Source organism: Klebsiella spallanzanii, from assembly GCF_902158555.1.
Classification (GTDB): Bacteria; Pseudomonadota; Gammaproteobacteria; order Enterobacterales; family Enterobacteriaceae; genus Klebsiella; species Klebsiella spallanzanii.
The window spans coordinates 115,100-172,770 of record NZ_CABGGS010000047.1 but is presented as its reverse complement, the minus strand read 5'-3'; the positions used below and the strand labels follow the sequence as shown (position 1 = coordinate 172,770).

Genomic DNA, 57,671 nt, shown 5'->3' with positions numbered 1-57,671 from the left:
AAAGACGTTAAAAAAGGTATGACCCGGGCGCAGGTCGCGCAAATTGCTGGTAAACCTTCGTCAGAAGTGACCATGATCCACGCGCGCGGAACCTGCCAGACGTACATCCTGGGTCAACGCGATGGTAAAATTGAAACCTACTTTGTCGCTCTGGATGATACCGGACACGTTATGAATTCTGGGTATCAGACCTGCGCCGAGTACGACACCGACCCGCGCAACAGCAAGTAATACCCCGCCATATTGCTGATTCATACGTAAGCCCGACCATTGGTCGGGCTTTTTTATGATTCGTCATGCTTATTTAATTGCGCGAATTATTTGAGGGAAATGTGAGGGCAGTCAAAACGCGAGGTCAATGAGAGACAATTCAGTTCAAGGAGGAATTATCCGCGAGCTGAACGATGCCGTATACTCAATGCATAAACAATACTAATTCAAAGAAACACGTCTTACCGCCTCTCTGACATCAAGGATGCTGAGAGGATAAGGTCACACACATTGAGGAAGCGTTCATGGAAAAGAAACATATCTACCTGTTCTGTTCTGCTGGGATGTCTACATCACTACTGGTGTCTAAAATGCGCGCCCAGGCTGAGAAATACGAAGTGCCGGTTATTATTGAAGCATTTCCGGAAACCCTGGCGGGTGAAAAAGGCCCTGATGCCGATGTCGTATTATTAGGCCCACAAATTTCCTATATGCTGCCGGATATTCAGCGTCTGCTGCCAAACAAGCCAGTAGAAGTGATTGACTCTGTATTATACGGCAAAATCGATGGTTTAGGTGTACTGAAAGCGGCCGTTGCGGCCATTAAGAAAGCTGCTGCGCAATAATTTTATTTTAAAACTCGACATGTTCTGGATGGTTATTGCTAATAGCTTCGTGAGGGTGGGTTTTAGTATTTTACTGTCCGGAATATCGAGAGTTTATTTTCCCGTCAAAGAGTAATTTCATCTATCATTGCCGCAATGATTATATTGCGGCCTTAAAGGGTATTTATTATGAGTAAAGTGATTGATTCGCTTGAAAAGGTACTCCTTCCTTTTGCTGTCAGAATAGGAAGACAACCTCACGTCAACGCAATTAAAAATGGCTTTATTAAGCTAATGCCGTTGACGTTAGCCGGGGCAATGTTTGTTTTAATTAACAACGTATTTTTGAGCTTCGGCGACGGTTCTTTCTTTTATTCAATGGGCATTCGTCTGGATGCTTCTACAATTGAAACCCTCAACGGTTTTAAAGCTATCGGCGGTAACGTTTACAACGGTACGCTCGGTATTATGTCGCTGATGGCGCCTTTCTTTATTGGTTCTGCTTTAGCTGAAGAACGTAAAGTGGACCCGATGGCCGCAGGTTTATTAGCCGTCGCGGCATTTATGACCGTCACGCCTTATAGCGTGGGTGAAGCTTACGCCGTTGGCGCTAACTGGTTAGGCGGCGCCAACATTATTTCGGGTATTGTGATCGGTTTGGTGGTTGCTGAGATGTTCACCTTCATCGTTCATCGCAATTGGGTGATTACGCTGCCGTCCAGCGTACCGGCTTCGGTTTCACGCTCGTTCTCTGCGGTTATCCCGGCCTTTATCATCCTCTCTATTATGGGGATTATCTCCTGGGCGCTGACCCACTGGGGGACTAACTTCCACCAGATCATCATGGACACCATCTCCACGCCGCTGGCCTCAATGGGCGCCGTCGTAGGCTGGGCATACGTGATTTTCACTTCGCTGCTGTGGTTCTTCGGCGTACACGGTTCGCTGGCGCTGTCGGCGCTGGATAGCGGGATCATGACACCGTGGGCGCTGGAAAATATCGCAACCTACCAGCAGTACGGTTCTGTCGAAGCCGCGCTGGCCGCAGGTAAGAGCTTCCACATGTGGGCCAAGCCGATGCTTGATTCCTACATCTTCCTCGGTGGTACCGGTGCGACCCTGGGCTTAATCATCGCTATCTTTATCGCTTCTCGCCGTGAGGATCATCGTCAGGTCGCTAAACTGGCTCTGCCGTCAGGCATCTTCCAGATTAACGAGCCAATCCTGTTTGGTCTGCCGATTATCATGAATCCGGTGATGTTTATCCCGTTTATTCTGATTCAGCCTCTGCTGGCGGCTATCACCATGACGGCCTACACCCTGGGCATCATTCCGCCAATTACCAACATTGCACCGTGGACCATGCCGACCGGCTTAGGCGCTTTCTTTAACACCAATGGGAGCGTCGCAGCCCTGTTACTGGCCCTGTTCAACCTTGCTGTATCAACGCTGGTCTACCTGCCGTTTGTAGTGATTTCCAACAAAGCGCAGGGCGTCATTGAGCAGGAAGAGAGTGAAGAAGATATCGCTAACGCACTGAAATTCTAATATTGCGCGGTACGGGAGTTTTCCCGTACCGTCTGAGAAATAAGGGAGTCATTATGTTTGATCTGGATAACATTGCGGCAGAAGAGACCGCAGTAAACGACCTCGAAGAGGTGGTGATGGGGCTGATTATCAACTCCGGGCAAGCGCGCAGCCTGGCGTATGGCGCGCTGAAGCAGGCAAAGCAGGGGGATTTTGACGCCGCCAAAGCCATGATGGAACAGTCGCGGATGGCCCTGAGCGAAGCGCACCTGGTGCAAACTCAACTGATTGAGAGCGATGAGGGTGAAGGCAAAATGAAGGTGAGCCTGGTGCTGGTTCATGCGCAGGATCATCTGATGACCTCAATGCTGGCTCGCGAACTGGTTGCCGAATTGATTGAACTGCACGAGAAGGTACAATAGGTCATCGACGCGATGAGGCAGCCAAAGATGATGACCACTGAAATCAGTACCGCAAGGGAGCAACAACTCTTTAACGGCAAGAACTTTCACGTGGTCATTTATAACAAAACGGAGAGCGTAAGCGGGCTTCACCAGCATGATTACTACGAATACACTATCGTTTTAACCGGCCGCTACTATCAGGTTATCAATGGTAAGCGGGTGCTGCTGGAGCGCGGGGATTTTGTTTTTATCCCGATGGGGTCGCATCACCAGAGTTTTTATGAATTTGGTGCGACGCGCATTCTTAACGTCGGTATCAGCAGAAGTTTCTTTGAGAAACACTACCTGCCGCTGCTGCCGTTTGGTCTGGTTGCCTCTCAGGTCTATGCCGTTAAAAGTACTTTTCTCAGTTATATTGAATCGGTTATTGCATCACTGAATTTTCGCGAAACTGAATTTGACGAATTTATCGAACTGGTTTCTTTCTACACCCTAAATCGTTTGCGGCATTATCGTGAAGAGCCTGTGGAAGATGTTATTCCACAATGGTTGAAAAATACCGTTGAGTGTATGCACGATAAACTCAAATTTGGCGAATGTGCGCTGGAGAATATGGTTGAGCTTTCCGGAAAAACGCAGGAATACTTAACCCGGGCAACCCAGCGCTATTATGCCAAAACGCCGATGCAGATGATTAACGATATTCGCATCAACTTCGCCAAGAAACAGTTAGAGATAACCAACTACTCGGTGACCGATATTGCTTATGAGTCGGGGTACAGTAGCCCAAGTCTGTTTATTAAAACATTCAAGAAGCTGACTTCATTCACCCCCAGCAGCTATCGGAAACACCTCACCAGTATTAATTAAGCGGGCGCGGAATATTCCGCGCGGTCTAAATATTCAAATTAACTGTCCGTATTTAAACGGAGAGTGGGTGACGTACAGGCGTTATCCACAAGGGAGAAAATTATGAGCCAGAAATTGAAAGTTGTGACTATCGGCGGCGGCAGCAGCTATACCCCGGAATTACTGGAAGGGTTCCTGAAGCGTTATCATGAACTGCCGATTACAGAACTGTGGCTGGTGGACGTCGCGGAAGGGCAGGAAAAGCTCGATATTATTCACGCCTTGTGCCAGCGCATGGTGGAAAAAGCTGGCGTACCGATGAAAGTCTATAAGACTCTCGATCGTCGCGCGGCGCTGGAAGGGGCCGATTTTGTCACCACTCAGCTGCGCGTCGGCCAGCTGAAGGCGCGCGAGAAAGATGAGCGGATTCCTCTGAGTCATGGTTATTTAGGTCAGGAAACCAACGGCGCGGGCGGCTTGTTTAAAGGTCTGCGTACCATCCCGGTGATTTTTGATATCGTAAAAGACGTCCATGAAGTCTGCCCGAACGCCTGGGTGATTAACTTTACCAACCCGGCGGGCATGGTGACCGAAGCGGTTTATCGTCATACCGGCTTTAAGCGCTTTATCGGCGTGTGCAATATTCCTATCGGCATGAAAATGTTTATCACCGACGTGCTGAAGCTGAGCCCGAGCGATGAGCTGAACATCGATCTGTTTGGTCTGAACCACCTGGTGTTTGTTCGTGATGTCCTGGTTAACGGCGTGTCGCGCTTTGATGAGCTGCTGGACGGCGTGGCGTCAGGTCGTTTGAGCGCCAACTCGGTAAAAAATATCTTCGATCTGCCGTTTAGCGAAGGGCTGCTCCGTTCACTACGCTTGATCCCTTGCTCCTATCTGCTCTACTACTTCAAGCCAAAAGAGATGCTGGCGATTGAAATGGGTGAGTACTACAAAGGCGGCGCGCGTGCGCAGGTGGTGCAAAAAGTTGAGAAACAGCTGTTCGAGCTGTACAAAAATCCGGATCTGAACGTGAAACCGAAAGAGCTGGAGCAGCGCGGCGGGGCATATTATTCAGATGCGGCCTGCGAAGTGATTAACGCTATCTACAATGACAAGCAGGCCGAGCACTACGTCAACGTGCCGCACCATGGTCACATCGATAATATCCCGGCCGACTGGGCGGTCGAGATGACCTGTACGCTGGGTCGCGATGGTGCGAAACCAACGCCGCGTATCACGCACTTCGATGAGAAAGTGCTGGGGCTGATTTATACCATCAAAGGCTTTGAGGTGGCGGCCAGCGAAGCGGCTATCAGCGGTAAACTGGATGATGTGCTGCTGGCGCTTAACCTGAGCCCGCTGATCCACTCCGATCGCGATGCCGAGAAGCTGGCGCGTGAGATGATCCTCGCGCACGAGCAGTGGCTGCCCAACTTTGCGGCGACTATCGAAAAACTGAAACAGTAACGGGAGCGGCTCATGGAACGCGTGTTAATCGTCAATGCCGATGATTTTGGCCTCAGCAAAGGGCAAAACTACGGCATTATCGAAGCTTGCAAAAATGGTCTGGTGACCTCCACGACGGCGCTGGTCAACGGTGCGGCGATCGGTCACGCGGCTCAGTTAAGCCGCTGCGCGCCCGAGCTGGCGGTGGGGATGCACTTTGTCCTGACGCTGGGCGAGCCGCTATCGGCGATGTCGGGCTTAACCCGCGAAGGGCGTCTTGGTAAGTGGATTTGGCAGATGGCGGAAGAGGATAGCTTGCCGCTGGACGAAATCGCCCACGAACTGGCGTGCCAGTATCAGCGATTTGTCGAGCTGTTTGGCTATGAACCGACCCATATCGACAGCCATCACCATGTACATATGATTGCGCAGATCTACCCCATCGTCGCGGCATTTGCCCGCGAGAAGGGCGTGGCGCTGCGTATCGACCGCCAGCTGGCGACACTTTCTGGTTTGGCGCAGGATGCGGCGCGTAGCAGCGAAGGATTCGCCAGCGAGTTTTATGGTGAAGCGGTTTCCGAAGCGCTGTTTCTGCAAACTTTGGATGCCTCAATCCAGCGCGATGAAAAATCGCTGGAGGTGATGTGTCATCCGGCATTTGTTGATAACACGATCATGGGCAGCGCCTATTGCTACCCGCGCTTGACCGAACTGGATGTGCTGACCTCGGAATCGCTGAAGTACGCCATCGCCGAGCGCGGTTACCGGCTCGGAACCTATCGCGACGTGTGACAGGTAAAGTGGCCCGGCATTTCTGCCGGGCCCTGTTTTTATGCAGGGATCGCGGCGATTTTGGCGCTCCTTGACCACACCCGATGCGCCGCCATCAGAGTCATTAGTTCATCCATAGATTTATCATCTATTGCGTCCGTCTCAACAATCCCTTCTTCACCCTTGCTGGCAACCTGAAGCGACGTTTTGCACTGCCGGGCATCGCCTGCCAGTAAAATTGGCTTCAGGTGTTTGTAAGCTTCCAGCAGATAATAGTGGAAATCACCGTTGTTGTTCAGGCTTTGCAGATCGCCGCCGGAAACGATGACGGCATCTATGGTTAACGACGGCGAACCGGCAAAGGTGCCGGCAACCGGCAGAGCGGTACCATCATCAGCCTTCACCTCACCCATGCGAGAATAGAGCAGTTTGGCATGTACTCCCTTTGCTTTGAGCGCCTTCAGCAGCGCTAAGAGCTCTTTGGCGATGGGACGATCGTTAAGCAATACCGCGACAACCCGTCCTTTGACGTCGCCACCGGGAATAGCATAGAGGCTTAGCGTAGGGTCTTTTTTCAGGCCGTTAACATCCGCTGGCGGCGTGATGCTGCGCTGCTCGTCAGTGAGTTCGATACCGAGATTTTTGCCTACGGCCTGGGCGAGCTGCAGGTCGATATGTGCCAGTTGATCGACAACCCTCTCGCGGATCCACTCTCTGACGACTTTGCTCAGTTCGAAGCTAAAACCGTCGATAATATGCTGCTGCTCAATGGGCGTCTGGCTGCGCCAGAATAGCAGGGGCTGAGAGTAGTATTCGCCAAAGGAGGGGCTGCGCTGACGAATTTTTTCGCCGTCTACCCGCTCGGCATAAGACTCAAAACCTCCACCTTTGGCTGCCGGTGGCGTTTCCCGTGGCCAGTTATTATTAATGGAGTTCGGCTCATAGTTTGCCGGATTAGTATCAATATCCATCCGATGCATGCCGTCGCGCTGGAAATTATGGTACGGACAGGTGGGTTTATTGATAGGGATCTCATGGAAATTGGGCCCGCCAAGACGGCTAATCTGCGTATCGGTATAGGAGAATAAGCGGCCCTGCAGCAGCGGGTCGTTGCTGAAATCTATTCCTGGAACGATATGACCCGGATGGAATGCTACCTGTTCGTTTTCGGCAAAGAAATTATCCGGATTACGATTGAGGACCATTTTCCCAACTCGCTGAACAGGAACCAGCGCTTCTGGAATCAGTTTAGTGGGATCCAGCAGGTCGAAATCAAAAGCAAACTCGTCTTCTTCTGGGATCAGCTGTAATCCCAGCTCGTACTCGGGATAATCCCCGACTTCAATCGCTTCCCAAAGATCGCGGCGGTGGAAATCGGGGTCCCGCCCGGTCAACTTTTGTGATTCATCCCACACCAGAGACGCCTTACCCGCGACCGGCTTCCAGTGGAAACGTACAAACGTTGCTTTACCTTCGGCGTTAATCAGGCGGAAGGTGTGGATGCCGAAACCTTCCATCGTGCGGTAACTGAGGGGCAGTCCGCGGTCGGACATTGCCCACATGACATTGTGCAGGGTTTCCGGTTGCAGTGAGACATAATCCCAGAAGGAGTCGTGCGCGCTCTGCCCCTGCGGAACGGCCCAATGCGGTTCTGGTTTTACCGCGTGGACGAAATCAGGGAATTTGATGGCATCCTGGATAAAAAAGACCGGGGTGTTGTTACCGACCAGGTCAAAAATCCCCTCATCGGTGTAAAATTTGGTGGCAAAACCGCGAATATCCCGCACCGTATCGGCGGAGCCTGCGCCACCCTGAACGGTTGAGAAACGGACAAATACCGGCGTTTTCTTCTTCGGGTCAGTGAGGAACGCCGCTTTGGTGATGTCGCTTAAATCGCTATAGGGCTGAAAGTACCCGTGCGCAGCCGATCCGCGGGCGTGAACGATCCTTTCCGGAATGCGTTCATGGTCAAAATGGGTGATTTTTTCGCGCAGGATAAAATCTTCCAGCAGCGTTGGGCCGCGTTTACCTGCGCGCAGTGAGTTTTGATCGTCAGCGATACGAACACCCTGGTTGGTAGTGAGCGCATGGTCCTCGCCGCCTTTGCGATTCTTTTCCAGCGCGTCCAGTTTATCGCTGTGCGTATCTGGTGCTTTCATACTGCCGGGTGCGCCAGGCTCTTCTCCAGGTGCGGTCGGATGTGGCGTTGGACGCCAGTCCTGGTCATCGGGTGCCAGAGAGCCGAGCCCTGGTTTCGCCGCCCGGTCGTCGCGAACCGGGGATTGATGGGTTAGTGGTTTGTGGTGTTTATCAGACATTGCTTACTCCTGTTTTCATTGCTGAAAATGGTCGTTGCTGAACCAAAACCCTTCTAACTATAGAACATCTGTTCCAGCAGAATTTTTTCCAGGACTTTTACCCTTTCAGGAAACATGCAGGGGGCGACGAAAGGGGGCGCTTTCAGCTATGATAGGGGTTTATATTTCCCGCTTTGTTTAGTGAATCTATTTGTGATGAAACCACTTCGCCAACAAAATCGTCAGGTCATTAGCTACGTGCCTCGAGTGGAGCCCGCGCCGCCGGAACACGCCGTCAAAATGGACGGGTTTCGCGATGTCTGGATTCTGCGGGGTAAGTACGTTGCTTTTGTGTTGATGGATGAGCATTTTCGTCGTTCACCGCCGTTTAACGTGCCGGAAGCGGCGCAGCGCTGGGCGATACAAATGAGGCAGGAAGGTGAAATTGATGTCTGAGGGCGCTGTATAAAATGAAAAACCGCTGAATGTATCAGCGGTTTTTTTGTCTCTGAAGGCTTTGCGGCCCTCTCAGATTAGCGATGGGCCAGTTCGGCGTCCTCTTCACTATCAAGAATGGTTTTGTCGGTTTGACGCAGCCACTGGCTGGTCAGCGTACCGGCGGTCATTGAACCGCTAACGTTCAGCGCAGTACGGCCCATATCAATCAGCGGCTCAACCGAAATTAACAGCGCCACCAGAGTTACCGGCAGGCCCATTGCCGGCAGGACGATCAGGGCGGCAAACGTTGCACCGCCGCCAACGCCCGCGACGCCCGCGGAACTGACGGTAACGATGCCCACCAGCGTGGCAATCCACAGCGGATCGAACGGGTTAATGCCGACGGTCGGTGCGACCATTACGGCCAGCATCGCCGGGTAGAGACCTGCACAGCCGTTCTGGCCTATAGTGGCGCCGAACGAAGCGGAGAAGCTGGCGATAGATTCCGGTACGCCCAGACGACGAGTTTGCGCTTCCACATTCAGCGGAATAGACGCGGCGCTGGAGCGGCTGGTAAATGCAAAGGTCAGCACCGGCCAGACTTTACGGAAGTATTTCAGCGGGCTCACGCCATTTACCGCCAGCAGCAGGCCGTGCACCACAAACATGATGCCCAGACCGATATAGGAGGCGATAACGAAGCTGCCGAGCTTGATGATGTCCTGCAGGTTAGAGCCTGCAACCACCTTGGTCATCAGCGCCAGCACGCCGTACGGCGTTAACTGCATGACCAGACGTACCAGCTTCATCACCCAGCTTTGCAGCGTGTCGATAGCAGTGAGGACGCGCTGGCCTTTGGCGACGTCATCTTTCAGCAGCTTCAGCGCTGCAACGCCGAGGAAGGCCGCGAAGATAACCACGCTGATAATCGATGTTGGGTTCGCGCCGGTCAGATCGGCAAACGGGTTTTTCGGCACAAAAGAGAGGATCAGCTGCGGGACGCTCAGGTCTGCGACTTTACCGGCATAGTTGCTTTGAATGGCGTTGAGGCGGGCGGTTTCCGCGCTGCCCTGCACCAGACCTTCGGCGGTCAGGCCAAACATATTGGTGACTAACACCCCGACCAGCGCCGCAATCAGCGTCGTAAACAACAGAGTGCCGATGCTAAGGAAGCTGATTTTACCCAGCTGCGAGGCATTGTGCAGACGGGCGACCGCGCTCAGGATAGAGGCGAAAACCAGCGGCATGACAATCATCTGCAGTAGCTGAACATAGCCGTTACCGACAATATTAAACCACTGGATAGAATCCTTCAGCACCGGGCTATCGGAACCGTAGATAAACTGCAGCGCCAGACCGAATATCACGCCGATAACCAGACCGACCAGCACTTTTTTAGCAAGGCTCCACTGTTTATGGCGGGTTTGGGCCAGCGCCAACAGTAAAACCGCGAACACGACAACGTTCGCTATTAATGGAAAATTCATCCCCGTTCTCCTGATATCTTTTGCAACCGGGTTGGTCAATAACCAACTCTTATGACGGCAAGGGTAGCAGAAGGCGTAATTCGTTACTTATATTCAAATGGAATGGGTTATAACTAATTTGATCTTTCGGTGGTTTATCGCGCTATCTGGTGATTAATAAAGCGATTAAACGTGGTTTGCAGTGAATTAATCATATCTGAAGACCAGCGAACGGCGCTGTTTTCGGCAACGTTCTGCGGCATCCACACCGCATAAATGAAGAGCGCCATACACAGCGCGCGTTCCAGCTGATTGCCTTTGCGCGGCGCGAGGATTGGCAAACGGAAACGCCAACGGCAGGGCCAGAGTAATGGAACGCCCGCCGGGGTGAGCATATCGGCGAGAATGTGGCTGAGATAACCGAGCACCAGCCCCTGAACCGCATCCGCCGGGACTATCCAGCTCTCAGGGACTTTCAGCGAGAAAACCGCCATCGCGCCAAAAACCACCAGCAGACTATGAGTGAAGCCTCGATGGCCGAAGGCGCGCGCTATCGGTTTTGATATCCAGCTTAATCGCTGCCCGAGAAATGATTTAGGGTGATCGATATCTGGCAGCAGGCAGGTCAGGATGGCGGAAGGGATAATATGCCACCAGTCACCCTGAGCCAGCACGGGCGTTAATTCCGCGTTTTTCGCAAATACCGCACAGGCGATAGAAAAGAGGAGGTGGCCTTCCGCCGTCATGATAAACACCCTAAACTGTCAATTCATACAGTATAGGGTTTTTATACAGTGTGCGGAAGAGGTGACGGTGTAACTCTTTGTCACAAAATCGTCAGCGGGCCAGCCATCCGCCATCCACCGCCAGGGTGTAGCCGCTAATGTAATCTGCCGCCGCGGAAGCCAGAAATACCACTGGACCCTGCAGGTCATCAGGAATGCCCCAGCGCCCGGCGGGGATGCGGTCAAGGATCTCTTTGCTGCGCTCGGCATCATCACGCAGCTGCTGGGTATTGTTGGTCGCCATATAACCCGGTGCGATAGCGTTAACGTTGATGCGATGTCCTGCCCATTCGTTAGCCATCAGGCGAGTAATGCCCAGCACACCGCTCTTTGAGGCGGTGTAGGAAGGCACCCGAATGCCGCCCTGGAAAGAGAGCATCGAGGCAATGTTAACAATTTTTCCGCCTTCACCCTGTTGAATAAACTGTCTGGCAACCGCTTGTGAAAGAAAGAATACTGATTTCAGATTCAGGTTGAGAACGTCGTCCCAGTCTTTTTCACTAAATGAGAGCGCATCGGCGCGGCGTATCGTTCCGGCGTTATTGACCAGAATATCGATGCGGCCCATGGCGGCAACGGCCTGAGTCACAATAGTTTCAATCTCATCCTGACGGCTCAGATCGGCCTGAATTGCGGTAAAGCGGCGGCCCAGCGCCTGAACCTTCTCTGCCGTTTCGTGGGGGATCCGGCGATTCACGCCGACGATATCGCATCCGGCCTGCGCAAGGCCCAGCGTCATTCCCTGACCCAACCCGGTATCACAACCCGTCACGATAGCGACCTTACCCGTAAGGTCAAAGGCGTTCAGTACCATATGCACCTCTGTATGCTGATTTCATGCGTCAAATAACGCTGTTGAGACAAGCATAGAGGGCGAGAGAAGAAAAAACAATTAAAAATGAAACGCTGTTTTAATTTTGTGATGATAAGATAGGGTTACTATCCCATCATCACCGGATGGCTTAACCGAGCAGGTCGGTCAGGGTGAGGGATTTCAGGCTTGTCAGCTTCACATCGGCCAGCACGAAGCGCGGGTCACGGCTGTTTTCTGCTTCAGGTACGACAATCGAGCGCATACGTGCCGCTTTGCTGGCAATCATGCCATTCACAGAGTCTTCCAGCGCCACGCAGTTCATGGGGCTGATGCCGAGTTTTTCGGCACAGTTTAGATAAACCTGCGGGTGCGGTTTGCTGAATGGCAGCAATTCGGCAGACGAGAGGGCGTCAAACTGGTCGCGCAGCTCAAACATGGTGAGGACTTTTTCCAGCATTCTCAGCGGCGACGCTGACGCCAGACCGATTTTCAGCCCCTGGGCTTTACACATCGCGACGGCTTCCCGCGCACCGGGCAGGATTGGGCGCGCTTCTTCAACCAGTTGAATGGCGCGGTTGATGATTCGCGCGGTGACTTCCGCGCGATCCGGGCCTGTCCACGGCTGTTGAGCAAACCACAGGTCGACGACTAAATCGATGCGTAGCCCCAGAATATCGGGCATTTCATTGCGGCGGCTGATATCCACCCCAAGGCTTGCAATCACTTCCAGCTCGGCTTTATCCCACAGCGGCTCGGAATCAATCAGTAATCCATCCATATCAAAAATCGCGGCATCAATCTGTCGCCTGGCTGACATAAGTCCCTCTCCTGTAGCGTAAGTAGATAACGAATCGGCCCTCATGGTATATCATACCGCGCATTATTGGGCGAAATTCGCCGACGAAGGTAGACTTAGAATGAATCAGGCGTCTTAACAAGGGGAACCCATGACGTATCAACAAGCTGGACGCATTGCAGTACTTAAACGTATTTTGGGGTGGGTGGTATTTATCCCGGCGGTGCTCTCGACGCTGATTTCCGTGCTGAAATTTATGTACGAGCACAGCGAGAAAAAACCGGGCATCGATGCAGTGATGATGGACTTTGCCCACGTAATGATCGAGATGATGCGCTTTAATACGCCGTTCCTGAATTTCTTTTGGTACAACTCGCCGCTGCCGGATTTTAAGCACGGGATGAATATTGGTTTCTGGATTATCTATATCCTGATCTTTGTCGGGATGGCGCTACAGGCATCCGGCGCGCGGATGGGGCGCCAGGCGAAGTTTCTACGTGAGGGGGTTGAGGATCAGCTGATTCTGGAGCAGGCCAAAGGGGCGGAAGGGCTGACGCGTGAGCAAATCGCTGAACGTGTCGTGGTACCGCGTCATACTATTCTGGTGCAGTATTTCTCGCTGTACGTCCTGCCGGTGATGGTGATTGTGCTGGGTTACTTCTTCTTTTCTTTACTCGGTTTTCTGTAAGGGGTTAGCCCGGCGGGTTTACCGGGCTAACCCATTTATAGGGCAGGCAGCGCGCGCGGTTTGCCCTGATTATCCACTGCGACGTAGATAAATAGCGCTTCGGTTGCCTTGTAGCGTTGCCCGATGGGTTCAGACGACACTTTTTTCACCCACACTTCCATATTAATGGTTATCGACGTATTGCCGCGCTTCACGCAGTTCGCGTAGCAGCACACCACGTCGCCCACCGCGACCGGACGTAGAAAGGTCATGCCGTCGACGCGCACGGTGACCACGCGCCCGTGGGCGATTTCTTTCGCCATAATGGCCCCGCCAATATCCATCTGCGACATCAGCCAGCCGCCAAAAATATCGCCGTTGGCGTTGGTGTCCGCTGGCATCGCCAGGGTGCGTAAAACCAATTCGCCCTTCGGCGCGAGATCTGTTGTTGTCATTCTATACTCTGTACTAGTCAAAGATGATCAGGCGCGATGCTACTATGAAAATGGCGTGGAGAGAATAGGGGGAATACGCCCGCCAGCGCGGGCGCAAGGGTTTAGAAGGAGAGCGTGACGCCAGCGTAGTAAGCACGGCCCGGTTCGTTATAGGTCGAAGCACCTGAGTTTTCGCGATAAATTTGCTTATCGAACAGGTTGCTAATACCCGCATTCAGGCGCAGATCTTTCATTAGCTGGTAGTTACCGCCAATACCAACCACGGAATAGGCGCCGACTTCGTTGGTGGCTAACGAGTTAATCTCGTTACGAATTTCCGCGTATTCGCGCGGTTTCTGCCGACCGTACATCGTCCAGTTGACGTTCGCCGACAGTTTGCTGGTCACCTGCCAATCGAGCGAAGTATTGATGGTATATTTCGGAATAACGGACAGCGGATTGCCGGTATCTTTATTTTCCGATTTGATCATATAGGTAGCGTTAGTGCGCCAGCTGAGCGTATCGGCAATCACCGGAACCAGCAGCGTTCCTTCGAGACCTTCAACGACCGCTTTACCGCCGTTCTGCCACTGGAGAATATAATTCCCATCAGAGGTATAGCCCATCACGTCGGTACCGGAAACGATTTTATTTTTGTAATCGTTACGGAACCAGGTAATACCGGCATTGTAGCCATTTAAGTTAAATTCAAGGCCAACCTCTTTGTTGACGCTGATTTCCGGATCAAGATTTGGGTTACCCAGCAGATAACAACCATTCCCGGTGAGGTCGGTTGGGCAGCCGTTACCGTTCGTGCGCAGCAAATAGCCCTCGCTGGACTGATACAGGTTCGGTGCTTTAAACACCCGGGCAATACCCGCTTTGACCTTAAACATATCGCCCAGATCCTGCGACAGGTTCAGACTTGGGCTCCAGTTGCTGCCGAAGTCGTTGTGATAGTCAAAGCGCAGGCCGGGGATAATATTGGTGCCCGGCGTCGCTTCAATATTGTCTTCGAGATAGATACCGGTCAGGGTGGCGCTATTTTTGGGGCTGCGCTGAGACGGATCGCCGGAAGAACCGGGGACTTCTTCCGTTACGCTAGTGGCCTGCATCGACGCCGGGTCATTCAGCTCATCGCGATTCCACTCCATACCCAATGTCAGGGTCTGTTCAGCCAGCCAGTTGAAGGGAATATTCAACTCGCCGGTTGAGCGCCACGATTCCAGGCGACTGGTGGCATATTCATCGCTGTTGATCATTCCTTCTACGCGGCCGGTGGAACCCTCCTGCAGGCGGGTGTTGTTGGTTTTTTCGTAGTAGACGCCCGCTTTCGACTGGCCCCAGTCCCAGATGCCGTTATAGGTCAGGCCCCAGGTCTGACGATACATCCGGTTTGTTTCCTGGCCGTAAAGCGAATCCACCAGCCCGTTTGGACTGACGTTGCCGTTGCTGTACTGAGTATCTCCGGCATAAATATTGCCCTGGCGGCTATAGGCGTAGCTGAAATCGACAATCTGCTGCGGCGTCACTTTCCATGACAGCAGGGCGTTAATATCTTTGTTGCGCACGCCTTCGCGGCCTGCGGCATAAGAGCCATTTTGAGCGTGGTTGATATCCCAGGCATCGGGTTCCGTTTTGTTGATGTTGCCGTACAGGCGCATGGTGAGGGCATCGCCGGCCAGCGGTCCGTTAAGGTTAAAGTTAGCCCGGTTGGTGGAGCCTTCTTTATTATTTTCCGGCTGATTAGTATAGAGCGAGAGCGAGCCGTGCCAGTCGTTGGTCGGACGTTTAGTAATAATATTCACCACGCCGCCCGCGGCGCCTGAGCCGTAGCGCGCCGCCGCAGGGCCGCGCAGAACCTCGATACGCTCGACCATTTCCGGCGGCACCCAGTTGCTGTCGCCGCGGGTATCACGCTCACCGCGCCAGCTGTAGCGTACCGAGTTACGAGAGGTGACGGGTACGCCATCAATAAGAATCAGCGTATTTTCCGGCCCCATGCCGCGAATATCGATTTGTCGGTTGTTACCGCGGCTACCGCTGGCGCTGTTGCCGGTCAGATTGACACCGGGCATTTTACGAATGATTTCTGACAGATCGTTAACCGGAGGATCTTTAGCGATATCTTCTGCGGTGATGATCGAAACGCCCGGCTGCTGTTTGAGCGCTTCTTCAGCGGTTCCCCGAACGACCATCGTTTCGGTATCCTGCTCTACCTCTTCGGCGAAAACACCCGGGCTAAGTAAGCCTGCGATGGCCAGGGCAAGAGGCGTTGCTATGTGATTTTTCTGCGGTCTCATTATGAATATCCATATCAAATCATGAAAAATTGAGATCGAGAATATCAATGATAATTATTATCATTACAATTGATTGGCGTTAATCTCCATCAAATCCTCACAATTGCCGCAACTTTCCAGCATGTGGTAGATATCGTGAAGAAACCGCCAGGCCACCACGCAGGCTAGCGCAGCATAAATTCCGATTTCAGAACCAAACAGCTCAATGGCCATCAGGGTAGAAGCTATAGGGGTATTGGCTGCAGCGGCAAAAACGGCGACAAAGCCAATTCCGGCTAAAAAGCTCAACGGCATATGAAGCAGGGGGACCAGCGCGTTGCCCAGCGTCGCGCCGACATAAAACAGCGGGGTTTCAGCTGAAGCGCTTTATGCCGGCGGGAAGCAATGAAAAACGGCACGCAGGACTGCGTGCCGGGGGAATAGTCGTTTAGTGGTTGTCATCCTGCGGCATATGGCGATAGATGTAAACGCCGCTCAGCAGGGTGAACACCAGCGTCAGAGCCGTCAGGCCGAAGACTTTGAAGTTGACCCAAATATTCTGCGGTAGCCAGAAAGCGATGTAGATATTCGCCAGCCCGCAGAGGATGAAAAACACCGCCCAGGCCAGATTCAGACGCGACCACACCTGCTGCGGCAACGTTAACTCTTTACCCAACATGCGCTGGATAAGCGGCTTTTTCATCACCCACTGGCTAAACAGCAGCGCGCTGGCAAACAGAACGTAGATAACCGTCACTTTCCATTTAATAAATTCGTCGTTATGGAAGAAGATGGTCAGTCCGCCAAATACGGCGACCAGTACAAAAGTAATCAGCGCCATTTTCTCGACTTTGCGATAGCGCACCCAGCTGTAGATCAACACAATGGCTGTGGCGATAATTAGCGCGGTCGTCGCGGCGTAGATATCGTAAAGCTTGTAGAATGCGAAGAAGACTACCAGCGGTAAAAAATCCAAAAACTGCTTCATACATCGATTCCGTCGTTCAGAAAGGGCCGGGAGGATCCGGCCCGAATTAAGTTAGTTACGAATAAGCATATACAAGCGGAATAAATAGATCAGCAACAATGCGGAGATCAGATTGCTGAGAGTATTTATTACCACAGCGCCAACGTTTGGCGTCAGTACCGCGAAGCTGGAGGCAAACAGCAGCAGCAGGGTTTTCGCCAGCAGCCAGCCGATGATAGCCGGAGCCACCAGGCGTACATTGGCCCACGCCAGGCGCATGCTGCTACGCATGGCGCTGAAGATACCGATTTTATCCTGTACCAGCATCACCGGCGCGAAAGAGAGCACGATAGCCAGCAGGACGCCCGGCACCACCACCAGCATCATCCCCATCTGGACCACAAAGGTCGTCAGCAGGATCAGCAGCAGCAGCTTTGGCAATACCGGTGCGGAAGCGCCGATCGCCCGTAGAGCGCTGACGCGCTGACCGGCAGAGATCATCTGAATCATCAGCAGAACGCCGCCAGCAAGAATGGCATTACCCACCAGACCGGAGAACGTGGAGGCGGCGGAAGCGCGCAGCAGGATCTGCTGTTGCTCCGGCGTCATGCTCTGGACCAGCTCGAACAGCCCACCGCTACCCGCCAGGCTATCGCCCTGGCTCAAGATCGATAGCTGCTCTTCACTGGGTGAAAAGGCATGGCCAAGTACTACCGTTATGAACGCGCATAGCAGCGCAATCAGCAGGATAGTAACGAACTGATTGCGGAAAAAGTTTCCGGTGTCACGGTAGACGGACTTCGCCGTGATAGACATGCATTCTCCTTGAGTATTGCAGGTGTTAACTAGCGGGCGATTGTACCGCAAATCGCGGCTGGGTAGCAGTCTCTGCTCCTGCGCGCTAAGTATATCTTTGTAAATAGAAGAGGAAACCAGCGATGCGCTGCCTTGAGTAGCGCAAAAGCAGAATTTTGATGTTGCGCGCTTATCACTGATTGCATTGAAAAAGTGAAAATTAATCTGGATCAATAAATGTTAAATTTGCCTTTTTAATGTGATCTATGTTGGATCAAACATACTTCATTGTAGGTATATTCTTGCGCTGAATAACCATAATGAGGAAGTGGGTATGAAAAAGTTAGCAGCGGCGTTTGTTATTCTGAGCACTCTCACCAGCGGCAGCGTCTGGGCGCATGAAGCGGGGGAATTTTTTATTCGTGCAGGTTCGGCAACCGTCAGGCCAACAGAAGGGGCGGGCGGTACGTTAGGCAGCCTGGGAGGCTTTAACGTTAGCAACAATACACAGCTGGGCCTGACGTTCACCTATATGGCAACGGATAATATCGGTGTTGAACTGCTGGCCGCGACGCCGTTCCGCCATAAAGTCGGGACTGCAGCAACCGGCAATATTGCTACCGTTCATCATTTACCCCCGACGTTAATGGCTCAGTGGTACTTTGGCGACTCCAGCAGCAAACTGCGTCCGTATGTGGGTGTGGGTATTAACTACACCACCTTCTTTGACGAAAGCGTAAACGATACGGGTAAAAAAACCGGAATATCCGATCTGAGCCTGAAAGATTCCTGGGGAGCGGCAGGGCAAGTCGGTATGGATTATCTGATTAACCGCGACTGGTTGATTAACATGTCAGTGTGGTACATGGATATCGACACCACCGCGAGCTATAAACTGGGCGAGGCTCGCCAGCACGACAGCGTGCGCCTGGATCCGTGGGTGTTTATGTTCTCTGCGGGATACCGGTTCTAATCTCTTCGCGCAAGCTGGCCGTCACATGGCCAGCTTGACCCACGAGTTGGGCGCTATCAAAGTCACTCTGCGTAGGATCATACGCCATCACCAGGGTTGCGGTATTCGTTGGCTTCAATACCGTAACGCTTCAGTTTATTGTAAAGCGCGCCACGCGAGAGTTTGAGTGCTATAGCGACCTGGCGCAGGTTACCTTTCTTTTCCGCCAGACAGCATTCGATAAGCGTCTTTTCACTCTCTTTCAAACTATAATTCTGAATGTTCCCACCATGAATAGCCAAATTCATGTCGGTGGGCAGGTACATTTCCTCGGGCAGATCTTTGTCCCTGATTTCCTCTACCTCTGTGAGATTTATAGTGCGTTCGACGATGTTCTCCAGTTCTCTAACGTTGCCCGGCCAGTCGTAGCTTTCCATCAATTTCAGAGCGGAATCAGAAAATAACGCACGATTTCGACCAAGCGCCCGGCAAATTTTTCCACAGAACCAGTCTGTCAGCTCTTTGATATCTTCTTTTCTCGCCCGTAATGGTGGAATTGGCAGACTGATGACGTTCAGACGGAAGTAGAGGTCACGGCGGAATGAACCATGTTCAATATCTTTTTTCAGGTCCCGGTTGGTCGCTGCGATAATCCGCACGTTAACCTTCAACGGACGCTTGCCGCCAATGCGCATGACTTCGCCTTCCTGTAAAACTCTCAGCAGGCTAGCCTGTGCTTCAAGCGGCATATCGCCGATTTCATCAAGAAATAACGTTCCGCCATCAGCCAGTTCAAATTTACCTGCGGCACCACCGCGTCTTGAACCAGTAAAGGCCCCATCTTCATAGCCAAATAATTCACTCTGAACCAGATCGCGCGGAATGGCACCGCAGTTAACAGCGAGAAACGGTCCCGCATTACGATGACTAGCATTATGAATAGATTGAGCAAAAAGCTCCTTTCCTGTTCCGCTTTCACCCGTCAGCAGTACGGTACTATCGCTACGTCCGACGCTGCGCGCTTTATTACGCGTATCCTGCATGACACGTGACTGGCCAAGAATCATATCGAAGTTATAGCTGGCGCTGCTGCCAATAACACGGTGAGTCATATCACGCACGCGTCGGTTATCACGCATTGAGATCACGCGGCCACCTTCAGGAGTGGTGACAACAGAGATCACACATGAAATACGTGAATCGGCGGCGGGACAGAACGTGATATTACGATCTTTGCAGGCCGGCAGTTCTTTAAGAGAACAGCCGTCCGGTCGCAATACTTCATCAGCGTCACGAAAACGGACATCTTCCTGAATACCCAGAACCTGGCGGGCATAACAATTTAGCTGGCGAATAGAACCTTGCTCGCTGATGACCAACACGCCCTCATTAAGCAATTCCATTACAGATTCCTGCTCGTTCACTAAACGACGCAAAATCAATTGCTGAGATATAGCTTCAGCGGCTGCCTGAACCGTACCCAGCGTGTGGTAGTGGAAACAGCCGGGATTAGCCGTAAGCGTTAATACACCCAGCATTACACCGTTTTCATCTCGTATCGGGGCTGCCGCACAGTGTTTACCACGTACGCGCAGCGCTTCTTTGTAGTTCTCTGCGCTCAATAAATAAACGAGCTTGTTCTCTTTCAGGCAACGTCCGGTACAGTTCGTCCCTTGTACAGATTCGCTAAGTACGCTACCGATTGGCGTCAAATCCTGGCCACAAAAATGCACGATCACGCCGTTGGCATCCGTCAGGTTGATATGCCCGTCAGGGTTATAGGCCAACAGGTTGCGCATGATGTCGCGGGCAATGGCGATCAGCAGCGAATTACGCGCCATTATTCTGCGCAGCTCGCTCTGTTCGCAAAATTGATACTCGAATTGGTAAGCATCAATACCGTCGGTGTGGCTGCGTAGCCATGACGCGTGGATAGCAGATCGCAAGCCTTTTGGGGCTTCCCCTTGTTCGAATGCTTTCCAGGCCAGGCCCAGTTCACCAGTGTATTGGGTAAAGCTTTGCTCGTAGTTAAGCCTCGCAATCAGCTCCCATTCTTCATCCCAGATGTCGCTATGATTTTGATTCATAAATTTCATTATTTTCTGGTTTGGAAATGTTCATTCTATGAACATGTTGTGATCGTATGTCTTTTTTATAAACACTTTGTGATCGCTGTCTTTTTTTATTTCCTTATAAAACATAGAAATGTGATTTGGCACGCCTGTTGCTATTTAAAAGATGTCTTCCCTACAAAGACAAAAACTAAAAAAACCAACGTGGAGAAATAACGAAATGTCTACACGAAAACGCAACGTGCCTTACCTGATATTTATATGTGCCATCGCATCCGTTAGCGGGATCATTCTTGGTTACGACGCCTCCGTCATTTCAGGCGTCATCGATCCGCTTACCGAACATCTTTCACTCACGCCAGCAGAAAGCGGCTGGGCGGTTTCTAACGTTATTTTGGGATGCATCGTGGGAGCCTGGGGTGTCGGGCGCTTTACCGATCGTTTTGGTCGTAAAGCTACCCTAATTATCACGGCCATCCTTTTCGCTATTTCCGCTATCGGATCTGCGTTAGCCAACGATCTGACCTGGTTTGTTGTTTATCGTATGATTGGCGGCCTGGCCGTGGGCATGGCATCGGCTGTCACCCCGCTCTATATCGCAGAGGTCTCGCCTAAAGATCTGCGCGGGCGGATGCTGGGCATGCAGCAGATGCTGATGGTTGGCGGCCAGTTAGTGGTTTATATCGTGAATTACCTGATCGCCAGGGGCATGGCGCATGAGTGGGTAGTGTCTATGGGCTGGCGGTGGATGCTGGCATCTGCGCTTATTCCCTGCGTGTTGTTCCTGGTGATGGTTTTCTTTATGCCGGAATCACCGCGCTGGTATGCGATGCGCAACCAGAAGGAAAAGTCACTCAAAGTACTGACTTCTCTTTCTAACCCAGGACATGCTGAACGCTTATACGCTGAAATTCGTACCTCCATCGCCGCAGATTCTGCTTTGCTGAGTACGCCAGCGCCGCGTGGCATTCTGAAGGATAAAAAATCGTCTTACATTCTGTGGATCGGTTGTGCCATCGCCGTATTACAGCAGGTTTCCGGCATCAATATCCTGATGTACTTTGCGCCTTCACTTCTGCAAAACGTGACTGGAAACACACAGGATTCCCTGTTTCAAAGTATTTTCCTCGGCCTCGCGCTATTGGCTGGTGTAGGCATCGCACTGGTTGCCTTCGATCGTATCGGACGACTTCCATTGTTGCGTTGGGGGTCATTGGGCTGTGCCGCCTTTCTGTTATTCACCTCCTGGGCCTTTATGAATGAAGTTAAAGGCTACCTCCCCATTGTCGGTTTGGTGGGATTTATCTTTGTGTTCGGCATGTCCTGGAGTCTTGGTGCCTGGCTGCTGATTTCTGAAATCTTCCCGAACCGTATGCGTGCTGTTGCTATGGGCTATGCGTTTTGCTCCATGTGGGTTTCGAACTTTATGGTCACCCAGAGCTTTCCGATGATGAACCGTAACCCTGTGTTGATGGAGCACTTCCATGGGGCCTTCCCTCTGCTGTTATGCAGCGGATTCAGCCTTATCGCTTTTTGGTTTGTTGGACGTTTCCTGCCGGAAACCAAGGGCGTTTCGCTGGAACATATCGAACCGCTAATGCTTTCAAAATCCCGTCGTTTTGGTCGCGAGCGGCAGCCGCTCGTTACGCCAGAATCTGTTTCGCAAAATAAGTAATCAATACCCTACATCTAAGGAGAATTTTATGTCAGTACAAAACGTTGTCCGCGTTGGTCTTATTGGCGCTGGTCGCATGGGCACCTTTCACGGTGAGACCGTTGCTCAGCGTATACCGGGCGCAACGCTGATTGCTGTTGCCGATCCGGTTCCGGGCGCAGCCGAGAAGCTGGCCGCCAGGCTGGGGGCGAAAAAATCGTATACCGATCCGCAGGCGCTGTTGAATGATGCTGAAATCGATGCCGTTGTGATCGCTTCTCCGGCGCGTACTCACGCAGAACTGGTTGTCGCTGCAGCCAAAGCGGGTAAAGGCGTTTTTTGTGAGAAACCAATGGCGATCACTCTGGAAGAGGCAGATAAAGCCATTAATGCGGCTAAAAAAGCCGGGGTTGCTCTACAGGTAGGCTTCAATCGTCGATTCGTGAGCGGTTTTGTTGCGGCTTATGAAGAGATTAAGGCAGGTAAGATTGGCGTGCCGCAGCTGTTGCGTTCAACGACTCGTGACCCCGGTTTGGGTGATCCAACGCCAATTCCGCACTGGACTATTTTTCTTGAAACGCTGATCCACGATTTTGACATCCTGCTGCACCTGAATCCTGGGGCTAAACCCACCCGCGTTTATGCGGTTGCTGATGCATTAGTGCGCCCCGATTTTAAAGACCGTGGCCTGCTGGATACCGCAGTCGTGAATATTTGTTTCGACAATGGCGCGTTCGCCACGGCTGAAGCTAACTTCCAGGCAGTGTACGGCTATGACGTTCGCGGTGAGGTCTTCGGTAGTAAAGGCATGCTGCAGGCAGGCAACATCAATGTGAATAACTGCGTGCGTTATACCGCTGACGGTATCTCTATTGACACCGCGCGTCGTGATACCGATCTGCTGCATGATGCCTATGTCGCAGAAGTGACCGACTTCATACGTTGCGTGGCGACGGGCGACACGCCGAAAGCGACCGGTGAAGATGCACGTAATGCGCTGGAAGTCGCTCTGACATGTATCGCATCTGTTCAACAGTCCCAACCGATTAAGCTTTAAGGATAAGAATATGGCTACTTACTCACTGTCCGTCTGCGCTGAAATGGTCTTCCTTGATCTGCCATTCATCGAGCGCGTTGAACGTATTCACGCCATGGGCTTCGGCGTTGAAATTTGGGACTGGACCCAAAAAGATATTGATGCGCTGGCGAAAACCGGTGCCCGCTTTACCTCAATGACGGGTTACATCTCGGGCAACCTGACCGATGATGATGAAATAGATCACCTGCTTTCCAGCGCCAGTCAGTCACTTGAAGCCGCTCGCCGCCTCGGCTGCCCGTCTCTCAACCTGCACGGCACAGGGTTGAACAATGTTGGTCTGCCGGTGAAGCCTGTTGAAATCGTAACGGGTGAGATGTGGCTCAAGGCGAAGAAGACGCTGGATGCTCTTGCGGGTATGGGGGAGAAGGCGGGCAAAGTATTCACTCTGGAAAACCTGAACACCGCAGTGGATCATCCGGGCACACCTTTCGCTAAAGCAGAGGAAACGATGGCCCTGGTGAGCGCGGTGAACAGCCCATACCTGAAAATGAACCTGGATATTTATCATGCGCAGATCGGTGAAGGTAACCTTGTCGAGCTTATCCGCAAAAGTGAGAAGCATATCGGTGAAATTCAGGTTGCCGATGTTCCGGGCCGTAAAGAGCCGGGTACCGGTGAGATCAACTACAAGGCTGTAGCCCGCGCATTGAAAGGAATTAACTATCAAGGTGTGGTCGCGATGGAAGGTTGGGCATCCGGTGATTCAGTCGTCGCCCTGGAAGCTTTCCGCGAAGCGTTCACGCTGTAAGAGCTGGCATCCTTAGAGGCTCATTTTGCATCGCTTCTCAGATGATCGGGAAGCGATGCATTTATTGTGAAGGATAGAACGATGAGCGTATCAACACGTATTCATGTTGGCGTTAGCCCTCTCTCCTGGACTAACGATGTACTGGAAGATCTCGGTGGCGACATCCCACTGGAAACCTGTCTGGCTGAAGCGGCGGAGGCAGGCTATGAAGGAATTGAACTTGGTCGAAAGTTTCCACGAACCATCGAGACTCTTGCGCCAGTACTGAATCAGGCAAAGCTTAAGCTTGCGTCCGGTTGGTATAATGGCCTGATGGCTGAACGAAGTTTTGAGGATGAGTTAGCAGCGTTACACGATCATGCCATGTTGTTGAAATCACTGGGGGCAAAAGTCATGGTCTATGGTGAGTGCGGCGCGATGCCCGGACTCACACCACTGGATGAGCCTCTGTCGAAATCTCCTGCCTTAGGACATATTGATCTGCCCCAATACGCAGAAAAAGTGAATAATTTGGCCCTGTCTTTATTGAAGAACTATGGTTTACGTCTGGCTTATCATCACCATCTGATGATGGTTGTTGAAACCGACAATGAGCTGAAAGCCTTCCTGAAAGCGACCAATGATTCAGTCGGTATCGTTCTGGACTGCGGGCATGCAACCGTGGCAGGTGTGGATATTCACTGGGTACTGGAAAATTACGGCCACCGCGTGGTGCATGTCCATCTGAAAGATGTGCGCGGCGAAGTGCTCGATAAGGTCATTAATAATGACCTGAGCTTCAATGATGCAGTAAGAGCTGGTCTGTTTACTGTGCCTGGCGAGGGGATAGTTAATTACGCTCCGGTTATTCATTTCCTTAAAAACTCAATCTATAAGGGCTGGGTTATCATTGAAGCCGAACAGGATCCAGAAAAAGCACCACCTTTGGCGACAGTAAAAAAGGCACGCGCATGGGTTAAAAGCGAGGTGGGCATTTAGCATTTGAACCGGTTTGCTGTAGGACTTTGGCGCTCATTGAGCGCCTTTTTTGACCTTTGTGCATGCACCTGCATTTCTTTCTTACAGGCTACGGCAACGCTCAACATTGCCAAATAATAAAGGCAGTTGCCCAGGATAGCGGTATTGATCCAGAGTGCGATGCTAATCCGTTTTTTGCTTGATAAGATGTACTATCAGCAAGCATGTACTGTGACAGTGAGCCTCTGTGGTATAGAATTGATGAATATCGCTATAACACGTTAAAACATAGAGGTTTTGATGTCAGTATCTAAAGAGTTTCTACTGTCCGTATATGAACGATGCAATGAACACTTAAAAGAACAATCGACGAAAAGAGATCAGACCATCGCTTTTTATCTGGTTGTTATATCGTTTTACTTTGGCTCATATTCCGCTATGAGCAAACTACTGGTAAGCCCATATTCTCCTGTGTTTTTTAATGTGGTTATATGCTTGATTAGTGGAATGACAATCAGAACTTTATCTGGTCTTCGTTCATGGCATTTACAATACGCCAATTCTGCCTTGGTTCTCAATAAAGTTATTTCTAAAAATATTTTTGAGTTGAATGAAATTAACAAAGAAATTAATTCTTTCTTCACTGAAAAAAGTAAGAAATATAATGAAACAAAAATAGTTAAGATGTTTTCTGGCGTTGAAAATAGAGTTATTCTTGGTATGACGCTGATTTCGGGTTTCCCCGTTGTTATGTTAGTAAAAGAGTTTATGTCTGTTTTTAAAATCAGTAATAAAGAAATTATTGTTTTGTTTGAAGTTGTCTTTTACCTGGCATATGTTGTGTATTATTTCTATAATACTATAAAAATAATACGTGAATCAGCTAATCAAACAACCTGGATTGTGAATTTTGAATAATAATATTTTTGAAAATCAGTATGTAACGGTGTTCATCAATGAGGCGGGGCATCTACGGATAAGCCAAAAACATGGTGGTGTCGTCGTTATCCCAGAATTTAAAGGAAAATATGCATTGATTCAACACTCCAGAAATGGTGAAGTGCTTGTTGAGTTTCCAAGAGGTTTTATTGAAAAAGGTGAATCGCATATTGCTGGTGGCGAGCGAGAACTCAAAGAAGAACTGAATTTTCTGTCAGTAAGGAGTTATGTACTAGGCGAATTGGTTACTGATTCAGGGTTGATTACTGACAATATTCGAACGATTGTGTGTGAAGTACAGGACCCCTCTCAGTTATTATTACAATCCAGCGAAGGTGTCGTTGGTTGTGATTTTTATACTTATGATGAAATCATTACGTTTATCAAAGAGGATAAGATTAAGGACAATTTTACTCTGGCATCCATAATGCTGTTAAAAGTAAAACGATAATCTTCATTCAGATTAACGACTCATCTGGTTTTTACGTTTCCATCTTCGACATGGCCCCCCGTGCAGGACGATGATGATTGCGACCAGCAGATTCGGAGAATTTACAGAAGAGTACAGGGTGCCAATTTTCCTGCTTACTTTGTGGTCATAAACAGTTTGCTTATCTGGATTCTCTGCATGGCTGGTCATATTACGACCAGCCTTCTCGTTCTTCCATGCATAAAACGCTGTAGAAAAGGTGATTGATGTAAAAGTCACCGTACGCTGTGTATAGGGATACGCTCCCATTGCAGCATGGCGCATCAAGCGCTATTCATTACCCCATTTATTGAGAAACTCGGCGATATCATCAATGCGTTGTTGATTAATACCGGCTTGAATGGCCATCTCTCCCTGCGCCTCCTCGCTGATTTCCTCGTTATTCATCAGGCGAGTAATCAGCAACTGAAAATAGCGGGCCAGAGGTTCACGTTCTGCTTCGTTGACGGGCGTAGCGGATTCCGTCGAATACTCATCCGCAATATCATAATATTTCAAAGGTACTTCATCGTTCATAGATTGCCCTCGCGGTTAACGCTGATGTTAGCTGATGCCTGCGTTTTCTGACCGGGATAGTAACACTCTTCCGTCGTTTCCACGCATCGATTCCGAAACCCGGCAGGAGAGGGATGAAGTTCTGCGCGGCTTACCTGGCAGGTTACTGCAACATCTTTAATCCTCACTCGGCGGCAATAAAAAAAGCCCGCACAAGTGCGGGCAAAAATACTGGAAGCAATGTGAGCAATGTCGTACCGAATACCTGAGTTGTTTACTCAACTATTCGGTAATGAGAAAGATAATATTTCTCATTTAAGATATCAACCCCAACTTTTGTGCGGAAGCGATTTTTTTTAGTCAACGATAAAAACGGTGCGTTTCTGGCTGTTATCCTGCGACCAGGCCGTAGCAATGTCACGAAGCGGCTGCACAGTGGTGGCGATGGTAAATCCGCCTGCGACGGCAGCCTGCAGCATCTCTCCCGTAGCGGCCAATAGCTGCGGCATAGAAAGGCTGCCAATACCGCTGCCCATCAGCTGCAGCGGGGCGGAGCGCAGTACCGCGCCGCTCAGAGCGATCTCAGCACCTGAGAGGGAACCGACCTGCACAAAACGTATCGGTGTGTCCCCCGGACTCTGCTTTGCCAGTACGGGCAACAGAAGTTCGGCGCTATAGCCCCACAGATAATCGACAACAACATCAATTTGCTGTGCCGCCAGCTCGGCAAACTGTGCCCTTATGGTTGTATCATCTTCGCTTAAATTGACGATTGCATCGGCCCCAAGCGTCGCCAGTTTCTGCGGGTTACGCCCGGTGGCGATGATTTTTTTTGCGCCCAGAAAGCGGGCGATTTGCACCGCCAGCTGCCCGGCGCTGCCGGTGGCCCCGTTGATCAATACCGTTTCTCCGACCTTGAGACCGGCGCGTTTAACCAGCGCCGCCCATGCGGACATACCCGGATTCGCCATGGCAGCAGCGGTGACATCGTCCAGCCCATCCGGCAACGGCAGGCAATGGTTTAATGCAACGGGCGCCCATTGCGCCATGCTGCCCCACGGCGCGGTAGGGAAGGCAAAATAAACGCGCTGTCCATCAGGTAATGTTCCGGTGCCATCAATCCCTACGCCGAAAGGCAGGCGGCCATCGAAACTGTAGTGCTTTCCTGAGGCCCGGCCCTTCACCACATGGCTGATAGCGCTTGCGCGCACGTTGACTAACACCTCCTGCTCAGCGGCGTGCGGATCGCTAAAGTCGGCCCAAACTGGCCCCTGTTGCAGGTCAAAAACGACGGCTGCTTTCATAGTCTTCTCCACCTTTGGAATAATTATGTGTAAAATGCACGTATTAGATAACGGCACTATACTCGGTTAAAAAATACATGCAAGATGCACATAATAATTACGATATCACCGGCTTCCATGGCGCGCTGCTCGACATTATCAGCGTGATGAACCAGCCGGTGCGCGATGAGCAAATACTGCAGGCTGCTGGCGTTCAGCTTGATCAGATCCTTTTTCCGTTGCTGGTAGCAATAGGGCGCAGGGGGCCTGTCGGGGTTGTCGAGCTGGCGGATAGCCTCGGGCGCGATTACACCACCGTCAGCAGGCAGGTGAAGAAACTGGAAGCGCAGGGACTGGCGCTAAAGCAGCCAAACGCCAAAGACCGGCGGATTAGCGAAGTGAGCCTCAGCGAAACGGGACAGGCGATGATTGATCGTATCTCGGTGGCAAGAACGCGGTTAATGAATCAGGTGTTGGCCGGGTGGACGCATGAGGATGTGATGGCGCTGTTTCGTCTGACGCGACAGTATGCGGACAGCCTGCAGCAGAAATAACCGCCCGGCGGCAGGGCCGGGCGGCAGTCGCGCTTAGGCCGCTTTGGTGGCGGCTTTCAGGCTCTGCACAAAGGCTTTCAGCTCAGCCAGCATAGCCTGCGGATCGTTAACGTTGCGTTCGATGATTTTGACAATCGCGGAACCGGAAATTGCGCCGGCTGCGCCTGCGTCAATCGCCGCCGTCACCTGCTCCGGCGCGGAGATACCAAAACCCTGCAGCGGCGGCGCGGCATTGTACTCGGCCAGCTTCTCAATCAGATGGTGCAGCGGCAGCGCGGCGCGATTTTCTGCGCCGGTCACGCCAGCGCGCGATAGCAGATAGGTGTAGCCGCGACCGTGAGAGGCAATCTGGCGCAGCAGATCGTTATCGGCATTCGGCGGGCAGATGAAAATTGGCGCGATATTATGACGCAGCGCGGCCTGGCGAAACGGAGCCGATTCTTCCACCGGTATATCGGCTACCAGCACTGAATCAACGCCCGCGCGCTCGCATGCGGCGTAAAATTCATCAATGCCTGGGCTAAACACCAGGTTAGCGTACATCAGCAGGCCGATAGGGATGGTTGGGTGTTTCTGACGAATCGCCGCCAGCATTTCAAAGCACTGCGCGGGGGTGACGCCTGCGGCAAATGCGCGCAGAGTCGCATCCTGAATCGTCGGGCCATCCGCCAGCGGGTCGGAGAACGGAATACCCAGCTCCAGCGCGTCGGCGCCTGCTTCAATTAGGGTGTCGATAATTTTCAGCGACTGCTCAGGATTCGGGTCGCCAAGAGTCACGAAGGGAACAAACGCGCCTTCCTTGCGGGCTTTCAGTTGTGCAAACAGCGTCTCATAACGTTCCATCAGATTTCCCCTCGCGCTTTCAAAATATCGTGTACGGTGAAGATGTCTTTATCGCCGCGGCCAGAGAGGTTAACCACCAGCAGCTGCTCTTTTTCCGGGTTTTCGCGCATCATTTTCAGCGCGTGCGCCAGGGCGTGAGAAGATTCCAGCGCCAGGATAATCCCTTCATGACGGGAAAGCGCTTTAAAGGCATCCAGCGCTTCATCATCGGTAATCGATACGTAATCGGCGCGACCAATGCTATTCAGATACGCGTGCTGCGGGCCGACGGACGGAAAGTCCAGCCCGGCGGAAATGGAGTAGGACTCCTCAATTTGCCCGTCATCGGTCTGCATCATCGGCGATTTCATCCCGAAGTAAATGCCCACTCGACCGTGTTTGAGCGGCGCACCGTGCTCGCCGGATTCGATTCCATGACCCGCCGGCTCAACGCCAATCAGGCCAACCTTCGTTTCATCGATAAAGTCGGCGAACATGCCGATGGCGTTAGAGCCGCCGCCGACGCAGGCGATAACCGCATCCGGCAGGCGACCTTCTTTCTCAAGAATCTGCGCCTTGGTCTCTTCGCCAATCATGCGCTGGAATTCGCGCACGATGGTCGGGAACGGGTGCGGGCCAGCGGCGGTGCCGAGCATATAGTGGGCTTTTTCATAGCTTCCGGACCAGTCGCGCAGGGCCTCGTTACAGGCATCTTTCAACGTAGAAGAACCACTATGTACCGGGATGACTTCCGCTCCCATCAGGCGCATACGGAAGACGTTCGGCGACTGACGTTCGATATCTTTGGCGCCCATGTAGATGCGGCATTTCAGGCCGAGCAGGGCGCTGGCGAGGGCAGAGGCTACACCATGCTGACCTGCGCCGGTTTCGGCGATGATTTCTGTTTTGCCCATCCGTTTTGCCAACAGCGCCTGGCCGAGCACCTGGTTAGTTTTATGCGCGCCGCCGTGCAGCAGGTCTTCACGCTTCAGATACAGCGTGGTGCGGGTACCTTCGGTGAGGTTGCGGCATTTGGTCAGCGCGGTTGGGCGGCCAGCGTAGTTTTTCAGCAGGTCAGTAAATTCGGCCTGAAATGCCGGGTCTTTCTGCGCGCTCACGAACGCTTCTTCCAGCTGGCGCAGGGCGGGCATCAGGATCTGCGGGACATACATCCCGCCGAATTCACCAAAATAGGGGTTCAGTAAAGTACTCATTGTTGCTCCTTAATATGCGCGCAGCGTTTGAAACACCGAGGCCAGTTTGCTGGCATCTTTAATACCCGGCTGCGACTCAACGCCTGAATTAAAATCGAGTCCAGCACAACCGCTTTTGGCGGCTTCCACACAGTTATCGGCACCGAGGCCGCCTGCCAGCAGAACGTTACGCAGGTCCTGACCTTGCAGCAGAGACCAGTCGAAACGCTGGCCGGTGCCGCCCTGACCGTTATCGAAAACGTATTTGTCGATATGATTCAGGTTGCGCGGCGGTAAGGTTTCGCCAACGCTGAGGGCTTTCCAGATTTGCACTTTGGCCGGTAATTCGGCACGCAGAACGTCGATATAGGCCTGGTCTTCGCTACCGTGCAACTGTACGGCGGCTAAATTCAGATTTTTCACGCGGGCAACCACTTCTGCCATCGGCGTATTGCGGAATACGCCGACGTAGAGCAGGGGCGCGCTATTAATGACCGCCTTCGCCTGGGTCTCGTTGACCGCTCGCGGTGACGTTGGGACGAAAATCAGCCCCCCATAGATTGCACCGGACTCATACGCGACCTGGGCATCCTGGGGGCGGGTCAGGCCGCAGACCTTATTTTCACCAAGCAGTACGCGTTTTACCGCGGCGTTCAGATCGTCATGTTCCATCAGCGCTGAACCAATCAGGAAACCATTGGCAAAGTGACTCAGTTCACGCACTTCGGCATAGGTATGAATGCCGGATTCGCTGATCACCGTGACGTCATGGCCGAGTCGAGGCGCCAGCGTGCGGGTGCGGTTAAGGTCAATCGACATATCGCGCAGATCGCGGTTGTTGATACCCACCACTTTGGCCTTCAGCGCGATGGCGCGTTCCAGCTCTTCTTCGTTGCTCACCTCGGTCAGTACGCCCATATTCAGGCTGTGCGCGACGGCGGCGAGCTGGCGATATTGTTCATCATCAAGCACCGAGAGCATCAGCAGGCAGGCGTCTGCCTGGTAATAGCGCGCCAGGTAAATCTGGTAAGGATCGATGGTGAAATCCTTACACAGAATCGGCTGCGGCGCGACCTTGCTGACAATTGGCAGAAAGTCGAAGCTGCCCTGGAAATACTTCTCATCGCACAGCACCGAGATAGCCGAGGCGTAGTGTTTGTAGACTCCGGCGATAGTCGCCGGGTCAAAATCTTCGCGAATCAGCCCCTTGGATGGCGAGGCCTTTTTGCACTCGAGAATAAACGCGGTGCGGGTACCCGCGAGGGCATCGTAAAAATTGCGCTGCGTTGGTACGACGTCGTTCTGAAAACTGGCTAACGGTTGTTGTTGTTTGCGGGCTTCTACCCAAATCGCTTTGTCGGCAACGATTTTTGCTAAAACGGTCTGCATTATTTACCCTCTTGCCGCTAATGCGGTCACTCTGTCATAGGCCGCTCCGCTGTGCAGCACATCGATGACTTGCTGCGCGTTGGCTTTCAGGTCCTCGTGCCCATGTAAACGCATTAACATGGCGACGTTGGCGGCAACGGCGGCTTCGTGAGCGGCTTCACCTTTACCTTGTAGCAAGCGCGTAAGAATGTCACGGTTTTCTTCCGGCGTGCCGCCCGCCAACTGCTCTTGATGGTAAGGCGTCAGGCCAAAGTCGGCGGCGGTCAGTTGATAACTTTTGATTTCGCCATTGTTCAGCTCTGCGACCACCGTTGGTGCGTGCAGCGATACCTCATCCATGCCGCCGCTATGCACCACCGCAGCACGCTGGTATCCCAGCACGCGCAGGGTTTCCGCAATCGGCAGTACCAGCTCAGGGCTGTAAACGCCAATCAGCGCCAGCGGCGGGTGTGCCGGGTTGATCAGCGGTCCGAGCACGTTAAACAGGGTGCGGGTTTTGAGCTGCTGACGGACCGGCATCGCGTGGCGGAAACCGGTGTGGTACTTCGGCGCGAACAGGAAGCACACGCCCAGTTCATCCAGCGCCTGGCGAGATTTATCGGCATTCATATCCAGATTGATACCGAATGCTGCCAGCAGATCGGAAGAGCCCGATTTACTGGAGACGCTGCGGTTGCCGTGTTTCGCCACTTTCAGGCCGCAGGCGGCGGCAACGAAGGCGCTGGCGGTCGAAATGTTGATACTGTTGCTGCCGTCGCCGCCGGTACCAACGATATCGGCAAACAGATAATCAGGGCGCGGGAACGGCGCGGCGTTTTCCAGCAGCGCGGTGGCGGCGCCGGCGATTTCCTGCGGATGCTCGCCGCGTACCTTCATGCTCACCAACGCAGCGGCCAACTGCTCAGGTTTGACTTCGCCGCGCACCACTGCGGAGAAGAGCTGATGGCTTTCCTGCTGGCTCAGGGTCTCAGCCTGATAGAGTTTTTCCAGAATTGGCTGGATAGTGTTGGTCTGCTCCAGCTTCTGCAACGCCCAGGCCAGCGTTTGTTCCAGCAGGCGTGCGCCCTGGGTGGTCAGAATCGACTCAGGATGGAACTGGAAACCGCAGACGCGATCCGCATCGTGGCGCACCGCCATGACCATGCCGTTAAAGTGGGCGTTGATGGTTAACCCCGCAGGAATATTGCTGCCCACCAGCGAGTGGTAGCGGGCGACCGGTAGCGGGTTGTTCAGACCGGCAAACATCGCCTGGCCGTCGTGTTCAATACTGGAAGCCTTACCGTGAAGGATTTCACCGGCCTGCCCGACGTAGCCGCCGTAGGCTTCTACAATCGCCTGGTGGCCAAGGCAGATACCGATGATCGGCAGCTTACCGCGCATACGGGTCAGCAGCTCTGGCATGCAGCCTGCCTCGCTTGGCGTACCTGGACCCGGAGAGAGCATTAATACCGGGTTTTTCATGGTGCCAATGCGCTCAATCAGCGCCTGCGCCGGGACGGAGTTGCGGTAGATCACCACGTTATGGCCGTTCGCCCGCAGCTGGTCTGCCAGGTTGTAAGTAAAAGAATCGATATTATCGAGCAGCAGAATGTCGGCCATTAGAAAGTCTCCTTCGCGTGATGGGCCTGGGCGATAGCGCGCAGCACAGCGCGAGCTTTATTACGGGTTTCATCCGCTTCAGACTGGGGAACAGAGTCGAGAACAATACCGGCGCCGGCCTGGACCGTGGCGATACCTTCCTGCACGTAGGCAGAACGGATAACGATACAGGTATCGAGGTCGCCATGGGCGGTAAAGTAGCCCACTGCACCGCCGTAGCTGCCGCGACGTTTGCCCTCAGCTGCAGCGATAAGCTGCATGGCGCGTACTTTTGGCGCGCCGCTGAGGGTGCCCATATTCATACACGCGCGGTAGGCGTGCAGGACATCGAGATCGTTGCGCAGTTCGCCAACCACGCGGGAAACGAGGTGCATAACAAAGGAGTAGCGGTCGACTTTGGTTAAATCGGCAACGTAGCGGCTGCCCGGCGTACAGATGCGCGCGAGGTCGTTACGCGCCAGGTCAACCAGCATCAGATGTTCGGAAAGCTCTTTATGGTCAGTGCGCATCTCCAGCTCAATGCGGCTGTCGAGATCGCGATCCAGCGAGCCATCTGCTCGGCGACCGCGCGGACGAGTACCGGCAATCGGGTAGATCTCAATCTGGCGGTTGGTGGCATCGTATTTCAGGGAGCTCTCCGGTGAAGCGCCGAACAGGGTGAAATCGTTATCCTGCATAAAGAACATGTACGGGCTTGGGTTGCTTTTCTTCAGCACATCATAAGCGGCCAGCGGTGACGGGCAGGGTAGCGAAAAGCGGCGCGATGGAACGACCTGGAAAATTTCGCCCGCGCGGATGGCGCGCTGCATTTTGCGTACCACGGCACCGTATTCTTCGTCGCTTTGATCGCAGTCGCAGCGCATCTCGGCTACCGTCGTTACCGGCAGCGGCGCTGGTGGTTCGTTTAACTGCTGACGAAGTTGAGCAATACGCTGTAACAGACGTTGTTTTTCACTTTCCAGCGGGGTGAACAGGCTCGCCTGGATGCGGGTGTTTTTGGTCTGATGGTCAATAACCAGCAGCGTTTCCGCCAGATAGAAGCAGTAGTCCGGGCAGGCGGTGTCGCTTTCCAGCGGCGGCAGGTCTTCAAAACCGGCAACCAGGTCATAGGCAAACAAGCCGCCGAAGAACATGGCTTCGCGCTCGTCCTGCGGTACGGTAATCAGCTCCTGTAGCAAGCGAAAAGCATCGAATACGGATAATGAGCATAAGCGGGCGTCTTCATCTAACAGCGCGCTGACCGGCGGGAAGGTTAAAACCCGGCTATTCGGCTGGCGATGATTATCGATGCCGGAAGGTAGCGTGCCATCCAGTAGATCCAGCAGCGCCGTGCCGTTGGCAGAAAGTGACTGGATGGTGACAGTGTCACCTAATGCGGTAATGCGCAGCGCACTATCAACCAGCAGCAAGCTTTTTAAATCATCCTTACTGTCGATATCAGCGGATTCCAGAAGCAGAGTGGCTGGACGCGCGCCGCATATCTGATGGAATAGCGCCGTCGGGTTTTCCCGATAGATGGCGTCGCTGGTGAGAAGCTCGAGTGCCGGTTTTGATGTTTGCATTATTGTTCTCGCCTGTTCGGTATAATAATTTGTCCAATAAAAAGCCCGCTCATTGGCGGGCCGGGTATCTGTATGCTGAGTGCAAAACGCGATCACGCCGCCCGATAACAGGAGGTGCGCCACCAGCCGTGCAGAGTGATAAATTGCGTTTTCATTATTGATACCCCTCATGTGAACTTGCGTACTAGTTAACTAGTCCGGAGGATTAAAGTCAACCCCTGTTTGCAGATTTTCTCTCTCAGTCGGTATGATGATGCGCTTATTGATATCCTTAATCACTTAAGCTGCAGAACCACAGTCAATCTGCCTGTGACTTAAAGTATGACGGGTACAGGTTCATGTCCAGCAGGAGTCATCTTGAGCAACACCAATTACGCAGTGATTTACGACCTGCACAGCCATACCATCGCCTCTGACGGGCGACTGACTCCAGAAGAACTTGTTCATCGCGCCCATCAGATGCGCATCGGCACCCTGGCAATTACCGACCACGATACCGTGACGGCAATCCCCTCGGCCCAGGCTGAGATCGAACGCGCCGGTTTGCCGTTGACGTTGATTAGCGGGGTGGAAATTTCCACGCTGTGGGAAAACCACGAGATTCATATTGTCGGACTGAATATTGATATTGCTCACCCGACGATGACCGCGCTGCTTGATGAACAGAAAGCGCGTCGCCAGGACCGGGGGCGGCAGATTGCCGAACGGCTGGAAAAGGCGCGGATCCCAGGCGCCTGGGAAGGGGCACTAAAGCTGGCAGACGGTGGGGCGGTGACGCGCGGTCATTTCGCCCGTTTTCTGGTGGAGGCCGGTTATGCCAACAACATTGCCGACGTCTTTAAGAAATATCTCGCGCGCGGGAAAACCGGTTACGTTCCGCCCCAGTGGTGTACAATAAAACAAGCGATTGATGTCATTCATCATTCTGGCGGTAAAGCGGTTATTGCCCATCCCGGGCGTTATGATCTCTCCGCCAAGTGGTTAAAAAGACTGTTGGCCCACTTTAGCGAACAAGGGGGCGATGCGATGGAGGTAGCGCAGTGTCAGCAGGCTCCGCACGAGCGTGCTCAGCTTGCCGCTTACGCCGTGCAGTATGGCCTTCTTGCCTCGCAGGGGTCTGATTTCCATCAGCCCTGTCCGTGGATCGAACTGGGCCGCAAACTTTGGCTACCCGCGGGCGTGGAAGGGATCTGGCGCAGTTGGGAAGTGGCCGTAGAGCAAAATTGAGAGGGAAGTATGAGCCAGTTTTTTTATATCCATCCGGAAAACCCACAGGCGCGGTTAATTAACCAGGCGGTGGACATCGTGCGCAAAGGCGGGGTTATCGTCTACCCGACCGACTCCGGCTACGCGTTAGGTTGCAAAATTGAAGATAAAGGCGCGATGGAGCGGATTTGCCGAATCCGTAATCTGCCAAACGGCCACAACTTTACCCTGATGTGCCGCGATTTGTCCGAACTGTCGACCTACTCATTCGTCGATAACGTGGCCTTTCGTCTGATTAAAAATAACACGCCGGGCAACTACACCTTTATCCTCAAAGGGACCAAAGAGGTGCCGCGTCGGTTGTTGCAGGATAAGCGTAAGACCATCGGTATGCGCGTTCCGTCGAACCCTATTGCGCAGATGCTGCTGGAAACCCTTGGCGAACCGATGCTCTCTACGTCGCTAATGCTGCCGGGAAGCGACTTCACCGAATCCGACCCGGAAGAGATCAAAGACCGTCTGGAGAAGCAGGTGGACCTGATTATTCACGGCGGCTACCTGGGCCAGCAGCCGACCACCGTTATCGATCTTACCGAAGACGCGCCGGTTGTCGTGCGTGAGGGCGTTGGGGACGTGAAGCCGTTCCTGTAATTGCTTTGTTATTCCATGGAAGGAATAGTCATGAAATGGACATATGCTTGTCGGCTTTTTCTTTTGCTATGGCTGTTCAACGTTCCGTTCAGCCACGCGCGTTCCGATGTTTTACCCCCAACAGAAGAAGCTATTGCGCTGTTTGATGTCGAGGCCACCATGCGCGCCGATGGAGTGCTGGATGTGCGTGAGAACCTTCACTTTCAGGCGCGTGGCAGCCAGATCAAACACGGTTTTTTCCGCGATCTTCCACGCATGTGGGTACGGCCGGACGGTAGCGCGGCTTTGCTGAGCTTCCGCGTCGTGGGCGTGACTCGAGACGGTAAGCCTGAACCCTGGCAGCTTCGCTGGCGTAAGGGAACAATGAGGATAGTGGTTGGCGATGAGCATATTTTTCTGCCTGCAGGCGACTATCGCTATCAGGTGCACTATCAGGTCAGCAATGCGTTTATTCGCGATGGCGATGATGACGTGCTTATCTGGAACGTCACTGGCGATAGCTGGTCGTTCAACATATTTCAGGTTCGTTTCGCATTACAGCTGGCGGGTGTTCAGGGAAATCCGTTCAGGCAGATAGACTTTTTTACCGGCGATTATGGTGAAAGGTTAAAAAATGGCCGCGCGCTGCCGGACGGGCGCATTGAATCCCGCGAGCCATTTTATCGGCAGGATTTTACCGTGCTTTATCGCTGGCCACGGTCGCTGTTGCCTGATACCGCAGAGCCTCAGACGACAAATCTGCTTACCCATCTTTTTATCCCAACGCTATCGTCGTTGACCGTTTGGATCCCGTGTGGATTGATGATCGGTTACTTTCTGTTTTTGTGGCTACGCAGGCCGCGCTACACCCCGCTTGACGTGCCGGAGCTGACGTCAATGTCCAGGGAGTTTTCGCCCGGCTATCTGCGGATGGCCGCAAAGCAGACCTACGACGATAAAGGTTTCTGCGCCGATGTGACCAACCTGATTGTGAAGGGGCGGGTGGCGCTGGAGAGCGTGCCTGATAATAAAACGCAGCGATGCCTGGTGAAGGTCCACTCGGGGGCGATCAGAAAAAGCGACATGCCGACCCAGGAAGAGCAGCAGTTAATGGATCTGCTGTTCCGCAAGGGCGAGAAGGTGGTGCTTAAGGGGGGTTACAACAGAACGCTGCGTAGGGCTTTTAAGCGCATGGAGAAGCATTATCGTCAGTTGCATGAAGGGGCCGGATATCGACCCGTGAGCTTCTTGTGGTGTGGTATTGCCGCACTGCTTGCCACTCTGGTCCTGGCTAATGTGCAGAGCCCCGGATGGACGTCCATGACGCTGATGACCGATGGATTTATTGGCTTTTTCTATTTTATCCCGCTTCTGTTTAGCGGCGTGTTTTTACTGGATGCGCGTGATGGCGGCAAGGCGATTAGCAGGAGTTTATTGGCAACGCTGATTTTACCGCTTATCGGCGGCGGTCTGATTTTTCTCTTTTTATGGGCGAAAATGGGCTATTCGCTTTTTCACTGGTATATGCCCTCCGGATATTTCAGCGCCTGGTGCCTGACAGGCTACATCACCGCGCTGGGCTTTAGCTTTCTGCCGCAGCTTACGCAATCAGGGCAACAGCGCTTTGCCCTGGCCGAGGGCGTGATCCACTATCTGCAAAGACTGGAAGCGGCGACGCACAGTGGTCGGCGACGCAAAGGCGAATCGCGTTGTCTGGATATTTCGTTACTGAGCTGGGCGGTGGCCGCAGGGTTGGGTAGCGAGTGGGCTGACCGCCTGACCCCGTCTCTGGCTGCAGCGATTGAGGCCCCGGAAATTGCCAGGACCGGGGCGCTGCTCTCCTTGCAGACGCACCTGAGTTCCGGGGCCTATACCAGCGCTTTTCGCAACAGCAGCAGCGGTGGGGGATTTTCCGGTGGCGGTGCGGGCGGCGGCGGCGGGGGCGGATGGTAAGTTGTGCTATGCTCATTAACGCAAAGAAGCATTCATCGCAAAGTTCGTGTACCATGTTCGCCCACGCGAGAAGGCGTGCCGCTATTGCGGCAGTTTTGACTGTGCAGATAACGACACGTTTTAATGCAAAAATCATTTACAGAACAGGGTGTTAGGTTGCTATTTATGCTGTCCTGTTTTTCGAAGTATACCAGACGCCTGGGAAGGCGACACCTTAAGGAAGCTCCATGAGCGAGAAATTACAAAAAGTGCTGGCCCGTGCTGGCCACGGCTCCCGTCGTGAAATCGAAGCCAAAATCGAGGCTGGCCGCGTCAGCGTCGATGGCAAAATCGCCACCCTTGGCGATCGCGTTGAAATTGTCCCTGGTTTAAAAATCCGTATCGACGGCCACCTGATTTCGGTGAAAGAATCTGCGGAACAGATTTGTCGCGTGCTGGCTTACTACAAGCCGGAAGGCGAGCTCTGTACTCGTAACGACCCTGAAGGACGCCCGACGGTGTTCGATCGTTTGCCAAAACTGCGCGGTGCGCGCTGGATCGCCGTTGGTCGTCTGGACGTAAACACCTGCGGCCTGTTGTTGTTTACCACCGATGGTGAACTGGCAAACCGCCTGATGCACCCGAGCCGCGAAGTTGAACGCGAATACGCGGTGCGCGTATTTGGTCAGATTGATGATGACAAACTTCGCCAACTGTCTCGCGGCGTGCAGCTGGAAGATGGCCCGGCGGCCTTTAAAACCATCAAGTTTACCGGTGGTGAAGGTATTAACCAGTGGTACAACGTGACGCTGACCGAAGGCCGTAATCGTGAAGTCCGCCGCCTGTGGGAAGCCGTTGGCGTGCAGGTCAGTCGTCTGATCCGCGTGCGCTATGGTGATATTCCGCTGCCGAAAGGCCTGCCGCGTGGTGGCTATACCGAGCTGGATCTGGCGCAAACCAACTACCTGCGCGAGCTGGTGGAGTTAACGCCGGAAACCACCTCGAAAGTCGCCGTCGAAAAAGATCGTCGTCGCATGAAGGCAAATCAGATTCGCCGCGCGGTCAAGCGCCACAGCCAGGTGAGCAATAACAATAACCGTCGCTCCAGCAGCCGTAATAACGGTAACGGTTAATTATTTTCATTCCGGCGGGCCACCGCCGGAATTCATTTCTCTGTGATACCTTTCACATTTCTGAATAAAGACAAAAAAAAGGAAATCTCCGGACAAATAACGCAAAGCGGTGCGCCAGGCAACGCCATATACTGACGCCACTGATTACATAAACAGGTAGCCTAAAATGGATACAGCAGGAAAACTATCGGCAAGCTATGTGGTTATCGGCGTTAAAGAAAAAATAGGCTATGGTTTTGGTGACTTTGCCTCTAATTTATCCTTCGGTTTTGTATCTCTATTTTTGCTCTTCTTTTATACCAACATTTACGGTATTAGTGCAGTACAGGCGAGTTTAATCTTTGTTATCGCGCGGGTTATTGATGCTGTTTTTAATATCCTGATTGGCTTTGCTATTGATAAAACCCACAGCCGTTACGGTAAATTACGTCCGTGGTTGTTATATGGTTCCATTCCGCTCGGTTTCTTAACGGTTCTTTGTTTTGTGCCGTTTGGCGGTGAGGCAAAATTCTATTTTGCGCTGCTCTCCTACACCATCTATTGTCTGGCATATACGGCGGTGAATACACCGTATTCTGCGCTGACCAACCGTTTAACGCAGCACGAAGCCTCCCGCTCGTCGCTATCGGTATACCGATTTGTGCTGGCGATTGTCGGCTATCTGATTGTTTCAACGACTGCGGATATGCTGATCTCGCCATTTAGTGATAAGCAGCTGGGTTACGTCTTCGCGGTTTCCTGCTTTGCGCTGCTGGCGACTTTTTTGTTCCTTGCCTGTTTTGGTATGACCAGAGAGCGGGTGGGTGAAGAAGAAGAGACTCCGGCTCCAACCTTGCGGGAAATGCTGCGGGCAGTGGCAGGCAATGCGCCGTTAATTAACCTCTCGTTGTTTACCATTTTCTTCTATATTGCCTATACCGTCTGGATGGCGATTGCGATTTACTTTATTAAATATATTATCGGCAGTGAAGGTTTTACCTCGACATTTTTTATGATTCAGTCCGCCGCGTATATTGTGGGTACCGTTATTTCGGAAAAGGTTATTACGCTAATAGGCAAAAAGAAGATGACGCTGGTTGCGCTATTGATTGGCGTACTGGGTGTGCTAATGCAATATTTTATCGCCGGTGACAATATCTGGCTCATCATGACCGGAGTATGCTTGTACAGTATTACGCTGGGGATGGGGTTTGTTGCTATGTGGTCAATGATTGCCGATACCGTGGAGTACGCAGAATGGCATCATGGCGTGCGCACTGAAGGGGCAATTTATGGTTTCTTTAACTTTATTACCAAAATAGCGATGGCCATCGGCGGCGGCTGCGCAGGCTGGATGTTGGATTATTATCACTACGATGCAGGCAACATTACCGCCAGCGCGATTAACGGCATTAACGTCCTGATGACGCTATTTCCCGGTGCGATGTTTGCGCTCAGCGCCATATTTGTTGCCTGTTATTCGCTGGATGAAAAAACCTATCGCGATATTGTACAAAAAATCAGCCTGCGTAAACAGAACGCGCTTTAACCTCAGGGAGCCAGAGAAATGAATAACGATGTTAACACCACCCTTGCCGCGATGAGCGCGGAAGATAAAGTGGCTCTATTGACCGGCAGCGGCCTGTGGCGCACGGCCTCGCTGCCGCAGTATGGTATCGAAGATATCATCATGACCGACGGGACCTACGGCGTTCGCTATAGTAGCGCGCAAATTGATGGCCGCGAAAAGTGGAGTATGGATGACTTTATTTCTGTCATCACCCAAACCGCAGACCAGGCCAGCGCAGAAGAATCTGCAGCGAAGGGGGGCAGTGAAGCGCTTTTCAGCGCCTCGCTTCCGGCAACCTGCTTTCCGAATGGCTCCAGCCTGGCCTGTAGTTGGGATGTGGAGCTGGTTCATCAGATGGGACAAGCGCTGGGGACAGAGTGCCAGCAGATGGGCGTTGGGATCCTGCTTGGACCCGGCATTAATATTCGCCGTACGCCTCTGGCCGGGCGCGGCTATGAATATTACGCCGAAGACCCGATAGTCAGCGGCGACATTGCGGCAGCGCTGATTAACGGCCTGCAGCAGGAGGGCGTCGGTGCCAGCCTGAAGCACTTTGCGGCGAATAACTCGGAGTACCGCCGCACGGAAATGGACTCTATTATTGAAGAGCGGGCGCTGCGCGAAATCTATCTGGCGGGTTTCCAGCGTGCGATTGCGAAATCCCAGCCTTGGACGGTGATGTCCTCCTACAATCGTCTGAATGGCGTACAAACTTCTCAGGATCCGTTTTTGCTCACGCAAGTTTTGCGCGATGAGTGGGGATATAGCGGGCTGGTCATGTCCGACTGGTACGGCATTAAAGATCGTCCAGCCTCGCTGATGGCGGGCAACGACCTGGCGATGCCGGAAACCCGGCGTGATAAACAAACCCTGCTGGCCGCCATTGAGGCCGGAGACGTACCGATGGCGGTAGTGGACCGCGCCTGCCTGCGAATGCTGGAACTGCTGAATAAAGTCCAGTGCCATCGTCGCCCGCAAACGCGAGCCGATTTTCCGGCGCACCACGCGCTGGCGCAACGTCTTGCCGGTGAGTCAATCGTCCTGCTGAAAAACGAAAATGACCTGCTGCCGCTGCGCCCGGAGAAAACCCCGCGCATTGCGGTGCTGGGTAAACCAGCGCAGGAGCCGGTGATTCAGGGATCCGGTTGCGCCACTACGGTGCCCTATCTGCTGGACCGTCCGCTGGATGAAATTTTTGACCTCGCCGGGGATGATTTTAGCGTCTCCTGGGCGGTGGGGGCCCCGGACGATCTGCGCTGTGATGAACAGGCGCTGGTCCAGGCTTGCAGCGTTGCGCAAGAGGCCGACGTAGCGGTGCTCTTTGTCAGTACCGCCGTAGGGGAAGATGGCGAGAACGGCGATCGTCAGGACCTGAATATTCTGCCGGTTCATGAGCGGCTGATCCGGGAAGTGGCGGCGGTCCAGCCAAATGTGGTGGTGGTGCTGGCCAACAGCGATGCGGTCGTTATGCCGTGGCTGGGCGAATGTAAAGCGCTGCTGGAAACGTTCTTTGCCGGACAAGGAATGGGGAGAGCGGTGGCGGAAATTCTCTTCGGCCAGCGTAACCCCTGCGGTAAATTAACGGTGACGGTTCCCAATACTCTGGAAGAAACGCCGGCCTGGCTGCACTATCCGGGTGAAAATCTGCGCCATCACTACGGGGAGGGGCTTTTTGTCGGCTACCGCTATTACGACAAACGCCGCCTGACGCCGCTGTTTCCGTTCGGCTTTGGCTTAAGCTATACCCGGTTTGCTTACGATAATATCGCGCTTTCCACCTCCCGATTAGGGGAAAACGATACGCTTACCGTTTCATTTGATCTCACCAACTGTGGGGAATTTGCAGGTAAAGAGGTTGTTCAGCTATACGTTAGCGCGCCGGAGGGGGAGTTGATCCGCGAAGTGCAGGCGTTAAAGGCGTTCAGCAAAGTGGCGCTGTCTGCCGGAGAGTCCCGTCGCGTGAGCCTGCAGCTGCCTGTTGCCGAGCTGGCCTGCTACCATCCGGGTCTCGGCGATTGGGTGGTGATGCCGGGAATCTGGCAGATTCGCGTCGGCGGCTCGTCGCGCGATCTGCCGCTGACTGCGGAAATTGAAATCGATTGTCCTCCCCGCTACGTACCGTTACGCGATGATAATTCCCTACAGCAGCTGATCCAGCAGCCGGAAGTTTTTGCCCGCGTCGTTAAGCTGATCGCAGATAAGAGCCAGTTGCCGCCGGAGCAGGTACGGGAAAAACTGATTCGTCTGGCTCCGGATCTGTTCTGTGGACTGTTGATCGCGTTGACTGAATTCCTTGCGCTGGATATCGATCGCGACGAGCTTAACGCGGTGCTGGCAGGTACCGATCGTTGCCAATAACAGGAGATTGCGCATGTTCCCTTTTTCAGTGACTCACCCGCATTCGGCCACGCAGGCAGGGCGACAGACGGTAAACAGCGGCTATGAGCTGATTGCTTTTGATGCGGAGAAGCTGAATGTATTTGCTGCGGAGGTGCGTTACTGCGAGCCTCACTGGCATCCGGCGCCGGAGCTGATTACCGTGCTGGCGGGGCGCTTTACGGTCACCGTCGGCCAACAAAGCCTGGAGCTGGCGCAGGGGGACATGCTGTACATCAATGCAGAGGAGGTGCATTCGCTTAGCGCGGAGGAGGTGGGCAGCCAGCTGGTGACCGTACAGTTTTCACCGGGTCTGTTTGACGAGCTGCATCCCTCGCCGCAGCTGGACTGGAGTACGTATGGACGCCCGTATTCTGCGGCGGACAATCATGTGCATCAACGGCTGGCGGGGCTGCTGGAACAGCTTATAGATAATCACGCTCCGTTTCAGCGCATTGCGGCGATTTATCTGTTATTAGATGCCCTTGTCGCCGCCGGGAAGCCGACGCATCGCGCCGAAAGCTCACTTCGTGAAGAAGCGATGATCAAAAAAGGGATCGATTTTATTAATCAACACTTTGACCAGCCGCTGACCCTGAGCGAGGTCGCCTGTCAGAGCGGGATGAGCTACTCCTGGTTTTCGCGGCTGTTTAAAAAGGTGAGTCGGTATAATTTTAAAGAGTACCTGACGCTGGTTCGGCTGAATAAAGCCCGCACGCTGCTGCGCGACACCCGCACGCCGATTACTGAGATTAGCCACAGCTGCGGCTTTCAGGAACATAAATACCTGATTGCCGCCTTTAATAAATACTGTGGCGTTACGCCAACCGAATACCGCAAGCGTTTCGTCTCTCGGCAAAATATCCTTGAAAGCGAGCTGGCATTGGGCGAGGACTGTCTATGTCTGCCGCTTAACCATGCTCTGCTCGAAAGGCTGGTGCTTAGTAGTCGATTCCCATCTGCGCCTTGATGCCGGCATCAAATGCATGCTTAACCGGACGTAGTTCGCTGACGGTATCGGCCAGTTCGGTAATCTCGCGGTGGCAGCCGCGGCCGGTAATAATGACCGTTTGATGCGCCGGACGGTTGCGCAGAGCGGTAAGCACGTCTTCCAGCGGCAAATAGTCATAGGCCACCATGTAGGTCAGCTCATCCAGTAACACAAGATCGAGGCTTTCATCGGCCAGCATTCTGCGCCCATGTTCCCAGACGGAGAGGCAGGCGGCAGTGTCGCTTTCGCGATCCTGAGTATTCCAGGTAAAACCGGTGGCCATCACCTGAAACTCGACGCCGTGAGGCTCGAGCAGGTTGCGCTCGCCGTTCGGCCAGGTCCCTTTAATAAACTGCACGACACCCGCCTTCATACCATGCCCGACGGCGCGGGTAACGGTACCAAAAGCGGCGGTAGTTTTGCCTTTACCGTTGCCGGTAAAGACGATAACAATACCGCGTTCTTCCTGCGCGGCTGCCACGCGGGCATCGACCTTATCCTTTACCCGCTGCTGGCGTTCACGGTGGCGTTCATCACTCATTGTGCGATTCCTGGTTTGCGGCCCGGCTGGGCGTCAAAAGTCATGCCCGTCTTGCGACGGCTGTCGTCGCCCATCAGCCACAAATAAACCGGCATGATATCAGCGGGCGTTTTCAATTTTTGCGGATCTTCCGTCGGGAAAGCATTGGCGCGCATTTTGGTACGCGTGCCGCCAGGATTGATGCAGTTAACCCGCAGATGGCGGCTCTGGTACTCTTCAGCCAGCACCTGCATCATGCCTTCGGTGGCGAACTTAGAGGCAGCATAAGCTCCCCAATTGGCGCGCCCTTGACGACCGACGCTGGAAGAGGTAAAGACCAGCGAACCCGATTCAGATTTAAGTAATAAAGGAAGCAGCGCCTGGGTGAGCATAAAGGTACCGTTAACGTTCACCTGCATAACCTGCTGCCATATTTCCGGCTTTTGTTGATCCATCGGACAAACGTCGCCCAGAAGACCCGCGTTGTGCAGTACGCCATCAAGACGCGGGTAGTGAATGGCTATTTTCTGCGCCAGCTGCTGGCACTCCTGCGGCGTGCAGGTTAATAGATCCAGAGTGAACCACGGAGCAGGGATGCCTCCTGCTTGCTGAATCTCTTGCGCGACGCCGCGCAGCTTCTCTTCATTACGGCCGACCAGGATAACGCTGGCGCTATAACGGGAATAGGTCAGTGCGGCTTCACGGCCAATGCCGTCGCTGGCGCCGGTAACCAGGATGATGCGGTCCTGTAACAGGTGACGTTGCGGTTGGTAGTGCACGGCGACTCCTCGGGCGATCTGCTGGCGATCGCGCTTGCTTTTCGGTATCTCACTTTTGCGCTTTATGCCTGAAAGCGCCCGCCATTGCAATCGGCGAAGTAGAAACTCTTCGCGGAATTAATATCTTGCAACGATTTCATCGTCGCTGAAAAAAACAGGAATGCGACTCGCACGCGACACAAAGCACAAAGACTTCTCGCTGACCGCTGATGTACACTGTGCGCCAACGTCAGTGGTTTACACAAGGTGAAAACGTGGAATTACTTGCTCAATATGGCCTGTTTTTGGCCAAAATCGCGACCATTGTTGTCGCAATTGCGGTTATCGTCGCCATTATTGTTAACCTGACTCAGCGCAAAAAACAGCGCGGTGAGCTGCGGGTGACCAATCTTAGCGAGCAATATAAGGAGATGAAGGAAGAGCTGGCGGTTTCATTGCTCGATGGCCCGCAGCAGAAGCTGTGGCACAAAGCGCAAAAGAAAAAGCTCAAGCAGGAAGCAAAAGCGTCAAAGGCGCGGGCAAAGCTGGGAACCCCAGAACCTGACGTCAAACCCCGCGTTTGGGTGCTGGATTTCAAGGGCAGCATGGATGCTCATGAAGTCAGCAGCCTGCGCGAGGAAATCACCGCCGTTCTGGCGGCGGCAAAAGCGCGCGACCAGGTGGTGATTCGTCTCGAAAGCCCTGGCGGGGTGGTGCACGGCTACGGCCTTGCGGCTTCGCAGCTGCAGCGTCTGCGTGACAAACAGATCCCGTTAACGATAGCGGTAGATAAAGTAGCGGCCAGCGGCGGCTATATGATGGCCTGTGTGGCAAACAGAATCGTCTGCGCGCCGTTCGCTATCCTTGGCTCTATTGGCGTTGTGGCGCAGATCCCGAACATTAATCGCTTCCTGAAGAACAAGGACATCGATATTGAACTGCATACGGCCGGGCAGTACAAACGTACCCTGACGATGCTGGGCGAAAATACCGAAGAAGGGCGACAAAAATTCCGTGAAGACCTGAACGATACCCATCGGTTGTTCAAAGATTTTGTTCATCAGATGCGCCCAACGCTGGATATCGAGCAGGTCGCCACTGGTGAACACTGGTACGGCGTTCAGGCGCTGGAAAAAGGTCTTGTAGATGCGGTAGAAACCAGCGATGAACTACTGTTGGGGCTGATGGATAAGCACGAGGTTATTAGCGTGCGTTATCAGCAGCGTAAGAAAATGCTCGATCGTTTTACCGGCAGTGCGGCGGAAAGTGCCGATAAACTGCTGCTGCGCTGGTGGCAGCGCGGGCAAAAGCCGCTGATGTAAACAAAACAACGCGAGGCTTTGGCCTCGCGTTGTCGTATTAGCCCGGCAGGTAATGGTTAATCTGCCAGGTGATACTTATCAGACAGCTCGTGCGCGAGGTATTTAAACATGTTAAATACCGCCGTACTCTTCGCCGTTGGCAGACCCTGCTCATCAAGATAGAACTCGCCGCTGAACACCAGTACGCCGTTGCGTTGAACGACGTCGGTGGCCTCGATCCCGGCTAACGTATCTTCATGTTCGCGAATGAGTTTGTTGGCTTTTTCCAGAAGCGTCTGGCGATCGATGGGTTGGGTTGTACCTTGCATAAATGCCTCCTGTAGTTCTTCGCGGCTAGTCTACGCCGCGCCGCGGCGAGGGGCAAATTTTCCATTGATCTTACAGGGGTAATCGCAGAAGCCTAATAAACATCAGTTTAGTGGCAGGATTTGCTTTTGCATGCTAATAAAGTTGCGTAACGAATTTTATCAGGTACAGTGTGACGCTTTCAGCGATCTGGCAACAGATTTGCTTGACATTCGGCCAAAAATTATTCGTGCTATGTCGCCTGGCAAGAAAAAGCCAGCAAACTCAGCTATCTGGTTTTATGGATGTGAAACCAGTGCAAAGGGTTGATATCCATCGACAACGACGCAACATAGGTTGTGACGTGTCGCCAGTGGATGGTGAATCAATGTGCGATGTATTCCTGGATGAATCAAATTAGGTAAAGGTGAATATGGGTAAAGCTCTCGTTATCGTTGAGTCCCCGGCAAAAGCCAAAACGATCAATAAGTATCTGGGTAATGACTACGTGGTTAAGTCCAGCGTCGGTCATATCCGCGATTTGCCGACCAGTGGCTCAGCTTCCAAAAAGAGCGCCGACTCTACCTCCACCAAAGGGGCTAAAAAGCCTAAGAAGGATGAACGCGGCGCTCTGGTCAACCGTATGGGTGTGGACCCGTGGCATGACTGGAATGCGCACTATGAAATACTTCCGGGTAAAGAAAAGGTCGTTTCTGAACTCAAACAACTGGCGGAAAAAGCCGACCACATCTATCTCGCAACCGACCTTGACCGCGAAGGGGAGGCCATTGCATGGCACCTGCGGGAAGTTATCGGTGGTGATGAGCAGCGCTATAGCCGCGTGGTGTTCAACGAGATCACCAAAAATGCTATTCGTCAGGCTTTTGAAAAGCCGGGCGAACTGAATATTGACCGTGTTAACGCTCAGCAGGCGCGTCGTTTTATGGACCGCGTGGTGGGCTATATGGTATCTCCACTGCTGTGGAAAAAAATTGCCCGCGGTCTGTCCGCAGGCCGCGTTCAGTCGGTTGCGGTACGTCTGGTTGTTGAGCGTGAACGCGAAATTAAAGCGTTTGTTCCGGAAGAGTTCTGGGAAATTGATGCCAGCACGACGACGCCAGGCGGTGACGCGTTACCGCTGCAGGTGACGCATAACGGTGACAAGCCGTTCCGCCCGGTTAACCGTGATGAAACCATGGCGGCAGTCGCGCTGCTCGAAAAAGCCAGCTATAGCGTGCTGGAGCGTGAAGATAAGCCGACCAGCAGCAAGCCGGGCGCGCCGTTTATCACCTCCACGTTACAGCAGGCCGCCAGCACTCGTCTTGGCTTCGGCGTGAAGAAAACCATGATGATGGCGCAGCGTCTCTACGAAGCGGGCCACATTACCTATATGCGTACCGACTCGACGAACCTGAGCCAGGACGCGCTGAACATGGTGCGTGGCTATATTGGTGATAACTTCGGTAAGAAATATCTACCGGAGAGCGCTAACCAATACGCCAGCAAAGAGAACTCGCAGGAAGCGCACGAAGCAATTCGTCCTTCCGATGTTAACGTGCTGGCCGAAACGTTAAAAGATATGGAATCTGATGCGCAGAAGCTGTATCAGCTGATCTGGCGTCAATTCGTTGCCTGTCAGATGACGCCAGCGCAGTACGACTCCACCACGCTGACGGTGAAAGCCGGGGATTTCAAACTCAAAGCTCGCGGCCGTACGCTGCGCTTTGATGGCTGGACCAAAGTGATGCCAGCTCTGCGTAAGGGCGATGAAGATCGTACTTTACCGATGGTTAATAAAGGCGAAAGCCTGAGCCTGGTCGAACTGACGCCAGCGCAGCACTTTACCAAGCCGCCTGCACGTTTTAGTGAAGCATCGCTGGTTAAAGAACTGGAAAAACGCGGTATTGGTCGCCCGTCCACCTATGCGTCGATCATTTCGACCATTCAGGATCGCGGCTATGTGCGGGTGGAAAACCGTCGTTTCTATGCGGAAAAAATGGGTGAGATCGTCACCGATCGTCTGGAAGAGAACTTCCGCGATCTGATGAATTACGATTTCACCGCGCAAATGGAAGACCGCCTCGATCAGGTGGCTAACCATCAGGCGGAGTGGAAACAGGTTCTCGATCACTTCTTCGGTGATTTTACCTCGCAGTTGCAAACTGCGGAGAAAGATCCGGAAGAGGGCGGCATGCAGCCGAACCCCATGGTTATCACCAGCATCGACTGCCCAACCTGTGGGCGTAAGATGGGGATCCGTACCGCCAGTACCGGGGTATTCCTGGGCTGCTCGGGCTACGCGCTGTCGCCGAAAGAGCGCTGCAAAACCACCATTAACCTGGTGCCGGAAAATGAAGTCCTCAACGTGCTGGAAGGCGATGATGCTGAAACCAATGCGTTGCGCGCCAAACGTCGTTGTAAAAAATGCGGCACGGCAATGGACAGCTACCTCATCGATCCGAAGCGTAAGCTGCACGTCTGCGGTAATAACCCGACCTGTGACGGCTATGAAATTGAAGAGGGCGAGTTCCGCATTAAGGGCTATGACGGTCCGATCGTTGAGTGCGAAAAATGTGGTTCCGAGATGCACCTGAAAATGGGGCGTTTTGGTAAGTACATGGCCTGTACTAACGACGAATGCAAGAACACGCGTAAAATTCTGCGTAACGGGGAAGTGGCTCCGCCGAAAGAAGATCCGGTTCCGCTGCCGGAGCTGCCGTGTGAGAAATCGGACGCCTATTTCGTACTGCGCGATGGTGCAGCAGGGGTATTCCTGGCCGCGAACACCTTCCCTAAATCGCGAGAAACCCGCGCGCCGTTAGTGGAAGAGCTGTACCGTTTCCGCGATCGTCTGGCCGAGAAACTGCGCTATCTGGCCGATGCGCCGCAGCAGGATCCGGAAGGTAACAAAACGATGGTACGCTTTAGCCGTAAGACCAAGCAGCAGTACGTTGCATCTGAGAAAGAAGGTAAAGCGACCGGCTGGTCGGCCTTCTATATCGATGGCAAATGGACTGAAGCGAAGAAGTAAACGCTGTTACCTCTGATAAGGGCCGCATCGCGGCCCTTTTTTAACATCACAGGTGACTGATCTCCAACATTAAATCCTGTTTTACGCCCGCCTTATAACCGGCTTATTATTTTTCGTTAGTATCTATACACTGTAGATATAAATGATATAGTGGTTATAGTTAATCTCTTTTTTATTATCAAATCGTCTTATACATCATCGTCTTCAGGATGCGTTGTGGCGCCAGCATGGCGGATCGCAGGGATGGTTGGGCCAAACTCCCCGCCAGATCGTCGCCTGAACGTAAAATGTATTAAGCGGGTTCATTTTACGCGCTATCGGATATCAGCCATGAAACTACAGCAGCTCCGCTATATCGTTGAGGTTGTTAACCATAATCTGAACGTCTCTTCTACTGCCGAAGGTCTGTACACCTCACAACCGGGCATCAGCAAGCAGGTTCGTATGCTGGAAGATGAGCTGGGGATTCAGATTTTCGCCCGCAGCGGCAAGCATTTGACGCAGGTCACTCCAGCAGGTCAGGAGATCATACGCATCGCTCGTGAAGTTTTATCGAAGGTCGATGCGATAAAATCGGTGGCAGGCGAGCATACCTGGCCTGACAAAGGTTCACTGTACGTCGCGACCACTCATACCCAGGCCCGCTACGCGCTACCGGGCGTCATCAAAGGATTTATTGAACGCTATCCTCGCGTTTCGCTGCATATGCATCAGGGCTCGCCAACGCAAATTGCCGAGGCGGTTTCCAAAGGCAATGCCGACTTTGCAATTGCGACCGAAGCGCTTCATCTCTACGATGATTTGGTGATGCTACCTTGTTATCACTGGAACCGCTCCGTGGTTGTCACTCCTGAGCACCCGCTGGCATCGCGAGAATCGGTATCGATTGAAGAACTGGCGCAATATCCATTGGTGACTTACACCTTCGGGTTTACTGGTCGCTCTGAGCTGGATACGGCCTTTAATCGCGCCGGGTTAACGCCGCGCATCGTCTTTACCGCCACCGACGCTGATGTCATTAAAACTTATGTTCGTCTTGGCCTTGGAGTAGGGGTGATTGCCAGTATGGCGGTGGACCCGGTTTCTGACCCGGATCTGGTCAAGCTTGATGCTAACGGTATCTTCAGCCACAGCACCACAAAAATAGGTTTCCGGCGCAGTACCTTCTTGCGAAGCTATATGTATGATTTTATTCAGCGTTTTGCACCACACCTGACTCGTGATGTGGTTGATACGGCCGTTGCTTTGCGTTCAAATGAAGATATTGAAGCGATGTTCAAGGATATTAAATTACCGGAAAAATAGCCGTAGAAAAAATAATGGCATCCTCAAGGGGATGCCAAAATTTATAATGGCCTGAAATTGAAAGTCTAAATGTCGTTTGAATCACAATTTTCGTTAACTCCTCCTGGCACATTTGCAAATATACCCGTCGCGATCAAAATATTGATGGAATTTAGATTCTGAGAAGCAAATTCACTGGATTAATACGGCAACCATAATTAAGATTTATCTGTACTTAGTTGTTTTAAACGATTGGTGGTGAAAAAATGATTAGTGATATCGATTATATGAAGTTAGCGATGTCACAGGAACGTGACAAGACTGAGATAGATCCGGTTTTGAGAAGTAAGGCCTGGAGCGCCGTTATCCTTGGGCTTGCGATGTTCTGGAGCGTCATTGCTCTGGTTGTCTGCAACGTTTGGTTTCTGAACTAGAGCACATTTCCAGTCAGAATGCTGATGTCATTTTTATGACAAATGAAATGTTGAGAATTATTTCCATTTGATAAAGCAACAGCAATAAGGAGGATATATTTTTTGCCTTTTGGGACTCTCTCGATAAATTTACTCTATTGAACTAATCGTCAAAAATATGGCGATTAGTTCTTCTTTGTACTCGTGTACTAATACGACACCGAAGTGGAAACAAACCAACCTTCTTCAATCCTTCTCAATATATTAGCCCTCATTATTCAAATTCCCTGTCGTGATGCATTTTATCGATTTTAGCAATTTGAGTTGTTATCAAAGTGTTACATCAAAGATGTGTTATCTTTAATAATGACCCTGAGGAGGATCAGGGGATGCTATCCCTAAGGTAAAGGAGGAGCTATGTCGTCAACCCTACGAGCAGCCAGCAAGGATACGTTACAGGTTAAAGATAAAACCTGGCACTACTACAGCTTACCGCTGGCCGCCAAAGAACTGGGCGATCTCTCGCGCTTGCCCAAATCCCTCAAAGTACTACTGGAAAACCTCCTGCGCTGGCAGGATGGTGATTCAGTGACCGCTGAAGATATTCACGCCCTGGCCGGATGGCTTAAGCATGCCCATGCCGACAGGGAAATCGCTTATCGCCCGGCGCGCGTTCTGATGCAGGATTTTACCGGTGTTCCCGCCGTAGTGGATTTGGCGGCGATGCGCGAAGCGGTAAAACGCCTTGGAGGTGACACCGCCAAAGTTAACCCGCTTTCTCCCGTTGATCTGGTGATTGACCACTCCGTCACGGTAGACCGTTTTGGCGATGATGATGCTTTTGAAGAGAACGTCCGTCTTGAGATGGAACGAAACCATGAACGCTACGTCTTTTTGCGCTGGGGGCAGCAGGCGTTCAGCCGCTTTAGCGTTGTGCCGCCGGGCACCGGGATTTGCCACCAGGTTAACCTTGAATATCTTGGTCGGGCAGTGTGGAGCGAGCAGAAAAACGGCGAGTGGGTCGCTTTTCCGGATACGCTGGTTGGGACCGATTCGCACACCACTATGATTAACGGCCTCGGCGTATTGGGCTGGGGCGTCGGCGGTATTGAAGCGGAAGCTGCTATGTTGGGGCAGCCAGTATCCATGCTGATCCCGGACGTTGTCGGCTTCAAGCTGAGCGGCAAGTTGCGAGAGGGTATTACCGCGACGGACCTGGTGTTAACCGTTACCCAGATGCTGCGTAAACACGGTGTAGTGGGTAAATTCGTTGAATTCTATGGCGACGGACTTGATTCACTGCCGCTGGCGGATCGCGCAACGATCGCGAACATGTCCCCTGAATATGGCGCAACCTGCGGTTTCTTCCCAATTGATGCCGTTACCCTTGATTATATGCGCCTGACCGGTCGCAGCGAAGAGCAGGTGTTGCTGGTGGAAGCCTATGCGAAAGCGCAGGGGATGTGGCGTCAGCCAGGCGATGAACCCGTATTTACCAGCATGCTGGCATTGGATATGGGGACCGTTGAAGCCAGTCTGGCCGGGCCGAAGCGTCCGCAGGACCGTGTCGCCCTTGGCGATGTCCCGAAAGCCTTTGCCGCCAGCACTGAGCTGGAAGTTAATCACGCGCAGAAAGACAAACGGCCAATCGATTATACCCTGAACGGACAGCAATATTCGCTACCGGACGGTGCGGTGGTGATTGCCGCCATTACCTCCTGTACTAATACTTCAAACCCTAGCGTCCTGATGGCCGCAGGCTTGCTGGCGAAGAAAGCCGTTGAGCTGGGCCTGAAACCGCAGCCGTGGGTAAAAGCCTCGCTGGCACCGGGGTCGAAAGTGGTTTCTGACTATCTGGCCCATGCGAAGTTGACGCCGTATCTTGATGAGCTCGGCTTTAACCTGGTTGGCTATGGTTGCACGACCTGTATCGGCAACTCCGGACCACTGCCGGACCCCATCGAGCGCGCCATCAAGCAGGGTGATTTGACCGTCGGAGCCGTGCTGTCCGGAAACCGAAACTTTGAAGGCCGAATTCATCCGCTGGTGAAAACTAACTGGCTGGCTTCACCGCCGCTGGTGGTGGCCTACGCCCTGGCGGGCAACATGAACCTTGATCTGACGCTCGACCCGCTAGGAACAGGTAAAGAGGGGCAACCAGTGTATCTGAAAGATATCTGGCCGAGCGGAGCGGAAGTCGCGAAGGCGGTTGAGCAGGTTTCGACGGAGATGTTCCATAAGGAGTATGCCGAGGTGTTTGAAGGGACGCCCGAGTGGCAGTCGATAAAAGTGGACCGATCCGACACCTACGGCTGGCAGGATGATTCCACCTATATTCGCTTGTCGCCATTCTTTGATGAGATGGGCGTTGAGCCGAAAGCGGTGGAGGATATTCATGGCGCGCGCATTCTGGCGATGCTGGGTGACTCGGTTACCACCGACCATATCTCCCCGGCGGGAAGCATTAAGGCCGATAGTCCTGCGGGACGTTATCTACAAAATCATGGCGTCGAACGCACCGATTTTAACTCCTACGGATCCCGCCGCGGGAACCATGAAGTGATGATGCGCGGTACGTTTGCCAATATCCGTATTCGCAATGAAATGGTGCCCGGGGTGGAAGGGGGGATGACGCGACACCTTCCGGATAGCGAACCTGTCGCTATTTACGATGCGGCCATGCTCTACAAGGACGAAGGAACGCCTCTGGCGGTTATCGCCGGCAAGGAGTACGGTTCCGGTTCCAGCCGCGACTGGGCGGCGAAAGGTCCGCGTCTGCTTGGGGTCAGGGTCGTTATCGCTGAGTCCTTCGAGCGAATTCACCGCTCTAACTTGATTGGGATGGGGATACTGCCGTTAGAATTTCCACAAGGCGTGACGCGCAAAACGCTGGGACTCAGCGGGGAGGAGCGGGTTGATATCAGCAATTTGCAGGCCTTGCGGCCCGGTATGACGGTGCCGGTAACCCTGACGCGTGCGGATGGCAAGCAGGATGTTATTGATTGCCGCTGCCGTATCGATACCGCGACCGAGCTGACCTATTATCAGAATGACGGTATTTTGCACTATGTCATTCGCAATATGCTGTAAATAAAAAAGGGCCAGCATCTGCTGGCCCGCAATTTTTCGACTGGATTATTGATTCAGCAGGTGCCCCATTTTGGCAGCCTTAGTATCCAGATAGTGGGCATTTTTCGGGTTGCGCCCGACAATCAGCGGCACTCGCTCAACGATATTGATTCCCGCTTCGGTGAGGATTTCGACCTTCTTCGGATTGTTGGTTAGCAGACGAACCTGGTCGACGTTAAGCAGCTTAAACATATCTGCGCACAGCGTGAAATCACGCTCATCGGCGGCAAAACCCAGTTGATGGTTGGCTTCGACCGTATCGTAGCCTTGATCCTGTAATGCGTAGGCGCGAATTTTGTTCAGCAGGCCAATATTGCGCCCTTCCTGGCGGTGATACAGTAGAATGCCACGCCCCTCTTCGGCAATATGCGATAATGCTGCTTCCAACTGAAACCCGCAATCACAACGCAGGCTAAAAAGGGCATCACCCGTTAAACACTCAGAATGTACGCGAGCCAGTACCGGGGATTGTCCCGAAATATCGCCAAAGACCAGCGCGACGTGATCCTGCCCGGTTGCCAGTTCTTCAAAACCCACCATGAGAAAATCGCCCCATGGGGTTGGCAGTTTGGCTTCTGCCACACGTTTAAGCTGCATGTGATTCTCCAGATTCTATCTGCACCTGACTGTGCTTCTGTTTGCCGCTATTTTGCCACAATGGCGCGACGTTCTCCTAATTGCGTACGGTTACTCGCGCGCAAAGCGCACAAACGAACTACTTTCCGTTATGATATCGAGGTCAATGATAAGGAGACGAGATGCTGTTGATTGCCAGACGAACCGCCGTTGGCGCGGCCCTGTTATTAATCATGCCCGCAGTGGTTTGGATTTCCGGTTGGAAATGGCATCCGGGACTCTCGGAAGGCGTCATGAAGTTGCTCTACTGGGTGACCGAGACGGTGACTCAGCCCTGGGGCATCATTACCCACGTTATTCTCTGCGCCTGGTTTCTGTGGTGCCTGCGTTTTCGCCTGCGGGCGGCGATAATGTTGTTTTTGATTCTGGCGGCGGCGATCCTGATCGGGCAGGGGATGAAATCCTGGATCAAAGACCGTGCTCAGGAGCCTCGTCCTTTTGTCATCTGGCTGGAGCGGACGCAGCAGGTGCCGGTAAATCAATTCTACGCGTTGAAACGCAAAGATCGCGCTAAACTGGTGCATGAGCAGCTGGCGCAAGAGCAGCAAATTCCTAAATTTTTGCGCAAGCACTGGCAAAAAGAGACCGGCTTCGCTTTCCCTTCTGGCCACACGATGTTTGCTGCCAGTTGGGCGCTGCTCGGCGTGGGTTTGCTGTGGCCACGGCGTCGTTGGACAACTATGGCGCTGTTGCTGATATGGGCCACAGCAGTGATGGGGAGTCGTCTGGCGCTGGGAATGCACTGGCCGCAGGACCTGATCGTCGCGACGCTTATCTCCTGGCTTTTAGTGACGCTGGCGACCTGGCTTGCCCAGCGGTTTTGCGGCCCGCTATCGCCGCCGGGAGAAGAGGCGCAGGATATTAAAAAAAGGGCGGCAGCGCAGGAATAATGTTGATATTACCAGTATCAGGCCGCATATCCTGTACTGGTGTCATGCTTTTCCATTTCACCGCTGCGGCGAAAATGATACTTTATAGGGCTGAACGCGGGATTCTTTCGCGCAACCCACATAACGGGAAGTCATGTGAAATATTTACTTATTTTCTTACTGGTGTTAGCCATCTTCGTCATTTCAGTGACGCTGGGCGCGCAGAATGACCAGGTGGTCACG

The 57,671-nt window shown here is 52.9% G+C and carries 53 protein-coding genes, 1 pseudogene and 1 other annotated feature (2 of these 55 running past the window's edge); of the genes and pseudogenes, 31 read left to right on the top strand and 23 right to left on the bottom strand.

All coding sequences use genetic code 11. The features are described from left to right. From osmE to chbG, 7 genes are all read left to right on the top strand, one after another. A protein-coding gene (gene osmE / locus FN082_RS29130) for an osmotically-inducible lipoprotein OsmE (RefSeq protein WP_139537941.1) crosses the window boundary here: on the top strand, positions 1 to 231 show its 3' portion. The gene continues 108 nt to the left of window position 1, outside the view; the window shows 231 of its 339 coding nt (coding positions 109-339); the start codon falls outside the window, past its left edge; it ends in the stop codon at positions 229 to 231. A gap of 284 nt (positions 232 to 515) precedes the next feature. After that, positions 516 to 836 carry a PTS N,N'-diacetylchitobiose transporter subunit IIB gene (chbB, locus tag FN082_RS29125; protein WP_004101340.1) on the top strand — a complete coding sequence of 107 codons (321 nt, stop codon included), beginning with the start codon at positions 516 to 518 and terminating at the stop codon, positions 834 to 836. 168 nt (positions 837 to 1,004) lie between these two features. Beyond that, complete coding sequence (chbC, locus tag FN082_RS29120; RefSeq protein ID WP_004112376.1) at positions 1,005 to 2,363, top strand: PTS N,N'-diacetylchitobiose transporter subunit IIC; 1,359 nt, start codon at positions 1,005 to 1,007, stop codon at positions 2,361 to 2,363. A 53-nt stretch (positions 2,364 to 2,416) separates the two neighbouring features. Beyond that, on the top strand, positions 2,417 to 2,764 hold the full coding sequence (gene chbA, locus FN082_RS29115) for a PTS N,N'-diacetylchitobiose transporter subunit IIA (RefSeq protein WP_139537942.1): 348 nt from the start codon (positions 2,417 to 2,419) through the stop codon (positions 2,762 to 2,764). 12 nt (positions 2,765 to 2,776) lie between these two features. Next, positions 2,777 to 3,616 (top strand): transcriptional regulator ChbR, encoded by an 840-nt coding sequence (gene chbR, locus FN082_RS29110; protein ID WP_268887470.1) that lies wholly within the window; start codon positions 2,777 to 2,779, stop codon positions 3,614 to 3,616. Positions 3,617 to 3,718: 102 nt separating this feature from the next. After that, on the top strand, positions 3,719 to 5,065 hold the full coding sequence (locus tag FN082_RS29105) for a 6-phospho-beta-glucosidase (RefSeq protein WP_142982834.1): 1,347 nt from the start codon (positions 3,719 to 3,721) through the stop codon (positions 5,063 to 5,065). Between the two features lie 12 nt (positions 5,066 to 5,077). After that, positions 5,078 to 5,836, top strand: coding sequence for a chitin disaccharide deacetylase (chbG, locus tag FN082_RS29100; protein WP_139537945.1), 759 nt, complete (start codon positions 5,078 to 5,080; stop codon positions 5,834 to 5,836). A gap of 38 nt (positions 5,837 to 5,874) precedes the next feature. On the opposite strand, the gene katE is transcribed toward chbG, so the two are convergent. After that, positions 5,875 to 8,133, bottom strand: coding sequence for a catalase HPII (gene katE / locus FN082_RS29095; RefSeq protein WP_142982833.1), 2,259 nt, complete (start codon positions 8,131 to 8,133; stop codon positions 5,875 to 5,877). A 114-nt stretch (positions 8,134 to 8,247) separates the two neighbouring features. On the opposite strand from katE, the gene cedA reads away from it, so the two are divergent. Further along, the gene (gene cedA, locus FN082_RS29090; protein ID WP_139537947.1) at positions 8,248 to 8,568 is read left to right on the top strand and encodes a cell division activator CedA; all 321 of its coding nucleotides are present in this window, start codon (positions 8,248 to 8,250) and stop codon (positions 8,566 to 8,568) included. Between the two features lie 77 nt (positions 8,569 to 8,645). Here the strand turns inward: cedA and FN082_RS29085 are convergent, their stop codons facing one another. The 4 genes from FN082_RS29085 to hxpB form a co-directional block, all read right to left on the bottom strand. Next, the gene (locus FN082_RS29085) at positions 8,646 to 10,037 is read right to left on the bottom strand and encodes an L-cystine transporter (RefSeq protein WP_139537948.1); all 1,392 of its coding nucleotides are present in this window, start codon (positions 10,035 to 10,037) and stop codon (positions 8,646 to 8,648) included. A gap of 134 nt (positions 10,038 to 10,171) precedes the next feature. Next, entirely contained in the window at positions 10,172 to 10,762 is a 591-nt protein-coding gene (locus FN082_RS29080; protein WP_139537949.1) for a metal-dependent hydrolase, read from the bottom strand. A gap of 91 nt (positions 10,763 to 10,853) precedes the next feature. Further along, on the bottom strand, positions 10,854 to 11,615 hold the full coding sequence (kduD, locus tag FN082_RS29075) for a 2-dehydro-3-deoxy-D-gluconate 5-dehydrogenase KduD (RefSeq protein ID WP_139537950.1): 762 nt from the start codon (positions 11,613 to 11,615) through the stop codon (positions 10,854 to 10,856). 148 nt (positions 11,616 to 11,763) lie between these two features. Continuing rightward, complete coding sequence (hxpB, locus tag FN082_RS29070) at positions 11,764 to 12,432, bottom strand: hexitol phosphatase HxpB (RefSeq protein ID WP_139537951.1); 669 nt, start codon at positions 12,430 to 12,432, stop codon at positions 11,764 to 11,766. Positions 12,433 to 12,562: 130 nt separating this feature from the next. On the opposite strand from hxpB, the gene FN082_RS29065 reads away from it, so the two are divergent. Beyond that, positions 12,563 to 13,099: a YniB family protein gene (locus tag FN082_RS29065; RefSeq protein ID WP_142982832.1), complete on the top strand. Its 537-nt coding sequence runs from the start codon at positions 12,563 to 12,565 to the stop codon at positions 13,097 to 13,099. Positions 13,100 to 13,134: 35 nt separating this feature from the next. Here FN082_RS29065 and yciA read toward each other — a convergent pair whose 3' ends face one another. The 5 genes and pseudogenes from yciA to FN082_RS29040 all read right to left on the bottom strand — a co-directional run bounded on the left by yciA (position 13,135) and on the right by FN082_RS29040 (position 17,577). Beyond that, positions 13,135 to 13,533, bottom strand: a complete 399-nt coding sequence (gene yciA / locus FN082_RS29060; RefSeq protein ID WP_004121302.1) for an acyl-CoA thioester hydrolase YciA — start codon at positions 13,531 to 13,533, stop codon at positions 13,135 to 13,137. A 101-nt stretch (positions 13,534 to 13,634) separates the two neighbouring features. Continuing rightward, complete coding sequence (locus FN082_RS29055) at positions 13,635 to 15,815, bottom strand: TonB-dependent siderophore receptor (protein WP_139537953.1); 2,181 nt, start codon at positions 15,813 to 15,815, stop codon at positions 13,635 to 13,637. A 147-nt stretch (positions 15,816 to 15,962) separates the two neighbouring features. Next, positions 15,963 to 16,166, bottom strand: a pseudogene (locus FN082_RS30420) (chloride channel protein); the annotation flags it as partial. Between the two features lie 76 nt (positions 16,167 to 16,242). Beyond that, on the bottom strand, positions 16,243 to 16,782 hold the full coding sequence (locus FN082_RS29045) for a septation protein A (RefSeq protein WP_004101360.1): 540 nt from the start codon (positions 16,780 to 16,782) through the stop codon (positions 16,243 to 16,245). 51 nt (positions 16,783 to 16,833) lie between these two features. Further along, positions 16,834 to 17,577: a YciC family protein gene (locus tag FN082_RS29040; RefSeq protein WP_139537954.1), complete on the bottom strand. Its 744-nt coding sequence runs from the start codon at positions 17,575 to 17,577 to the stop codon at positions 16,834 to 16,836. 313 nt (positions 17,578 to 17,890) lie between these two features. Here FN082_RS29040 and ompW point away from each other — a divergent pair, with 313 nt between their 5' ends. Beyond that, on the top strand, positions 17,891 to 18,529 hold the full coding sequence (gene ompW, locus FN082_RS29035) for an outer membrane protein OmpW (RefSeq protein WP_139537955.1): 639 nt from the start codon (positions 17,891 to 17,893) through the stop codon (positions 18,527 to 18,529). A gap of 77 nt (positions 18,530 to 18,606) precedes the next feature. Here ompW and FN082_RS29030 read toward each other — a convergent pair whose 3' ends face one another. Further along, entirely contained in the window at positions 18,607 to 20,604 is a 1,998-nt protein-coding gene (locus FN082_RS29030; protein WP_235891689.1) for a sigma-54-dependent Fis family transcriptional regulator, read from the bottom strand. A 196-nt stretch (positions 20,605 to 20,800) separates the two neighbouring features. Here FN082_RS29030 and FN082_RS29025 point away from each other — a divergent pair, with 196 nt between their 5' ends. The 6 genes from FN082_RS29025 (at position 20,801) to FN082_RS29000 (ending at position 26,428) form a co-directional block, all read left to right on the top strand. Then, positions 20,801 to 22,255, top strand: coding sequence for a sugar porter family MFS transporter (locus tag FN082_RS29025; protein ID WP_142982831.1), 1,455 nt, complete (start codon positions 20,801 to 20,803; stop codon positions 22,253 to 22,255). A 28-nt stretch (positions 22,256 to 22,283) separates the two neighbouring features. Continuing rightward, complete coding sequence (locus FN082_RS29020; protein ID WP_142982830.1) at positions 22,284 to 23,291, top strand: Gfo/Idh/MocA family oxidoreductase; 1,008 nt, start codon at positions 22,284 to 22,286, stop codon at positions 23,289 to 23,291. Between the two features lie 10 nt (positions 23,292 to 23,301). After that, the gene (locus tag FN082_RS29015; RefSeq protein WP_142461554.1) at positions 23,302 to 24,081 is read left to right on the top strand and encodes a TIM barrel protein; all 780 of its coding nucleotides are present in this window, start codon (positions 23,302 to 23,304) and stop codon (positions 24,079 to 24,081) included. A gap of 81 nt (positions 24,082 to 24,162) precedes the next feature. Beyond that, positions 24,163 to 25,059: a myo-inosose-2 dehydratase gene (iolE, locus tag FN082_RS29010; RefSeq protein ID WP_142982829.1), complete on the top strand. Its 897-nt coding sequence runs from the start codon at positions 24,163 to 24,165 to the stop codon at positions 25,057 to 25,059. 279 nt (positions 25,060 to 25,338) lie between these two features. Continuing rightward, positions 25,339 to 25,956, top strand: coding sequence for a hypothetical protein (locus tag FN082_RS29005; RefSeq protein WP_142461557.1), 618 nt, complete (start codon positions 25,339 to 25,341; stop codon positions 25,954 to 25,956). Next, entirely contained in the window at positions 25,949 to 26,428 is a 480-nt protein-coding gene (locus FN082_RS29000) for an NUDIX hydrolase (RefSeq protein WP_139537961.1), read from the top strand. The genes FN082_RS29005 and FN082_RS29000 overlap by 8 nt, the downstream gene beginning before the upstream one ends. Before the next feature lie 12 nt (positions 26,429 to 26,440). Here the strand turns inward: FN082_RS29000 and FN082_RS28995 are convergent, their stop codons facing one another. The 3 genes from FN082_RS28995 to FN082_RS28985 form a co-directional block, all read right to left on the bottom strand. Further along, entirely contained in the window at positions 26,441 to 26,731 is a 291-nt protein-coding gene (locus tag FN082_RS28995; RefSeq protein WP_139537962.1) for a hypothetical protein, read from the bottom strand. A 6-nt stretch (positions 26,732 to 26,737) separates the two neighbouring features. Beyond that, entirely contained in the window at positions 26,738 to 26,983 is a 246-nt protein-coding gene (locus FN082_RS28990; RefSeq protein WP_139537963.1) for a YmjA family protein, read from the bottom strand. A 335-nt stretch (positions 26,984 to 27,318) separates the two neighbouring features. Next, positions 27,319 to 28,266: a quinone oxidoreductase family protein gene (locus FN082_RS28985; RefSeq protein WP_142982828.1), complete on the bottom strand. Its 948-nt coding sequence runs from the start codon at positions 28,264 to 28,266 to the stop codon at positions 27,319 to 27,321. Positions 28,267 to 28,343: 77 nt separating this feature from the next. Between FN082_RS28985 and FN082_RS28980 the strand changes: the two genes are divergently transcribed. Then, complete coding sequence (locus tag FN082_RS28980) at positions 28,344 to 28,799, top strand: MarR family winged helix-turn-helix transcriptional regulator (RefSeq protein ID WP_142982827.1); 456 nt, start codon at positions 28,344 to 28,346, stop codon at positions 28,797 to 28,799. A gap of 33 nt (positions 28,800 to 28,832) precedes the next feature. Here the strand turns inward: FN082_RS28980 and trpA are convergent, their stop codons facing one another. From trpA to FN082_RS28955, 5 genes are read right to left on the bottom strand one after another with little or no spacing between them, the layout of a single operon-like run. Continuing rightward, entirely contained in the window at positions 28,833 to 29,642 is an 810-nt protein-coding gene (gene trpA / locus FN082_RS28975; RefSeq protein ID WP_142982826.1) for a tryptophan synthase subunit alpha, read from the bottom strand. Continuing rightward, complete coding sequence (gene trpB / locus FN082_RS28970) at positions 29,642 to 30,835, bottom strand: tryptophan synthase subunit beta (protein ID WP_142982825.1); 1,194 nt, start codon at positions 30,833 to 30,835, stop codon at positions 29,642 to 29,644. Before trpB ends, trpA begins: the two co-directional genes overlap by 1 nt. A gap of 9 nt (positions 30,836 to 30,844) precedes the next feature. Then, positions 30,845 to 32,203, bottom strand: coding sequence for a bifunctional indole-3-glycerol-phosphate synthase TrpC/phosphoribosylanthranilate isomerase TrpF (gene trpCF, locus FN082_RS28965; RefSeq protein ID WP_142982824.1), 1,359 nt, complete (start codon positions 32,201 to 32,203; stop codon positions 30,845 to 30,847). Positions 32,204 to 32,206: 3 nt separating this feature from the next. Then, positions 32,207 to 33,802, bottom strand: coding sequence for a bifunctional anthranilate synthase glutamate amidotransferase component TrpG/anthranilate phosphoribosyltransferase TrpD (gene trpD, locus FN082_RS28960; protein WP_139537970.1), 1,596 nt, complete (start codon positions 33,800 to 33,802; stop codon positions 32,207 to 32,209). Beyond that, positions 33,802 to 35,364: an anthranilate synthase component 1 gene (locus FN082_RS28955; RefSeq protein WP_139537971.1), complete on the bottom strand. Its 1,563-nt coding sequence runs from the start codon at positions 35,362 to 35,364 to the stop codon at positions 33,802 to 33,804. Before FN082_RS28955 ends, trpD begins: the two co-directional genes overlap by 1 nt. Before the next feature lie 35 nt (positions 35,365 to 35,399). Next, positions 35,400 to 35,495, bottom strand: a sequence feature (Trp leader region). Positions 35,496 to 35,721: 226 nt separating this feature from the next. Between FN082_RS28955 and rnm the strand changes: the two genes are divergently transcribed. The 7 genes from rnm to FN082_RS28920 all read left to right on the top strand — a co-directional run bounded on the left by rnm (position 35,722) and on the right by FN082_RS28920 (position 45,160). Further along, positions 35,722 to 36,591, top strand: a complete 870-nt coding sequence (gene rnm / locus FN082_RS28950) for an RNase RNM (RefSeq protein ID WP_142982823.1) — start codon at positions 35,722 to 35,724, stop codon at positions 36,589 to 36,591. 9 nt (positions 36,592 to 36,600) lie between these two features. Further along, entirely contained in the window at positions 36,601 to 37,221 is a 621-nt protein-coding gene (locus FN082_RS28945; protein ID WP_139537973.1) for an L-threonylcarbamoyladenylate synthase, read from the top strand. 30 nt (positions 37,222 to 37,251) lie between these two features. After that, the gene (locus FN082_RS28940) at positions 37,252 to 39,153 is read left to right on the top strand and encodes a DUF2207 domain-containing protein (protein WP_142465729.1); all 1,902 of its coding nucleotides are present in this window, start codon (positions 37,252 to 37,254) and stop codon (positions 39,151 to 39,153) included. Positions 39,154 to 39,380: 227 nt separating this feature from the next. Further along, a complete protein-coding gene (rluB, locus tag FN082_RS28935; RefSeq protein WP_139537975.1) occupies positions 39,381 to 40,265 on the top strand; it encodes a 23S rRNA pseudouridine(2605) synthase RluB in 885 nt (294 codons plus the stop codon). 166 nt (positions 40,266 to 40,431) lie between these two features. After that, the gene (locus tag FN082_RS28930; RefSeq protein WP_142465728.1) at positions 40,432 to 41,793 is read left to right on the top strand and encodes an MFS transporter; all 1,362 of its coding nucleotides are present in this window, start codon (positions 40,432 to 40,434) and stop codon (positions 41,791 to 41,793) included. An 18-nt stretch (positions 41,794 to 41,811) separates the two neighbouring features. Further along, positions 41,812 to 44,172: a beta-glucosidase gene (locus FN082_RS28925; protein ID WP_142982822.1), complete on the top strand. Its 2,361-nt coding sequence runs from the start codon at positions 41,812 to 41,814 to the stop codon at positions 44,170 to 44,172. Positions 44,173 to 44,185: 13 nt separating this feature from the next. Beyond that, entirely contained in the window at positions 44,186 to 45,160 is a 975-nt protein-coding gene (locus FN082_RS28920; protein ID WP_142982821.1) for a helix-turn-helix transcriptional regulator, read from the top strand. Here FN082_RS28920 and cobO read toward each other — a convergent pair. Both cobO and FN082_RS28910 read right to left on the bottom strand, forming a co-directional pair. After that, the gene (gene cobO, locus FN082_RS28915) at positions 45,132 to 45,722 is read right to left on the bottom strand and encodes a cob(I)yrinic acid a,c-diamide adenosyltransferase (protein ID WP_139537979.1); all 591 of its coding nucleotides are present in this window, start codon (positions 45,720 to 45,722) and stop codon (positions 45,132 to 45,134) included. The genes FN082_RS28920 and cobO overlap by 29 nt on opposite strands. Continuing rightward, positions 45,719 to 46,480 (bottom strand): YciK family oxidoreductase, encoded by a 762-nt coding sequence (locus FN082_RS28910; RefSeq protein WP_139537980.1) that lies wholly within the window; start codon positions 46,478 to 46,480, stop codon positions 45,719 to 45,721. Before FN082_RS28910 ends, cobO begins: the two co-directional genes overlap by 4 nt. 254 nt (positions 46,481 to 46,734) lie before the next feature. Here FN082_RS28910 and sohB point away from each other — a divergent pair, with 254 nt between their 5' ends. Further along, a complete protein-coding gene (gene sohB, locus FN082_RS28900) occupies positions 46,735 to 47,781 on the top strand; it encodes a protease SohB (protein ID WP_139537981.1) in 1,047 nt (348 codons plus the stop codon). Between the two features lie 56 nt (positions 47,782 to 47,837). Here sohB and FN082_RS28895 read toward each other — a convergent pair whose 3' ends face one another. After that, on the bottom strand, positions 47,838 to 48,089 hold the full coding sequence (locus FN082_RS28895; RefSeq protein WP_004101388.1) for a YciN family protein: 252 nt from the start codon (positions 48,087 to 48,089) through the stop codon (positions 47,838 to 47,840). 410 nt (positions 48,090 to 48,499) lie between these two features. Between FN082_RS28895 and topA the strand changes: the two genes are divergently transcribed. From topA to acnA, 4 genes are all read left to right on the top strand, one after another. Beyond that, on the top strand, positions 48,500 to 51,097 hold the full coding sequence (topA, locus tag FN082_RS28890) for a type I DNA topoisomerase (protein WP_142982820.1): 2,598 nt from the start codon (positions 48,500 to 48,502) through the stop codon (positions 51,095 to 51,097). Positions 51,098 to 51,427: 330 nt separating this feature from the next. Beyond that, positions 51,428 to 52,402: an HTH-type transcriptional regulator CysB gene (gene cysB / locus FN082_RS28885; protein WP_004121248.1), complete on the top strand. Its 975-nt coding sequence runs from the start codon at positions 51,428 to 51,430 to the stop codon at positions 52,400 to 52,402. Between the two features lie 245 nt (positions 52,403 to 52,647). Beyond that, complete coding sequence (locus FN082_RS28880) at positions 52,648 to 52,815, top strand: YmiA family putative membrane protein (protein WP_139537983.1); 168 nt, start codon at positions 52,648 to 52,650, stop codon at positions 52,813 to 52,815. A gap of 396 nt (positions 52,816 to 53,211) precedes the next feature. Next, positions 53,212 to 55,884 carry an aconitate hydratase AcnA gene (gene acnA / locus FN082_RS28875; protein WP_139537984.1) on the top strand — a complete coding sequence of 891 codons (2,673 nt, stop codon included), beginning with the start codon at positions 53,212 to 53,214 and terminating at the stop codon, positions 55,882 to 55,884. Positions 55,885 to 55,929: 45 nt separating this feature from the next. Here the strand turns inward: acnA and ribA are convergent, their stop codons facing one another. Further along, complete coding sequence (gene ribA, locus FN082_RS28870; protein WP_139537985.1) at positions 55,930 to 56,520, bottom strand: GTP cyclohydrolase II; 591 nt, start codon at positions 56,518 to 56,520, stop codon at positions 55,930 to 55,932. Between the two features lie 161 nt (positions 56,521 to 56,681). Between ribA and pgpB the strand changes: the two genes are divergently transcribed. Further along, the gene (gene pgpB / locus FN082_RS28865) at positions 56,682 to 57,449 is read left to right on the top strand and encodes a phosphatidylglycerophosphatase B (protein ID WP_139537986.1); all 768 of its coding nucleotides are present in this window, start codon (positions 56,682 to 56,684) and stop codon (positions 57,447 to 57,449) included. Between the two features lie 135 nt (positions 57,450 to 57,584). Next, a protein-coding gene (locus FN082_RS28860) for a LapA family protein (protein ID WP_139537987.1) crosses the window boundary here: on the top strand, positions 57,585 to 57,671 show its beginning. The gene runs 222 nt beyond the window's last position; 87 of the gene's 309 nt are visible here — the first part of the coding sequence; it begins with the start codon at positions 57,585 to 57,587; the stop codon falls past the right edge of the window.

Bases quoted from the DNA above. Each gene is read 5' to 3' on its own strand.
- chbB (WP_004101340.1), top strand. From the start codon at position 516: ATGGAAAAGAAACATATCTACCTGTTCTGTTCTGCTGGGATGTCTACA.
- chbC (WP_004112376.1), top strand. From the start codon at position 1,005: ATGAGTAAAGTGATTGATTCGCTTGAAAAGGTACTCCTTCCTTTTGCT.
- chbA (WP_139537942.1), top strand. From the start codon at position 2,417: ATGTTTGATCTGGATAACATTGCGGCAGAAGAGACCGCAGTAAACGAC.
- chbR (WP_268887470.1), top strand. From the start codon at position 2,777: ATGAGGCAGCCAAAGATGATGACCACTGAAATCAGTACCGCAAGGGAG.
- FN082_RS29105 (WP_142982834.1), top strand. From the start codon at position 3,719: ATGAGCCAGAAATTGAAAGTTGTGACTATCGGCGGCGGCAGCAGCTAT.
- chbG (WP_139537945.1), top strand. From the start codon at position 5,078: ATGGAACGCGTGTTAATCGTCAATGCCGATGATTTTGGCCTCAGCAAA.
- katE (WP_142982833.1), bottom strand. From the start codon at position 8,133: ATGTCTGATAAACACCACAAACCACTAACCCATCAATCCCCGGTTCGC.
- cedA (WP_139537947.1), top strand. From the start codon at position 8,248: ATGCAGGGGGCGACGAAAGGGGGCGCTTTCAGCTATGATAGGGGTTTA.
- FN082_RS29085 (WP_139537948.1), bottom strand. From the start codon at position 10,037: ATGAATTTTCCATTAATAGCGAACGTTGTCGTGTTCGCGGTTTTACTG.
- FN082_RS29080 (WP_139537949.1), bottom strand. From the start codon at position 10,762: ATGACGGCGGAAGGCCACCTCCTCTTTTCTATCGCCTGTGCGGTATTT.
- kduD (WP_139537950.1), bottom strand. From the start codon at position 11,615: ATGGTACTGAACGCCTTTGACCTTACGGGTAAGGTCGCTATCGTGACG.
- hxpB (WP_139537951.1), bottom strand. From the start codon at position 12,432: ATGTCAGCCAGGCGACAGATTGATGCCGCGATTTTTGATATGGATGGA.
- FN082_RS29065 (WP_142982832.1), top strand. From the start codon at position 12,563: ATGACGTATCAACAAGCTGGACGCATTGCAGTACTTAAACGTATTTTG.
- yciA (WP_004121302.1), bottom strand. From the start codon at position 13,533: ATGACAACAACAGATCTCGCGCCGAAGGGCGAATTGGTTTTACGCACC.
- FN082_RS29055 (WP_139537953.1), bottom strand. From the start codon at position 15,815: ATGAGACCGCAGAAAAATCACATAGCAACGCCTCTTGCCCTGGCCATC.
- FN082_RS29045 (WP_004101360.1), bottom strand. From the start codon at position 16,782: ATGAAGCAGTTTTTGGATTTTTTACCGCTGGTAGTCTTCTTCGCATTC.
- FN082_RS29040 (WP_139537954.1), bottom strand. From the start codon at position 17,577: ATGTCTATCACGGCGAAGTCCGTCTACCGTGACACCGGAAACTTTTTC.
- ompW (WP_139537955.1), top strand. From the start codon at position 17,891: ATGAAAAAGTTAGCAGCGGCGTTTGTTATTCTGAGCACTCTCACCAGC.
- FN082_RS29030 (WP_235891689.1), bottom strand. From the start codon at position 20,604: ATGAAATTTATGAATCAAAATCATAGCGACATCTGGGATGAAGAATGG.
- FN082_RS29025 (WP_142982831.1), top strand. From the start codon at position 20,801: ATGTCTACACGAAAACGCAACGTGCCTTACCTGATATTTATATGTGCC.
- FN082_RS29020 (WP_142982830.1), top strand. From the start codon at position 22,284: ATGTCAGTACAAAACGTTGTCCGCGTTGGTCTTATTGGCGCTGGTCGC.
- FN082_RS29015 (WP_142461554.1), top strand. From the start codon at position 23,302: ATGGCTACTTACTCACTGTCCGTCTGCGCTGAAATGGTCTTCCTTGAT.
- iolE (WP_142982829.1), top strand. From the start codon at position 24,163: ATGAGCGTATCAACACGTATTCATGTTGGCGTTAGCCCTCTCTCCTGG.
- FN082_RS29005 (WP_142461557.1), top strand. From the start codon at position 25,339: ATGTCAGTATCTAAAGAGTTTCTACTGTCCGTATATGAACGATGCAAT.
- FN082_RS28995 (WP_139537962.1), bottom strand. From the start codon at position 26,731: ATGCGCCATGCTGCAATGGGAGCGTATCCCTATACACAGCGTACGGTG.
- FN082_RS28990 (WP_139537963.1), bottom strand. From the start codon at position 26,983: ATGAACGATGAAGTACCTTTGAAATATTATGATATTGCGGATGAGTAT.
- FN082_RS28985 (WP_142982828.1), bottom strand. From the start codon at position 28,266: ATGAAAGCAGCCGTCGTTTTTGACCTGCAACAGGGGCCAGTTTGGGCC.
- FN082_RS28980 (WP_142982827.1), top strand. From the start codon at position 28,344: ATGCAAGATGCACATAATAATTACGATATCACCGGCTTCCATGGCGCG.
- trpA (WP_142982826.1), bottom strand. From the start codon at position 29,642: ATGGAACGTTATGAGACGCTGTTTGCACAACTGAAAGCCCGCAAGGAA.
- trpB (WP_142982825.1), bottom strand. From the start codon at position 30,835: ATGAGTACTTTACTGAACCCCTATTTTGGTGAATTCGGCGGGATGTAT.
- trpCF (WP_142982824.1), bottom strand. From the start codon at position 32,203: ATGCAGACCGTTTTAGCAAAAATCGTTGCCGACAAAGCGATTTGGGTA.
- trpD (WP_139537970.1), bottom strand. From the start codon at position 33,802: ATGGCCGACATTCTGCTGCTCGATAATATCGATTCTTTTACTTACAAC.
- FN082_RS28955 (WP_139537971.1), bottom strand. From the start codon at position 35,364: ATGCAAACATCAAAACCGGCACTCGAGCTTCTCACCAGCGACGCCATC.
- FN082_RS28945 (WP_139537973.1), top strand. From the start codon at position 36,601: ATGAGCCAGTTTTTTTATATCCATCCGGAAAACCCACAGGCGCGGTTA.
- FN082_RS28940 (WP_142465729.1), top strand. From the start codon at position 37,252: ATGAAATGGACATATGCTTGTCGGCTTTTTCTTTTGCTATGGCTGTTC.
- rluB (WP_139537975.1), top strand. From the start codon at position 39,381: ATGAGCGAGAAATTACAAAAAGTGCTGGCCCGTGCTGGCCACGGCTCC.
- FN082_RS28930 (WP_142465728.1), top strand. From the start codon at position 40,432: ATGGATACAGCAGGAAAACTATCGGCAAGCTATGTGGTTATCGGCGTT.
- FN082_RS28925 (WP_142982822.1), top strand. From the start codon at position 41,812: ATGAATAACGATGTTAACACCACCCTTGCCGCGATGAGCGCGGAAGAT.
- FN082_RS28920 (WP_142982821.1), top strand. From the start codon at position 44,186: ATGTTCCCTTTTTCAGTGACTCACCCGCATTCGGCCACGCAGGCAGGG.
- cobO (WP_139537979.1), bottom strand. From the start codon at position 45,722: ATGAGTGATGAACGCCACCGTGAACGCCAGCAGCGGGTAAAGGATAAG.
- FN082_RS28895 (WP_004101388.1), bottom strand. From the start codon at position 48,089: ATGCAAGGTACAACCCAACCCATCGATCGCCAGACGCTTCTGGAAAAA.
- topA (WP_142982820.1), top strand. From the start codon at position 48,500: ATGGGTAAAGCTCTCGTTATCGTTGAGTCCCCGGCAAAAGCCAAAACG.
- cysB (WP_004121248.1), top strand. From the start codon at position 51,428: ATGAAACTACAGCAGCTCCGCTATATCGTTGAGGTTGTTAACCATAAT.
- FN082_RS28880 (WP_139537983.1), top strand. From the start codon at position 52,648: ATGATTAGTGATATCGATTATATGAAGTTAGCGATGTCACAGGAACGT.
- acnA (WP_139537984.1), top strand. From the start codon at position 53,212: ATGTCGTCAACCCTACGAGCAGCCAGCAAGGATACGTTACAGGTTAAA.
- ribA (WP_139537985.1), bottom strand. From the start codon at position 56,520: ATGCAGCTTAAACGTGTGGCAGAAGCCAAACTGCCAACCCCATGGGGC.
- pgpB (WP_139537986.1), top strand. From the start codon at position 56,682: ATGCTGTTGATTGCCAGACGAACCGCCGTTGGCGCGGCCCTGTTATTA.